The sequence below is a fragment of the Bradyrhizobium sp. STM 3557 genome, from assembly GCF_045571465.1.
Taxonomy (GTDB): domain Bacteria; phylum Pseudomonadota; class Alphaproteobacteria; order Rhizobiales; family Xanthobacteraceae; genus Bradyrhizobium.
The window spans coordinates 5,609,146-5,666,017 of record NZ_CP120697.1 but is presented as its reverse complement, the minus strand read 5'-3'; the positions used below and the strand labels follow the sequence as shown (position 1 = coordinate 5,666,017).

The 56,872-nt window shown below is 63.8% G+C and carries 50 protein-coding genes, 2 tRNA genes and 2 pseudogenes (2 of these 54 running past the window's edge); 30 read left to right on the top strand and 24 right to left on the bottom strand.

What is annotated here, in order from left to right:
- The 5 genes in view from P6U24_RS26155 to P6U24_RS26135 are tightly spaced (at most 37 nt apart) and all read left to right on the top strand, a layout consistent with a single transcriptional unit that may run on beyond the window.
- A protein-coding gene (locus P6U24_RS26155; RefSeq protein WP_407155341.1) for a TetR/AcrR family transcriptional regulator crosses the window boundary here: on the top strand, positions 1–168 show its 3' portion. The gene continues 477 nt to the left of window position 1, outside the view; only the last 168 of its 645 coding nucleotides appear in the window; the start codon falls outside the window, past its left edge; the stop codon is at positions 166–168.
- Positions 165–941 carry an HlyD family secretion protein gene (locus tag P6U24_RS26150; RefSeq protein ID WP_407155340.1) on the top strand — a complete coding sequence of 259 codons (777 nt, stop codon included), beginning with the start codon at positions 165–167 and terminating at the stop codon, positions 939–941. Before P6U24_RS26155 ends, P6U24_RS26150 begins: the two co-directional genes overlap by 4 nt.
- Entirely contained in the window at positions 941–1,873 is a 933-nt protein-coding gene (locus P6U24_RS26145; RefSeq protein WP_407160583.1) for an ABC transporter ATP-binding protein, read from the top strand. Before P6U24_RS26150 ends, P6U24_RS26145 begins: the two co-directional genes overlap by 1 nt.
- Complete coding sequence (locus P6U24_RS26140; protein ID WP_407155339.1) at positions 1,870–3,036, top strand: ABC transporter permease; 1,167 nt, start codon at positions 1,870–1,872, stop codon at positions 3,034–3,036. The genes P6U24_RS26145 and P6U24_RS26140 overlap by 4 nt, the downstream gene beginning before the upstream one ends.
- Positions 3,037–3,073: 37 nt before the next feature.
- The gene (locus tag P6U24_RS26135) at positions 3,074–4,375 is read left to right on the top strand and encodes an adenylate/guanylate cyclase domain-containing protein (RefSeq protein WP_407155338.1); all 1,302 of its coding nucleotides are present in this window, start codon (positions 3,074–3,076) and stop codon (positions 4,373–4,375) included.
- Between the two features lie 14 nt (positions 4,376–4,389).
- Here the strand turns inward: P6U24_RS26135 and P6U24_RS26130 are convergent, their stop codons facing one another.
- Entirely contained in the window at positions 4,390–4,851 is a 462-nt protein-coding gene (locus tag P6U24_RS26130; RefSeq protein ID WP_407155337.1) for a DUF488 family protein, read from the bottom strand.
- 4 nt (positions 4,852–4,855) lie between these two features.
- Positions 4,856–5,680, bottom strand: coding sequence for a DUF72 domain-containing protein (locus P6U24_RS26125; RefSeq protein ID WP_407155336.1), 825 nt, complete (start codon positions 5,678–5,680; stop codon positions 4,856–4,858).
- A 165-nt stretch (positions 5,681–5,845) separates the two neighbouring features.
- Here P6U24_RS26125 and P6U24_RS26120 point away from each other — a divergent pair, with 165 nt between their 5' ends.
- The 10 genes from P6U24_RS26120 to P6U24_RS26075 all read left to right on the top strand — a co-directional run bounded on the left by P6U24_RS26120 (position 5,846) and on the right by P6U24_RS26075 (position 15,204).
- The gene (locus P6U24_RS26120; protein WP_407155335.1) at positions 5,846–6,040 is read left to right on the top strand and encodes a hypothetical protein; all 195 of its coding nucleotides are present in this window, start codon (positions 5,846–5,848) and stop codon (positions 6,038–6,040) included.
- Between the two features lie 255 nt (positions 6,041–6,295).
- Positions 6,296–7,429 carry a glycosyltransferase gene (locus P6U24_RS26115; RefSeq protein WP_407155334.1) on the top strand — a complete coding sequence of 378 codons (1,134 nt, stop codon included), beginning with the start codon at positions 6,296–6,298 and terminating at the stop codon, positions 7,427–7,429.
- Positions 7,426–8,943, top strand: coding sequence for a glycosyltransferase family 39 protein (locus tag P6U24_RS26110; protein WP_407155333.1), 1,518 nt, complete (start codon positions 7,426–7,428; stop codon positions 8,941–8,943). Before P6U24_RS26115 ends, P6U24_RS26110 begins: the two co-directional genes overlap by 4 nt.
- Before the next feature lie 304 nt (positions 8,944–9,247).
- Positions 9,248–10,408 carry a DUF2778 domain-containing protein gene (locus P6U24_RS26105; RefSeq protein WP_407155332.1) on the top strand — a complete coding sequence of 387 codons (1,161 nt, stop codon included), beginning with the start codon at positions 9,248–9,250 and terminating at the stop codon, positions 10,406–10,408.
- Positions 10,409–11,048: 640 nt separating this feature from the next.
- The gene (locus tag P6U24_RS26100; protein ID WP_407155331.1) at positions 11,049–11,228 is read left to right on the top strand and encodes a hypothetical protein; all 180 of its coding nucleotides are present in this window, start codon (positions 11,049–11,051) and stop codon (positions 11,226–11,228) included.
- A gap of 308 nt (positions 11,229–11,536) precedes the next feature.
- Positions 11,537–12,760: an OpgC domain-containing protein gene (locus P6U24_RS26095; RefSeq protein WP_407155330.1), complete on the top strand. Its 1,224-nt coding sequence runs from the start codon at positions 11,537–11,539 to the stop codon at positions 12,758–12,760.
- 32 nt (positions 12,761–12,792) lie between these two features.
- Positions 12,793–13,281, top strand: a complete 489-nt coding sequence (locus P6U24_RS26090; RefSeq protein ID WP_407155329.1) for a DUF2059 domain-containing protein — start codon at positions 12,793–12,795, stop codon at positions 13,279–13,281.
- A 258-nt stretch (positions 13,282–13,539) separates the two neighbouring features.
- Positions 13,540–13,603: transfer RNA gene (locus P6U24_RS26085), tRNA-His, on the top strand.
- Between the two features lie 5 nt (positions 13,604–13,608).
- Positions 13,609–13,675: transfer RNA gene (locus tag P6U24_RS26080), tRNA-Pro, on the top strand.
- Between the two features lie 377 nt (positions 13,676–14,052).
- On the top strand, positions 14,053–15,204 hold the full coding sequence (locus P6U24_RS26075; protein WP_407155328.1) for a slipin family protein: 1,152 nt from the start codon (positions 14,053–14,055) through the stop codon (positions 15,202–15,204).
- A 156-nt stretch (positions 15,205–15,360) separates the two neighbouring features.
- Here the strand turns inward: P6U24_RS26075 and P6U24_RS26070 are convergent, their stop codons facing one another.
- Positions 15,361–18,468 carry a M10 family metallopeptidase C-terminal domain-containing protein gene (locus P6U24_RS26070; RefSeq protein WP_407155327.1) on the bottom strand — a complete coding sequence of 1,036 codons (3,108 nt, stop codon included), beginning with the start codon at positions 18,466–18,468 and terminating at the stop codon, positions 15,361–15,363.
- Between the two features lie 328 nt (positions 18,469–18,796).
- On the opposite strand from P6U24_RS26070, the gene P6U24_RS26065 reads away from it, so the two are divergent.
- The 3 genes from P6U24_RS26065 (at position 18,797) to P6U24_RS26055 (ending at position 21,302) form a co-directional block, all read left to right on the top strand.
- Positions 18,797–19,138 carry a hypothetical protein gene (locus tag P6U24_RS26065; RefSeq protein ID WP_407155326.1) on the top strand — a complete coding sequence of 114 codons (342 nt, stop codon included), beginning with the start codon at positions 18,797–18,799 and terminating at the stop codon, positions 19,136–19,138.
- A gap of 506 nt (positions 19,139–19,644) precedes the next feature.
- The gene (locus P6U24_RS26060; protein ID WP_407155325.1) at positions 19,645–19,770 is read left to right on the top strand and encodes a hypothetical protein; all 126 of its coding nucleotides are present in this window, start codon (positions 19,645–19,647) and stop codon (positions 19,768–19,770) included.
- A 191-nt stretch (positions 19,771–19,961) separates the two neighbouring features.
- Positions 19,962–21,302: an RtcB family protein gene (locus tag P6U24_RS26055; RefSeq protein ID WP_407155324.1), complete on the top strand. Its 1,341-nt coding sequence runs from the start codon at positions 19,962–19,964 to the stop codon at positions 21,300–21,302.
- 193 nt (positions 21,303–21,495) lie between these two features.
- Here the strand turns inward: P6U24_RS26055 and P6U24_RS26050 are convergent, their stop codons facing one another.
- Positions 21,496–23,079, bottom strand: a complete 1,584-nt coding sequence (locus tag P6U24_RS26050) for a winged helix-turn-helix domain-containing tetratricopeptide repeat protein (protein WP_407155323.1) — start codon at positions 23,077–23,079, stop codon at positions 21,496–21,498.
- Positions 23,080–23,190: 111 nt separating this feature from the next.
- Between P6U24_RS26050 and P6U24_RS26045 the strand changes: the two genes are divergently transcribed.
- Together P6U24_RS26045 and P6U24_RS26040 are read left to right on the top strand one after the other, a co-directional pair.
- Positions 23,191–24,582: an FAD-binding oxidoreductase gene (locus P6U24_RS26045; protein ID WP_407155322.1), complete on the top strand. Its 1,392-nt coding sequence runs from the start codon at positions 23,191–23,193 to the stop codon at positions 24,580–24,582.
- Positions 24,583–24,606: 24 nt separating this feature from the next.
- Positions 24,607–25,848 (top strand): CynX/NimT family MFS transporter, encoded by a 1,242-nt coding sequence (locus tag P6U24_RS26040; RefSeq protein ID WP_407155321.1) that lies wholly within the window; start codon positions 24,607–24,609, stop codon positions 25,846–25,848.
- 96 nt (positions 25,849–25,944) lie between these two features.
- Here the strand turns inward: P6U24_RS26040 and P6U24_RS26035 are convergent.
- The 3 genes and pseudogenes from P6U24_RS26035 to groES all read right to left on the bottom strand — a co-directional run.
- Positions 25,945–26,118: pseudogene (locus P6U24_RS26035) on the bottom strand (VOC family protein); the annotation flags it as partial.
- 373 nt (positions 26,119–26,491) lie between these two features.
- Positions 26,492–28,132, bottom strand: a complete 1,641-nt coding sequence (groL, locus tag P6U24_RS26030) for a chaperonin GroEL (protein WP_407155320.1) — start codon at positions 28,130–28,132, stop codon at positions 26,492–26,494.
- Between the two features lie 89 nt (positions 28,133–28,221).
- The gene (gene groES / locus P6U24_RS26025) at positions 28,222–28,536 is read right to left on the bottom strand and encodes a co-chaperone GroES (RefSeq protein WP_407155319.1); all 315 of its coding nucleotides are present in this window, start codon (positions 28,534–28,536) and stop codon (positions 28,222–28,224) included.
- A gap of 379 nt (positions 28,537–28,915) precedes the next feature.
- Between groES and P6U24_RS26020 the strand changes: the two genes are divergently transcribed.
- The 3 genes from P6U24_RS26020 to P6U24_RS26010 all read left to right on the top strand — a co-directional run bounded on the left by P6U24_RS26020 (position 28,916) and on the right by P6U24_RS26010 (position 31,315).
- Positions 28,916–29,200 carry an usg protein gene (locus P6U24_RS26020; protein WP_407155318.1) on the top strand — a complete coding sequence of 95 codons (285 nt, stop codon included), beginning with the start codon at positions 28,916–28,918 and terminating at the stop codon, positions 29,198–29,200.
- Between the two features lie 147 nt (positions 29,201–29,347).
- Entirely contained in the window at positions 29,348–29,908 is a 561-nt protein-coding gene (locus tag P6U24_RS26015; protein WP_407155317.1) for a cupin domain-containing protein, read from the top strand.
- A gap of 282 nt (positions 29,909–30,190) precedes the next feature.
- Positions 30,191–31,315: a rhomboid family intramembrane serine protease gene (locus tag P6U24_RS26010; protein WP_407155316.1), complete on the top strand. Its 1,125-nt coding sequence runs from the start codon at positions 30,191–30,193 to the stop codon at positions 31,313–31,315.
- A 144-nt stretch (positions 31,316–31,459) separates the two neighbouring features.
- Here P6U24_RS26010 and P6U24_RS26005 read toward each other — a convergent pair whose 3' ends face one another.
- Positions 31,460–32,710, bottom strand: coding sequence for a NupC/NupG family nucleoside CNT transporter (locus P6U24_RS26005; protein ID WP_407155315.1), 1,251 nt, complete (start codon positions 32,708–32,710; stop codon positions 31,460–31,462).
- Between the two features lie 121 nt (positions 32,711–32,831).
- On the opposite strand from P6U24_RS26005, the gene P6U24_RS26000 reads away from it, so the two are divergent.
- Both P6U24_RS26000 and P6U24_RS25995 read left to right on the top strand, forming a co-directional pair.
- Positions 32,832–34,055 (top strand): MFS transporter, encoded by a 1,224-nt coding sequence (locus P6U24_RS26000; protein ID WP_407155314.1) that lies wholly within the window; start codon positions 32,832–32,834, stop codon positions 34,053–34,055.
- Positions 34,056–34,228: 173 nt separating this feature from the next.
- Positions 34,229–34,637: pseudogene (locus tag P6U24_RS25995) on the top strand (transposase).
- A 106-nt stretch (positions 34,638–34,743) separates the two neighbouring features.
- On the opposite strand, the gene P6U24_RS25990 reads toward P6U24_RS25995, so the two are convergent.
- The 6 genes from P6U24_RS25990 to P6U24_RS25965 all read right to left on the bottom strand — a co-directional run bounded on the left by P6U24_RS25990 (position 34,744) and on the right by P6U24_RS25965 (position 40,657).
- A complete protein-coding gene (locus tag P6U24_RS25990) occupies positions 34,744–35,499 on the bottom strand; it encodes an SDR family oxidoreductase (RefSeq protein WP_407155313.1) in 756 nt (251 codons plus the stop codon).
- Positions 35,500–35,532: 33 nt separating this feature from the next.
- Positions 35,533–36,291, bottom strand: a complete 759-nt coding sequence (locus P6U24_RS25985; RefSeq protein WP_407155312.1) for a peptidase — start codon at positions 36,289–36,291, stop codon at positions 35,533–35,535.
- Positions 36,292–36,456: 165 nt separating this feature from the next.
- Positions 36,457–36,867, bottom strand: coding sequence for a carboxymuconolactone decarboxylase family protein (locus tag P6U24_RS25980; RefSeq protein ID WP_407160582.1), 411 nt, complete (start codon positions 36,865–36,867; stop codon positions 36,457–36,459).
- Between the two features lie 172 nt (positions 36,868–37,039).
- Positions 37,040–37,888, bottom strand: coding sequence for a transglutaminase domain-containing protein (locus P6U24_RS25975; RefSeq protein WP_407155311.1), 849 nt, complete (start codon positions 37,886–37,888; stop codon positions 37,040–37,042).
- A 139-nt stretch (positions 37,889–38,027) separates the two neighbouring features.
- A complete protein-coding gene (locus P6U24_RS25970; protein ID WP_407155310.1) occupies positions 38,028–38,972 on the bottom strand; it encodes an alpha-E domain-containing protein in 945 nt (314 codons plus the stop codon).
- A 266-nt stretch (positions 38,973–39,238) separates the two neighbouring features.
- Positions 39,239–40,657, bottom strand: coding sequence for a circularly permuted type 2 ATP-grasp protein (locus tag P6U24_RS25965; protein WP_407155309.1), 1,419 nt, complete (start codon positions 40,655–40,657; stop codon positions 39,239–39,241).
- A 228-nt stretch (positions 40,658–40,885) separates the two neighbouring features.
- On the opposite strand from P6U24_RS25965, the gene P6U24_RS25960 reads away from it, so the two are divergent.
- The 3 genes from P6U24_RS25960 (at position 40,886) to P6U24_RS25950 (ending at position 42,887) form a co-directional block, all read left to right on the top strand.
- Positions 40,886–41,623: a competence/damage-inducible protein A gene (locus tag P6U24_RS25960; protein ID WP_407155308.1), complete on the top strand. Its 738-nt coding sequence runs from the start codon at positions 40,886–40,888 to the stop codon at positions 41,621–41,623.
- Positions 41,624–41,644: 21 nt separating this feature from the next.
- Positions 41,645–42,172 (top strand): xanthine phosphoribosyltransferase, encoded by a 528-nt coding sequence (gene gpt, locus P6U24_RS25955; RefSeq protein WP_407155307.1) that lies wholly within the window; start codon positions 41,645–41,647, stop codon positions 42,170–42,172.
- Positions 42,173–42,269: 97 nt separating this feature from the next.
- On the top strand, positions 42,270–42,887 hold the full coding sequence (locus tag P6U24_RS25950; protein ID WP_407155306.1) for a hypothetical protein: 618 nt from the start codon (positions 42,270–42,272) through the stop codon (positions 42,885–42,887).
- Between the two features lie 95 nt (positions 42,888–42,982).
- Here the strand turns inward: P6U24_RS25950 and P6U24_RS25945 are convergent, their stop codons facing one another.
- Positions 42,983–44,005 carry a methionine synthase gene (locus P6U24_RS25945; RefSeq protein ID WP_407155305.1) on the bottom strand — a complete coding sequence of 341 codons (1,023 nt, stop codon included), beginning with the start codon at positions 44,003–44,005 and terminating at the stop codon, positions 42,983–42,985.
- Positions 44,006–44,247: 242 nt separating this feature from the next.
- Between P6U24_RS25945 and P6U24_RS25940 the strand changes: the two genes are divergently transcribed.
- Together P6U24_RS25940 and P6U24_RS25935 are read left to right on the top strand one after the other, a co-directional pair.
- Complete coding sequence (locus P6U24_RS25940) at positions 44,248–44,865, top strand: 2-hydroxychromene-2-carboxylate isomerase (RefSeq protein ID WP_407155304.1); 618 nt, start codon at positions 44,248–44,250, stop codon at positions 44,863–44,865.
- On the top strand, positions 44,865–45,842 hold the full coding sequence (locus tag P6U24_RS25935; RefSeq protein WP_407155303.1) for an NADPH:quinone oxidoreductase family protein: 978 nt from the start codon (positions 44,865–44,867) through the stop codon (positions 45,840–45,842). Before P6U24_RS25940 ends, P6U24_RS25935 begins: the two co-directional genes overlap by 1 nt.
- Before the next feature lie 128 nt (positions 45,843–45,970).
- Here P6U24_RS25935 and P6U24_RS25930 read toward each other — a convergent pair whose 3' ends face one another.
- The 9 genes from P6U24_RS25930 to P6U24_RS25890 form a co-directional block, all read right to left on the bottom strand.
- Complete coding sequence (locus P6U24_RS25930) at positions 45,971–46,861, bottom strand: crotonase/enoyl-CoA hydratase family protein (RefSeq protein ID WP_407155302.1); 891 nt, start codon at positions 46,859–46,861, stop codon at positions 45,971–45,973.
- Positions 46,862–47,002: 141 nt separating this feature from the next.
- Entirely contained in the window at positions 47,003–48,421 is a 1,419-nt protein-coding gene (locus tag P6U24_RS25925; protein WP_407155301.1) for an amidase, read from the bottom strand.
- A complete protein-coding gene (locus P6U24_RS25920; protein WP_407155300.1) occupies positions 48,414–49,589 on the bottom strand; it encodes a M20 aminoacylase family protein in 1,176 nt (391 codons plus the stop codon). The genes P6U24_RS25925 and P6U24_RS25920 overlap by 8 nt, the downstream gene beginning before the upstream one ends.
- Before the next feature lie 33 nt (positions 49,590–49,622).
- Positions 49,623–51,119: a M81 family metallopeptidase gene (locus P6U24_RS25915; RefSeq protein ID WP_407155299.1), complete on the bottom strand. Its 1,497-nt coding sequence runs from the start codon at positions 51,117–51,119 to the stop codon at positions 49,623–49,625.
- 220 nt (positions 51,120–51,339) lie between these two features.
- The gene (locus P6U24_RS25910; RefSeq protein ID WP_407155298.1) at positions 51,340–52,986 is read right to left on the bottom strand and encodes an ABC transporter ATP-binding protein; all 1,647 of its coding nucleotides are present in this window, start codon (positions 52,984–52,986) and stop codon (positions 51,340–51,342) included.
- Between the two features lie 118 nt (positions 52,987–53,104).
- The gene (locus P6U24_RS25905; RefSeq protein WP_407155297.1) at positions 53,105–53,995 is read right to left on the bottom strand and encodes an ABC transporter permease; all 891 of its coding nucleotides are present in this window, start codon (positions 53,993–53,995) and stop codon (positions 53,105–53,107) included.
- A 13-nt stretch (positions 53,996–54,008) separates the two neighbouring features.
- Positions 54,009–54,950: an ABC transporter permease gene (locus P6U24_RS25900; RefSeq protein ID WP_407155296.1), complete on the bottom strand. Its 942-nt coding sequence runs from the start codon at positions 54,948–54,950 to the stop codon at positions 54,009–54,011.
- 159 nt (positions 54,951–55,109) lie between these two features.
- A complete protein-coding gene (locus P6U24_RS25895) occupies positions 55,110–55,796 on the bottom strand; it encodes a DNA-3-methyladenine glycosylase I (RefSeq protein WP_407155295.1) in 687 nt (228 codons plus the stop codon).
- 83 nt (positions 55,797–55,879) lie between these two features.
- On the bottom strand, positions 55,880–56,872 hold the 3' portion of the coding sequence (locus P6U24_RS25890) for a M20/M25/M40 family metallo-hydrolase (protein WP_407155294.1). The gene runs 138 nt beyond the window's last position; the window shows 993 of its 1,131 coding nt (coding positions 139–1,131); the start codon falls outside the window, past its right edge — the gene reads right to left on this strand; the stop codon is at positions 55,880–55,882.

The window sequence follows — 56,872 nt, the reverse complement described above, 5'->3', positions numbered from 1 at the left end:
GGCGAGATCCAGCAGTCGCAGCTCGCGCAATTTCCGCAAATCGTGGTCGCGCCGGCGATGATCGCGGTGATCTGGAAAAGCCTGTTCGAGCGCCATGCACCGCTCGATGCGGAGGCGATGCTGCGCACCCATCTCGATCTGATTTTTGGCGAACGGAGGGCGACATGAGCACGTGGCGCCATATCGCAGTGCTGGCACTCGCTGTCATGCTGTCGGGCTGCAATGACAAACACGATGCGGGTTATCAGGGTTGGGTCGAAGCCGACATGATCTTCGTCAGCCCCGACGAATCCGGGCGGGTGACGAAGCTGGACGTCCGCGAGGGGGACGAGGTCAGGGTCGGCGACCACCTGTATTCGGTTGATGACGACCTGCAGCAGGCCGATCTCAACCAGAACAAGGCAACTCTCGCCAATGCAAAGCAGACCTATGATCGCGCCGCGGCATTGAGCAAGACCGGCGCGGGCACCCAGGCGACGCTGGACTCGGCCGTCTCGGCGCTGCGCGTCGCCGAGGCGCATGTCGTGACATCGCAGACGCGGCTGGCGCGGCGCAACGGCTATGCGCCGGTGGCCGGCACCGTGCAGCAGATCTACTTCCGCGAAGGCGAGATGGTTGCGGCCGGACGGCCGGTGCTTTCGATCATGCCGCCCGGCAACATGAAGCTGCGCTTCTACGTCTCCGAGACCGAACTCCCGAAATTCACCATCGGCGACGAGGTGCGGGTCACCTGTGACAATTGCGCGGCCGATCTCACCGCACGCATCTATTTCATCGCGACCTCGGCGGAATACACACCGCCCGTGATCTACAGCCTGGATGAGCGCAACAAGCTAGTCTATTTGATCCAGGCGCGGCCCGCCAAGCCGGACGCGCTGCGCGTCGGCCAGCCGGTCAGCATCTATACCAACGTCAAGACGCCGGTGGCGGACGGAAGATGATGGGCACCGAAGCTGCTGTTGCCATCGATGTCCACGGTCTGACCAAATCGTTCGGCGGCCGCGAGGTCGTGCATGATCTGTCGATGCAGGTGAGGCGCGGTTCGATCTACGGCTTCCTGGGGCCGAACGGCTCCGGCAAGACGACCACCATCCGCATGCTCTGCGGCCTGCTCACGCCCGATAGCGGCGAGGGCACCTGCCTTGGCTTCGACATCCGGCGCGACGCCGACAAGATCAAGCGCCGCGTCGGCTACATGACGCAGCGCTTCAGCCTCTATCAGGACCTCTCGGTGCGGGAGAACCTGGAGTTCGTCGCACGCCTCTACGGCATGCCGGATGCCCGTGGCGCCGCGCGCGATATGGTGAAGCGGCTTGGGCTCTCCGGTCGCGAGCAGCAACTCGCCGGCGAACTCTCAGGCGGCTGGAAGCAGCGGCTGGCGCTCGGCGCCTGCACCTTGCCCAATCCGGAGCTGTTGCTGCTGGACGAGCCGACTGCCGGCGTCGATCCCAAGGCGCGGCGCGACTTCTGGAACGAGATCCATGCGCTCGCGGCCGACGGGCTCACCGTGCTGGTCTCGACCCATTACATGGACGAAGCCGAACGCTGTCACGAGATCGCCTATATCGCCTATGGCCATCTGCTGGTGCGCGGCTCGGTGGAGCAGGTGATCGCGCAATCGGCGCTGACGACCTACACGGTCGACGGCGAAGAGACCCATAAGCTTGCCGACGCGCTGAGCGGCAGGCCCGGCATCGACATGGTGGCGCCCTTCGGCACCAGCCTGCACGTCTCCGGTCGCGACAAGGCGGCTCTGGAAGCCAGCATCGCGCCCTGGCGTAACAAGCCGGGCCTGCACTGGCAGCACGCGTCGCCGTCGCTGGAAGACGTCTTCATCGATCTCATGAACCGCTCGAAGGACAATTTCCAATGAGCGCAGCCGAGACACATGGCAAATTTCACGAAGCGCGCGAGCCGCGTTTCGGCTTCTGGCGCCGCTCCTACGCCGTGGTGGTGAAGGAGTTCATCCAGCTTCGCCGCGACCGGGTGTCGTTCGCGATGATCGTGATGATCCCGGTGATGCAGCTTTTGCTGTTCGGCTATGCCATCAATACCACGCCGCATTATCTGCCGACCGCGGTGCTGCTGCAGGAGGACAGCGATCTCGGCCGCTCGATCCTGAAGGCGCTGGAGAATACGGCCTATTTCCGCTTCACCGAGGAGGTGCACGACGTCGACGAGTTCGATGACCTGTTGCTGTCAGGCAAGGTGCTGTTCGGCGTCGAGATTCCGCGCGGCTTCGAGCGCGCGGTCCGCCGCGGCGATCGTCCGGCGCTGTTGATTGCGGCAGATGCCACCGATCCGATTGCCGCGTCCTCAGCGCTGTCCTCGCTCGGCACCGTGGTGCAGACGGCGCTTGCCCACGACCTTTATGCCGGCGATCCCGTCTCGCTGCCGTTCGAGATCCGCGCGCATGCCCGCTACAACCCGGCCGCCTCGTCGCGGCTCAACATCGTGCCCGGCCTGGTCGGCACCATCCTGACCATGACCATGCTGATCTTCACGGCGCTATCGGTGACGCGCGAGATCGAACGCGGCACCATGGAGAGCCTGCTGTCCATGCCGATCAAGCCGGTCGAGGTGATGCTCGGCAAGATCATTCCCTATGTGATCGTCGGCTTCCTGCAGGCGGCGATTATTCTCGGCATTGGCGTGATGCTGTTCGGCGTTCCCGTGTTCGGCAATTTGGCGCTGTTGGCCGTGCTCTCGACGCTTTTCATCACGGCCAACCTTGCGATCGGCTACACTTTCTCGACGCTGGCGCAGAACCAGCTTCAGGCGATGCAGCTCTCGATCATGTTCTTCCTGCCGAGCATCCTGCTGTCCGGATTCATGTTTCCGTTCCTCGGCATGCCGCAATGGGCGCAATATGTCGGCGAGTGCCTGCCGCTCACGCATTATCTGCGGATCGTCCGAGCCATCATGTTGAAGGGCTCGACCCTGCATCATCTGCATTATGATGCCCTTGCGCTGCTCGCGCTGACGCTGTTTGCGATGACGGTCGCGGTGCTGCGCTTCCGCCGGACGCTGGATTGAGGCAGAATAGGCCGGAAACGCAACTGGCTGGGGCGTGATGCTGACCTTCAGATGGAGCAAGGACAAGGAGGAGGGGACCTCCGCTGATTTCAACCGGGCGCTGGCGCGTCAGGTGCTCAGCACGGAGCTGCTTCGGGTCAAGGCGCTGATCGGCACAGCCGCACTCTTTCTGGTGATATCCGTTCTCGTCGATATTTTCGAGCCAAGAATCATGCTGTGGATTTGGCATGCTGGCTCGCGAGCCTTCTACGGCTACGCGCTTCTGATTCTGTTCATCCTGTTCGAGCTGTGGATCTACTCCCAGCTCCTCAAGAACATCAAGCGCGGCCGGGACATCCCCGTCGTGCGGCGCTACATCGGCACCATGATCGAGACTTCTCTGCCGACGCTGGTGCTGCTCATGCAGATCGACAGCATCGGTCCGGAGAAGGCGCTAGCCTTCGGCATGCCCCTGGCATACTCGCTCTTCATCGTCCTTTCGACGTTGAGGCTCGACTTCTGGCTGTCGAGCTTCACGGGATTTGTGGCGGGTGCGCAGCTGTTGATCGTGGCTCTCCTGCATCGTCCAAATATCAGCCAAACCCCCGAGCTATATTTTCATGCGGAGCGCAGCTTCATCATTCTGCTTTGCGGCGTGCTGGCAGGCGCCGTCAGCTTGCAATTGCGCCGCCAGTTCGTTGCCAGCATCCTGGCCGCGACCGCGCGCGATCGCGTCACGAACCTGTTCGGCCAGCACGTCTCGCCACAGGTGGTGGAGCGGCTGATGGCGGAAGGCACAAGCGGCGCGAGCGACCTTCGCAAGGTCGCCGTGATGTTCGTCGATTTCCGCGGCTTCACTGCGGCCGCGCACTCGCGGACCCCGCAGCAGGTCGTCGACCGGCTCGACGGCGCCTTTGCGGTGCTGGTCGAAATCCTCGAAGCCCATGGCGGCATCGTCAACAAGTTCTTGGGCGATGGCTTTCTGGCGCTGTTCGGTGCGCCGTTCGCGACACCGGATGCCGCACAGCACGCAGTCGCGGCGGGCCGCGAGATGCTGACTGCGATGACGCGCGTCAATGCTGCGTCCGACTGGCCACTCCGGATCGGCATCGGCATTCATCTCGGCGAGGTCGTGGCCGGCAGCATCGGCTCACCGCGGCGCAAGGAATACACCGTGATTGGCGATACCGTGAACTTCGCTTCACGGCTCGAGGCGCTGAACAAGGAATTCGACTCGCAGCTGCTGATCTCTTCAGAGGTGCACGCAGCCCTGGGCGAGGCGGGGTGCGATGCGCGTTCGCTCGGCGAGGTGCCGGTGCGTGGCTATGACCATCCGGTCGAGGTGTGGCAGTTGGGGTAGACGGATTCCGCGGCTTACGTCTGCGGCGCGACCAGGTTTTCGACCTTGACGTGGTCGCGGTCCTCGATGATCTCCGCGATCCATTGCCGGTGGCAATGGGCATGATCGCGCTCGTAGCAGAGCAGGCAGATCGGCCCCGATGTCTTTACCAGCGCCGATAGTTCGTCGATCTGCTCCTTGGCCTGCGGCGTCTTCAGATGTGCGTCGTAGATCTTGCGCAGCGTCTCATATTGGCCGCTGCGTGCGGCCTCGCGGCCCTCCTTCGGGGTGCCGAGCCCGCGTAGGTGCACGTAAGCGATGCCGCGCTCGTCGAGACCGGCCGCGAGCTGGTTCTTGGAAAAGCCTGGCCGCCGCGACGACGCGACCGCGCGGACATCGACCAGCAGCTTGACGCCGGCCTGTTGCAGCTCGTCCAGCACCGCCTTGGCCGGCGTCTGCTCGTAGCCGATGGTGAACAGCGTTTTTGCCTTGGCCATCGCCTCAACTCACCCGCTTGATCAGCTCCATTGCCCCCTCGGGTGCGCGCACCTTGCCCTCGTGGATCACATAGGCGAAGACGTCGCGCGGCATCTTCTTCGCAGGCTTGTCGTCGACGCGCGGCAGGTCGTCCGGTTCACCGCCCTCGGCCCAGAGCTGAAAGCGCTTGGCCCAGGCATCGAGCTGCTTCGGCGGATAGCAGGTCTTGATCTCGTCGTTGCCCTTCTGCAGCCGGGCATAGACGAAATCGCCGGTGACGTCCGATATCGCCGGATATTTGCGGTGCTCGGCGAACACCAAGGGCGTCTCGAACTGGCGCAGCAGCGCGACGAAAGCGGGCACGCAGAAACTGTCATGCCGCACCTCGACAACATGGCGCAGCTTGCGGCCATCGAGCTCGCGCGGCAGCAGCTCCAGGAACGCGCCGAAATCCGCCTCGTCGAACTTCTTGGTCGGCGCGAACTGCCAGAGCACGGGACCCAAGCGATCACCGAGCTCGAGCACGCCGGTGTCGTAGAAGCGCTTCACGGAATCGCCGGCCTCCGCCAGCACGCGGCGGTTGGTGGCGAAGCGCGGTCCTTTCACCGAGAAGACGAAGCCGTCCGGCACCTCGCGCGCCCATTTGCGAAAGCTCTCCGGCTTCTGCGAGCCGTAATAGGTGCCGTTGATCTCGATCGAGGTCAGCTTGGAGCCGGCATATTCGAGCTCTTTCGACTGCGGCAGCTTGTCGGGATAGAACACGCCGCGCCATGGCGCGAAGGTCCAGCCGCCGATGCCGATATAGATGTGGCTCTTCTGCTTCGATGCGCGCGCTGGAGCTTTGCTCACGGGGGCGGTTCCGTCTGACGGTGAGGGGAGAGCGAGATCGATGGCGGAAAGGTAGCCCAACGCAGCCGGCTTGACCAGTTCACGACCTGTTGCCTGCCTGCTCTTCCGAGGCGCGATCGGATCATGATATTTGAGCCAAGTGGGGCGACAGGAAAGACATTGGTTATGACATCGCAGTCCATTGGCGGCGTACTGGGCGCCATCGTCGCAGCGATCGTATTGGCGGCTGCCTTCTATTACGTGCCGGTCGGGCCGTTCGCCAAGCCGGCGCCAGCAAGGGTCGATGCACCGGCTCCGGCGCAGACCGCTCCGGTCCAGCCTGCGCCGCGCGGCCCTGTGGTGCGCGAGGTGCCGAACTAGGCGGGGCCGAGAGCTTGCGGAACGCACCCGCCGTTCCCATATCGTGGACAACGGCGGTGTCGAGCCTAGCCCCCTGGGGTTCCATCGCCGGAGACGACCACGACAGAGTGGCAGCGCCGGATGTACGCGCGCCCTTTGTTTGTGGTCGTTGCCATTTTGGGGGCACTCCAAACAGCACACTGGCGGCTTTTTCGGTGGCCCCGGGGTCGGGGCGGCCTTGGCATGGGGGGATGTCGCGGATATACGCATGCCACCATGACCGAAGCCATCCGAGCCGCCGCGCCAGTATCGCTGCAACCCGCTGACATGCCGATCGTTTCGGTCGTCGTTCCGACGTTCAACGAACGCGATAATGTCACCACGCTGTATCAGCGGCTGGAGGCGGCATTCAAGGACGTGCCGTGGGAGGTCGTGTTCGTCGACGACAATTCGCCCGACGGGACCTGGCAGGTGGTGCGCGAACTGTCGCGTTCCGACAACCGCGTCCGCTGCATCCGCCGTATTGGCCGGCGTGGCCTGTCCGGCGCCTGCATCGAGGGCATTCTCGCCGCCAGCGCGCCGTATGCCGCTGTGATCGATGCTGACCTGCAGCATGACGAGACGCAGCTGCCGAAGATGCTGAAGCTGCTGCAGGACGGCGCGGCGGAGCTCGTGATCGGCAGCCGCTACATCGAGGGGGGCAGCGCGGCGAGCTTCAACAAGCAGCGCGCTGGCGCGAGCGCTTTCGCCACGCGCATCGCGCAGCATGCGCTCAAGGTCGAGGTCGCCGATCCCATGAGCGGGTTCTTCATGATCCGCCGCGACCGGTTCGAGCAGATCGCGCCAAAGCTCTCGACGCAAGGCTTCAAGATCCTGCTCGACATCATCGCCAGCGCCGAAGGCGGCCTGCGCACGGTGGAAATTCCCTTCACCTTCGGCACGCGTCAGCATGGCGAGAGCAAGCTCGACTCCATGGTCGCGCTGGATTTCCTTGGCCTGGTGCTCGCCAAGCTCACCAACGACACGCTGTCGCTGCGCTTCCTCTTGTTCGCGATGGTCGGCGGCACCGGTCTTTTCGTTCACCTGGGCACGCTGTTCCTCGGCCTCAATCTGTTCGACATGCCGTTCACGGAGGCGCAGGCGCTGGGTGCGTTCGTGGCGATGACCACGAACTTCATGCTCAACAATTTCCTCACCTATCGCGACCAGCGGCTGAAGGGCTTCGCCGTCCTGCGCGGTCTGCTCATCTTCTATCTCGTCTGCTCGGTCGGCCTGTTTGCCAATGTCGGCGTCGCCTTCTCGGTCTATGACCAGGAGCCGATCTGGTGGCTGGCGGGTGCGGCCGGCGCGCTGATGGGCGTGGTCTGGAACTACGCGATCTCCGGTCTGTTCGTCTGGCGCAAGCGATGACGTCTGCAACGGCCGCCGGCGATGCGCGGCTGGTCCGCAACGTCTGGCTGACCATCATCGCGCTGGTCGTCTTGCGGCTGATCGCGGCCGCGCTGACGCCGATCACTTTCGACGAAGCCTATTACTGGATGTGGTCGAAGCATCTGGCGGGCGGCTACTACGACCATCCGCCACTGGTCGCGGTGGTGATCCGGCTCGGCACCATGATCGCCGGCGATACCGAGCTCGGTGTCCGGCTGGTCTCGGTGCTGCTGACGCTGCCGATGAGCTATGCGGTCTATCGCGCGGCCGAGATCCTGTTTGCCAGCGCGCGTGTCGGGGCCACGGCCGCTCTGCTGCTCAATATCACGCTGATGGCGGCGGTCGGCACCATGATCGTGACGCCGGACTCGCCGCTGCTGGTCGCCTCGAGCTTCGTTCTCTTCTTCTGCGCCAAGCTCTTGGAGACGGGCAGGGCGGCCTGGTGGCTCGCGGTCGGCGTTGCGGTCGGCGCGGCTTTGACTGCGAAATACACCGCGATGTTCTTCGGTGCGGCGATCCTGATCTGGCTCGTCGTCGTGCCGAAGAATAGGCATTGGCTGATCTCGCCCTGGCCTTATCTCGGCGGGCTGGTCTCGCTTGCGATCTTCTCGCCGGTGATTCTGTGGAACGCCGATCATCAATGGGTGTCCTTCATCAAGCAGCTCGGGCGCGCCCGGATCGAGGACTTTCGCCCCGCCTACATCGCCGAGCTGATCCCCACCCAGTTCGCCTTTGCCACGCCGCTCGTCTTCATCCTTGGCGTGATGGGGCTCTACGCCTTGATCATGCGGCGCGCAGGCACGGCGGCTGCGCGCGTGCTGATCGACGTGATGGTCTGGGTCATCGTCGCCTATTTCGTCTGGCACGCGCTGCATGCGCGCGTCGAGGCCAACTGGTTCGCGCCGATCTATCCGGCCTTTGTCGTCGCGGCCGCGGCAGCCAGCCATCTCGTGCCGTGGCAGAAGCGCGAGCGGCGCACCATCAATGTCTGCCTGCGCTGGGCGCTGCCTGCCGGCATCCTGATGTTCGTGGCGCTGATCGTGCAGGCCAACACCGGCTGGCTCTCGTTCTATAAGCGTGACGCCACCGTGCGCAGCGTCGGCGTCGGCTGGCGCGAGCTCGCAAGCGGCATCGAGGCGGTGCGCGCGCGCCTCAGTGCGAATTGCGTGCTGGCGATGGATTACGGCACCACCGCCTGGCTCAGCTTCTATCTGCCGCGCGGCACCTGCGTGCAGCAGGCGATCCAGCGCATCCGCTGGGTGAACTTCCCGCCGCCCGATCCGCAAGCGCTCGCAGGCAAATTGCTGTTCGTCGACGAGGCCCAGCTTGGCCTGCGGCCCTATGTGACCAGCACTTTCGGTCGCATCGAGCAGGCTGCACAACTGACGCGAATGCGCGGTCCGCTGGTGATCGAGACCTACGTGCTCTATGCGGTATCCGAGCCGAAGGGCGCGGTGCTCGACGACTCCCCGCCGCCGGAGCTCATGCGCTGATCGGTTCAGCGCGAATTCCATCGGGCGGGATCGTCGATCGACGGGAGTACGCGAGCCCCGCGTCATTGCGGGATTCCGCGCTTTTGCAGGCAGATGCGCCGCATTTCGGTCCATTTTCTGCCGCCATTTCCGGCGAAAGGAACAGTTAAGATTAACCCGCCTCAGATCTGCCGAAACTTAATCCGCATTTAACTAAAAGTCGCCTTAATGGCGCTGTGTGTCTCTGCGAGATGCTGCATGGTCATTCGATCCAGAACGGCATCGAGACAGGGTTTGTGAGTCACCGTTCTGGGCGTCAGTCGAGATGAGTAAGAGTAGAACTGCGTTGGCTGCACGGAACCGCAGGAAATCTTCCCTGAAAACCTTTGCTCACAAACTGATCGGCGGGACGGCCATTGTGTGCCTCGTCGCGGGCAGTGGCTGGACGGTCTACAGCAAGATCATCAATGCCAGCGCCTATCCGACGCTCGGGACCGCCGGCTATGACGAGCCGGTCGCTCGCGTGGCTCCGCGGCTTGCCACGCGCAACACCGCGCAGGCCGTGAGCGAGGCCTTCGCGGCCTTGCCTGAGACCTCCGTCGCCAAGGTCGCCTCCGCGCCGGCGATCACCCCGGAGATGTTCAACGACCGGTTTGCCGCCGCCATTGCCGCCGGCGTCGCCTCCAATGCCGCCGCCGCGGCGCCGTCACTCCCGAAGCTCGCCGAAGCCGCGCCGCCACCGACGCCCCGGATTCCGGAGAAAGCGGCCGCGGCGCCGAAGCTTGCCGAAGCACCCAAGAAGGATGCCAAGCCGGTGCAACTCGCGCTCGCCACGCCGCGGACGCAGCCGGCTGCCCAGCCGGAGCAGGCCGCCGCGCCTGATCCGAACGCACCGAAGAGCGGCATGAGCTCATTTCGCGCCATGACCGAGCGCGCTAAGGCGGCGGTGCTGTCGATCACCGGCGATCGTCACTCGATCCAGGACAAGCTCTGGGGCAAGCCGGATCAGCAGAATGGCGGACTGCTGGCCTACGCATCGGCCGACGCCAATTTTGCCACCACCATCAACCAGGATCCGACCAAGGGTGGCCAGGCGCCGTATGACCGCTCGACCGCGGTCTACGACATCTCGGCCAAGACGGTGTACCTGCCTGACGGCACCAAGCTCGAGGCGCATTCCGGCCTCGGCGACAATCTTGACGATCCGCGCTCGGAGCGGATCAGGATGCGTGGCGTCACGCCGCCGCACATCTACGAGCTGAAGCCGCGCGAGGCGCTGTTCCATGGCGTGCCGGCGCTGCGCCTCAATCCGATCGGCGGCAGCGATGCGATCCACGGCCGCGACGGTCTGCTCGCGCACACCTTCATGCTTGGGCCGAACGGCGATTCCAACGGCTGCGTGTCGTTCCGCGACTACTATGCCTTCCTCGATGCCTACAAGAACAAGGGCATCCGCAAGCTCGCCGTGGTCGCCCGCATCCAGTGAGGCGGCGAGGGCAGGCGGCGCCGCGCCGCTGCTTGTAGTCCGTGCTGCATCCCCATCGTCATTGCGAGGAGCATCGCGACGAAGCAATCCAGACTTTCCCGCCCGCGGAGATTCTGGATTGCTTCCGCCATCGCCCTTCGGGCTATGGCGGACAGGTCGCTTCGCTCGCAATGACGAGGGAGAGAGCCCGCCTTCTGATCAACTATTTCAAACAGCTGGACATGACTTCGCAGTCTCGCGGCATGACATGCCCGAGTGATGCTGCAGCTTTGGCCCTCCGGAATCGAGGAGGGCGCAGGGAAGGCCGGGTGTCCGCCACACCCGCGGCCCCCGTGCGAACAAGAGTGCACGGGGCAGGAACCACAGGTTAGGCGGTCAACACGCCGGCCTTCCCTGCGCAATGGGTTTACGGCTTATACGTGATCTCCCCGGGGACCGGCTTGATTGCCCCCGTCACCCGCGCGCTCATCGCACCGCGAGCTTGACCCCAGCACCGGGAGGGTCAGGACCACACGACTTCACCGTGCGCATCATGTTGTTCGTCGGCGCGCTAAGCACGCTGCAACCTGACACGCCCATCGCATCCCGCGCTCAACGTCCGTGACGATCGCGATACGTCCCTCATGCGAGGCGGGACGGCATGAGGAAATATCAATTTCTGAAAAAAGGAAAGAGAATTTTTCCAGGCGGTTGGCCGTCTCGCGAAGAAGTCGCTGAAAGATGGGCGCAAATGAGTTTTTCCGCGCAACCATTTCGATGCGGAGAAACGGCTGCCGAGGCCGCCCGGCCGACCGCAATCGCGCAAATCATGCGCGCGTGATTTGCCCGACGGTGCAGCCGATCCATGGCGTCCGAAGTGGATGGCCGGAGGAGCCCACGAGCCGCTCTTGCCGAACCGGTCGCATCGATTGGATGCAATGATTTGCCGGAGGCGCCGTCGCATCGCTCAGTCGTCGTATTCGCATCCATGACAAGCATGGACTGTGGCCGTCGCGCCGATAAGGCGTCCCGCCCGCACCGGCGCCGGATTACGCTCGCGCCCATTTACAAGGCGGGCAATCGGGACAAGAATACGAGGCCTTGACGTGTGATGGCCGCAATGGACGATCCAAATTGCATGGAGCGACTATGGCCCACCAGCAAAACCCGGCCGGCTTGCACCGGATCGAACGCGATCTCCGCCTCGATCTGTTTCGTGGTATCGGCCTATGGATGATCTTCCTCGATCACATCCCGCATGATGTCGTGGCCTGGCTGACGCTGCGCAACTACGGATTCAGCGACGCCGCCGAGTTCTTCGTCTTCATCTCGGGCTATCTGGTCGGCTTCATCTATGCGCCGATCGTACGTGCGGGCCTGTTTCTCGCCGCCACCAAGCGGCTGATCAGGCGGGCCCTGCAGATGTACGTCGCCCACATCATGCTGTTCCTGCTCTTCACGGCGCAGATCGCCCGCACCGTTCGCCGGTTCGACAACCCGATGTATGAGAACGAGTTCAACGTCTTCAACTTCCTGCAGCATCCGGACGTGCTGATCGGGCAGGCGATGACGCTGCGCTACAAGCCGGTCAACCTCGATGTACTGCCGCTCTTCATCACCCTGATTGCGGCGTCACCTTTGATCGTGTGGTGCCTGGTCCGGCGGCCAAACCTGACGCTCGCCGGATCGGCCGTTCTCTACGTGCTGTCGCGCTGGTTCGACTGGAACATCGCATCCTATCCGCCCGGCACGACCTGGTATTTCAATCCGTTCTGCTGGCAGCTGATGTTCGTGTTCGGAGCCTGGTGCGGCAATGGCGGATTTGCCAAAATTTCGAGCTTCGTCTGGTCGCGCGCGGTGCTGTCGATCGCTGTGGCATGGCTAGCCTTTGCCTTCCTGATCGTGATGACCTGGCACATTCCGGCGTTGGCGGCGTTGGTGCCGAAATGGATGATCAAGATGATCTATCCGATCGACAAGACCGATCTCGACATGCTGCGGTTCACGCATTTCCTGGCGCTGGCAGCACTGGTCTCGCGCTTCGTGCCGCGCAACTGGGCGGAGCTCAAGTCCAACTGGGCTTATCCGCTGATGATGTGTGGCCGGCATTCATTGCCGATCTTCTGCATGGGCGTGTTCCTGTCGTTCTCGGCGCACTGGATCCTGATGCAATATACCCGCGGCCTCTGGGAGCAGCTTGCGGTTAGCGGCGCCGGCATCCTGATCATGGTGGCGGTTGCCTGGGTGCTGGATCGTGCGCAGGATGTGCCGGACCTGTTCGTCGAGGTGCTGGATAGCGAGGATACTGCACCTGCGACCGCGACCGAGCGGGCACCGGCTTCGTCGGCGCAGCCGCTTGGCGCGAGCGGTTGATCGCACCTGTTGATCGATCGGGGGAGAGGCCGATGTCCCGACGCTTCCTGATCATGGGCGCTCTGATCCTGGCACTCAGCTGCAGTGCCTCGGCGCAGACGCCGTCACCCGAGGCGATGACGGCGGCGCGAGCGCTCGTCACGACCATGAAGCTCGATGCCAGGTACAAGGCGATGCTGCCGGTGATCCTGCTTGGCATCAAACCCGCGCTGGTGCAGGACAGGCCGGAGATCGAGCGCGACTACGACGCGATGGCTGCGACGGCTGCCGATGTCTACACGCCCTACAGCAACGCCATGCTCGACAGCGTTGCCGCGCTCTATGCCAGCACCTTCCAAGTCGAGGAGTTGCGGCAGATCGAGGCGTTCTATCGCACGCCAGCTGGTCAGAAGCTGCTTGAGAAAGCACCTGGGATCGCGCAGCAGAGCGACGATCTGGTTCAGGACATCAGCCGCAAGGCGGCCGACGAATTGAAGGCGCGCTTGACCGAAATGCTGCGGCAGAAGGGCCACAAGTTTTGAGCTGGCGATATCGGATGATCTCCCATTGATAGCCAATTCGCCGTGATTGTTCGCGCGCAGTCGCCTGGCTTGGTCGCGGCAGGTAAGCGACAGCGCCGACTCTGCATGGAGAAATATGCGCATCCCCCTTGTCAGTTCCGGTTATCCCGTGTATTAGCGCCGTCCTTCGCAACGGCCATGGGTTCGGGCTCGCTGAGATCCCGACTGGTGCGTGCCGGTCTCCGGCGTCGTATTCCGCTGATGCGAGGAAACGTGATCGCAAGCTCATGGCGAGCGCCGGCGATGAGCCGGAGGTTCGGTTCGATTCCGATCGATTGCACCAACAAAGGATAGCTCAGTTTGGTTAGAGCAGATGATTTGGGATCATCGGGTCGCGGGTTCGAATCCCGCTCCAGCGCTCCGCGCGTTAGCTTAGAAAACAGCTAACTTGCCTCTGACGAGGACCGGACGCGCGCTTCAGTCGCGGTCCGGCCGTCAAGCCGAAAGGTTTTCCGTCCGAACTTAGACACTGCAGGATCGGCTCTGCGCCGCGGCGGATACCGCCTCGCGCGTGGTGTCGGGAGAGCTGCGCATCGATCGCACGGCTGTTGGCCGCGCGAAACGCGCGCGTGCGCCCGCCACACCGCGAGGCTCAAGCCTCGGCCCGCTCGTCTCTGCAGGAAGCGTCGTCCGCGTCCTCACGTCCTTTGACGCATGAAATCCGCTTTCCGGCCGCGCGCCGGAGAGCACAGTGAAGCGCGGCCTCGACAAGGCCACGCAAAGGAGTCTGTCATGACCTGGCATCTGGTGACGAAGAACGTGACGATCGAGGATGGGGAGCGCGCGCTGGTCTGGCGCGACGGTCAGCTCGTGCGCGTGCTCCCGCCGGGCCGCCACGCGCTGTTCGACCCGCTGCATCGGCTGAAGACGCAGGTGTATGACGTCGTGCGCACCGAGTACTCGCCCGAGCGCTACGCCGTGCTGAAGGCTGCGCGGCCTGATCCGGCGGCGGAGCTGTTCACCGCGGTCGAGACAAGCGCGAACGAGGTCGCGATCGTCAGCCTCGACGGCCGGCCTGTTCATTTGCTGACGCCCTGGCAGACCCGCGTCTACTGGAAGGTCGCAACGAGTGTCGATGTCGAGCGCATCGACATCGCCGCGGACCCTCGGGTGAGCCCGCGGCATCTGGCGATGATCGAGCGTAACCGCCCGACCATCGTGACCGAGGCTGTGGTCGAGAACCACGAGGCGGGCCTGCTCTATGTCGAGGGCCGGCTGACGGAGCGGCTTGCGCCGGGCCGGCACGCCTTCTGGGTGGTCGGCCGCAAGATCGAGGTGAAGCGGCTCGATCTGCGGCCTTCGGCGATCGAGATCACCGCGCAGGAGATGCTGACCAAGGATCGCATCGCGCTGCGGGTGACGCTCACGGCGTTCCGCCGGATCGTCGACGCCGAGAAGGCGGTGGCGACCACGCCGGACGTGGATGCGTGGCTGTACCGGCTGGTGCAGTTCGCGATCCGCGAAGCGGTGGCGGGCCGCACGCTCGACGAGGTGCTGGCGGCCAAGGCCTCGCTGGATGCGGAGCTGCGCGACTATGTGCGTGCACGCGTCGCGGATTCTGGTGTCGAGGTGACGGAGCTCGGCGTCAAGGATGTGATCCTGCCCGGCGAGATCCGCGAGCTCGTCAACAAGGTGGTGGAGGCGGAGCGGGTGGCGAAGGCGAACCTGATCCGCCGGCAGGAGGAGACCGCGGCGACGCGCTCGCTCCTGAACACCGCGCGGCTGATGGAGGAGAACCCGCTGCTGCTGCGGCTCAAGGAGCTGGAGTCGCTGGAGCGGCTGGTCGAGAAGGTCGGCCGCATCGACCTGCATGCGGGCGAGGGCGCGGGCCTCGACGCGCTGCTCACCCGCCTGGTGCGGATGAAGGCGCCGGACGCGGCGTAGCTAGGCCGTGCAATTGACAGGAGAGGCCGCCCACGGGCGGCCTTTCGCCTATAGGTACCGTGCAGCTATCACCGAATGGTGTTGCAAACGTCCGCCCTTCGTGAGGAGGAGGAAGGCGGCATAGCGCAGCTTCTGATCCGGTTGGCTGGCTTGCCTTCAGTGATAAAGAATAAAGCCGGAGACCAGCTCTGGGTGAAGTGCGGGCTGATGTTCACTGTGATCGAGGATTACCTGGGGGGCACTCCAAACCGAGCCGTGTGCTGCCGGGTCGAAGTGAGATTCGGCTGTGAGGACAGGGGCCGATGGCTTCGGCATGTCGAAGCTGCCTGAGTTCGATGGCGGGATGGCGCTGACGGCGAACACGAAGCCATCTGCACTCATCGCCGCAGCCGGCTGGACGGTGTTCGAATGATTGGGAATGCCGATCGTTCCGTCGCCATTCAGATCCTGCTGAAAGAGAGTCTCGAGTGATTGAAGACTGCTGCTGCTTGCCGTCGCGCCATAGATGAGATTGCCGACGTAATTTCCGTTACCGTCGACGCTCCAGACATTGTAAAGTCCCGTTGACGTGTCCTTCCAGGCCACATCATAGCCGCTGCCGGTTGCCTCCGCGCCAAGAAGCGCCCAGTTGCTACCGAACTGACCGGAGGTCACAACGGCGCCGCCGAATTTCAGCTGTGGACCCGTGCCGCCGCTCGACGAATCGAGAGAGTACGTGTTTGCGACCTGCGTCAGCGTGGTCGAGCCAGACGATTCCAAAACGCTCGTGCGAATGCCGATGATGCCATCACCGTTGAGATCTTGCTGCAGCGTGCTCTCAGTGGATTCAAGCGCGACGCTATTGCCAGCCGCACCATAGACAAGATTGCTGACGTAATTTCCGTGACCATCGACGCTCCAGATGTTGTAAAGCCCCGTCGATGTGTCCTTCCAGACCACATCGTAGCCGGCGCCGACCGCCTCCGCGCCAAGAATTGTCCAGTTGCTGCCGAACTGACCGGAGGTCACAACGGTCCCGGCGAATTCCAACTGTGGGCCGGTGCCGCCGCTCGACGGATCGAGAGAGTACGTGTTCGCGACCTGCGTCAGCTTGGTCACGCCGGACGCTTCCAAAGTGGCCGTGTAAACGCCGACAACACCATCGCCGTTGAGATCCTGTTGAAGCGTGCTCTCGGTGGATTCGAGCGCGACGTTGTTGCCAGCCGCTCCGTAGACAAGATTGCCGACGTAATTTCCGTGACCGTCGACGCTCCAGATGTTGTAAAGCCCAGTTGATGTGTCCTTCCAGGCCACGTCGTAGCCGCTGCCGGCCGCCTCGGCGCCGAGAATTGTCCAGTTGTTGCCGAACTGGCCAGACGTGAGAGCGGCCCCACCAAACATCAATTCTATAGCGCCGGCTCCTCCAGAGGATGTCAGGAAATAATTACTCCCAACCTGGAGCAGACTGGTAGACCCCGCCGAATCGATCGTCGTCCCTACCAAGCCGATTGTGCCGTCGCCATTGAAGTCCTGCTGGAAGGCTGTCTCGAGCGATTCAAGGCTGCCGCTATTAGCAGTTGCGCCATAAATGAGGTTGCCGACGTAATTTCCGTTGCTATCGACGTTCCAGGCGTTGTACGTTCCTGTGGACGTGCTCGTCCAGACAACTTCGTAGCCGTTGGTCACCTGCTCGGCACCGAGTGGCGTATAGCCCCCGAATTGACCGACGGCGACCGGGGCTCCGCCGAATTCAAGTGCGGGTCCGCTGCCGCCGCCGACCGGATTGAGAAAATAGTTGTTTCCCGCCCTGGCCAGCGCGGTCGTTCCGGCCGCCTCGATCACGGTTTGGGAGATGCCGATTACTCCATCACCATTCAGGTCCTGATGGAAACTGGTTTCCAAGCTCTCAAACGCGGCGCTATTGCCCAAACCCGGCGCGTAGAGGTTACCGGTGTAATTGCCATTCGCATCCGTACTCCAGGCCGAATACTGGCCAGTCACGGTGTTTTTCCAGGCGACTTCATAGCCGTTGGTGATGGCCTCCACGCCAATCGGAACGTAGCCGCCGAACCCTCCCATGAGCGCGTCGGTGCCGCCGTATTTCAACAGCGGCCCGGTCCCGCCTGCGACCGGATTGAGGTAGTAGAGATTGCCGGACTGCACGAGCGCTGTTGTACCGACCGCCTCGATGACCCGGCTGATGGCGAACGTGGCGCTCGCGACCGTACTATCGGCGAACTGGAAGTATTCCACGCCGGTCACCGTATCGGTTCCGTCCGGTGCACCGGAGCGGAGATCGCTTATGGCGAAGGTCTGCGTATTTGCATTATACGCTATGCCGTAGTTTGCTCCATTGCCCGAGTATCCCGCGGTGTCGGTGCCGGCACCGCCGCTGATGGTATCATTGCCGCCGCTACCGACCAGCATATCGTTGCCGCCGCCACCGGAGAGCACGTTCGCGATGGCGTTGCCGATGAGGGTGTCATTGCCGGACCCGCCGATGGCATTGTCGATGTAGGAGCGGGCGTCGTTGTTGTAGAGATAGGCGTTGTAGACGTTGCCCGCTGCGTAGTGACCATTTCCGAGGTAGGCCAGTTGCGTGGAGGAGAGCAGCGAGGAGGCGCCGGGATTGAGGTTGATGCTCAGGTTCGTCGTGTAATTGGAAAGATCGTAGGTGTCGACGCCGCCGCCATCCCATACGGTCTCGAAGATGCGGTTGGCGGAACCGCCGGCGCCGCCGCCATCCGCCGGCTGGCCAACGCCGTTGATGAATTCCTGCCCCGTAGTGGGACTCCAGGTGTAGACCGTGTTCTCGGCGTGGGTCGTGTAGTTCGCGCCGTATAGCGTTTGCAGCGCGAGAATGTCGTTAGCCATATAGGTCTGCGGATATCCCGAGGCCTCGTTAGTGTAGCCGCTCGTCGTGCTGGCGCCAACATAGCTGCGATAGCTCATCACGGTGTATTCGAGGTCGTCATGCGCGCTTGGCACAGCGACGTTGGCAACGCCCCCGGTCTCCTGGCTGTGCTTGAGGCCGAACGCGTGGCCGAGCTCGTGCAGCGCGGTCGTGAAATAGTAATTGCCGAGCTGCGCCTGTGTGTAGTCGTACTGCGTTCCGAACCAAATGTCGCCTCCGGCGCCGGCCCCCGGATAATAGGCGTAGGATGTCGGATTGGCCGCAGGCGACTGCGCGATCATGATGTCGGCGCCGTTGGTCCCTGCATACTGGATGCTGGCGCTGGTGTAGCTCTGGATTAATCCGATCGCGTAATTGATCGCCGTCTGCATCTGGCTGGGCGCCGAGGCGAAACCAGATGTTGTCGGCTCATTTTCGCTACTATACGGAAAGGGATAGTCGCCGGAGAATCGGGGAAACTGTAAGTGATGGTACCGGACCATTTGTAGCCTGACAGCAGGCCGTCGATGTCCGCGTTGTTCGTCTGGCTTACGGTAACGGCAGTGGCCAACGGATAGCTCCCCAGCGGCGCGCCACACCCGATTCGGAGCGCGGGCAGGCTGTTCAGCAGAGTGTTAAGCTGAGCGTTGATTTTTCACAACCATGCCCGGATTTCCTCGCCATTATCGATGGCGGTCACAACCCCTAGCGGTACGGTGAATGATTCGTTTCGGCTGCCGCGATATTTCGGAGGAGCTCATGAGGCATCGCTTGCTTTCGACGCGTGTGCTCGGTGCCATGATGATGCTCGCGGGATGGAATTGCATGCCATTCGGAGAACATGCGTCCATGACCGAGACAGCCAGTGCGGGTGAGGGAGGTAATATGGTGCGCTCGCCTTCAATGCCTCCCGCCCGCGACCCTTCGGCCGCGGTCGCGGAGGAATTCGAACTCGCCCGCCGCAAGGGCACTGCCGAGGCGTTTGAGCTTTTCATCGCGCGCCACGGGGACGATCCACTGGCCGACAGGGCGCGCGCCGAGCTGAAACGGCTCTCGCGCTGATCTCGTCGCGCTCCGGGCGGGGGGACATCGCTACTCGCAGGCTGCAAGCTCAAAATTGCTGCATGACGGCGCACACCTTGTTGCAGACTTCGCGTGCCGGAGACCCGCGCCGTATTCGGGCCCAGACAAGGAGCGCGCGCTGCCGCTGAGACCCGCAACGTCGCACGTCTGCGGGCGTGTCGGCAGCCTCGGCAAGCTATGCGCTGCATGAAAACATCAGGCTGACGCTTAACAGGCCTGTGAATTTCCCTCTGCCCGATAGAGAGAATCTGCGAAGCGCTGTGGTCACCGGAGACACGAGCATCTCGGGCATCACACGCGCTCTCCCTTGCATGAGTTGGCCGCGTGGCCAACTGCCAGTCGATAATTCCGTGACTGATGACGTGCTTCGTCGGTGTCGCGCCGGACCGATCTGCCATCAGCTGCGCAGCTCGCGCTTTACAAAATCCAGATTTGTAGTAAGACCTCGCGCCACGATTGTGCGGATCACCGCAAGCGAGAGACCCATGCCGTATTTGTATTCACGCCCGATCAAGGACATCGCGCTGCCGCTGTGCGGACGGCGTGGCCTGTCGCGCGTGCAGGTCTCCGAAAACGACGCGCTGGCTGGAAATACCAGTCTAGCAGACTAACAAGGCAGCGGGTTTCCCTCTGCCTTCGGCAGAGAGACATCCGCGAAACGCCGTGGTCCCCTTGGGGACATCAGCATCTCCAATCTCTCTGCCTGCACAAAGGCTTGCGCGACCGTCATTGGCGCCGGCCTAAAGCTCTGGAGCCCATGGTGGGCTTTCGGAGTTGGTACTGCACGAGAAAGGAGCAGAAGATGCGAGCCGATCCCTACCGAGAGCGAGCGCGGGAGCTTGCGATCGAGGCCGGGCTCGATCCCGACGCCAAGATCGACCGGCCCGGACAGCGGCCGATGCCGCTGTGGTGCACGTTTCGCGACGCCGCGCGCAAGGAGCAGCTGGCGCGCGAGGCGGAGGCGCTCGCCGACATCGTGGCGAGCCGGCCGCAGCCGGCTGAATACCAGAACAGCCCGCTGAAGGTGTTCGGTAGCCACGAGGACGCTACGATCGCGCAGATGCGGAACTGCATGGCGATCGGCAACGCCGTTGCCGGCGTGATCTGTGCCGACGGCCATCTCGGCTATGCGCAGCCGGTCGGCGGCGTGATCGCCTATGAGAAGCAGATCAGCATCTCCGGCGTCGGCTTCGATATCGGCTGCGGCAACATGGCGGTGCGTCTCGATACGCAGTTCGCAGCGATCGAGGACAAAGTCGGGACCATCATCAAGGATGTCGCCAAGGTGATCTCGTTCGGCGTCGGCCGCAAGAACGCCGAGCGCGTCGAGCATGAGCTGTTCGACGACGCGGATGCGTGGCGCGAGTCCGACATGGGCGAGTACCGGCAGAAGGCGGTGAGCCAGCTCGGCACGGTGGGCTCGGGCAACCACTATGTCGACCTGATGCGCGACGAGAAAGGCTTCGTCTGGATCGGCGTGCATTTCGGCAGCCGTGGTCTTGGCCACACCAGCGCGACGCGCTACCTCAAGGCGGCCGGCGGCAAGGACGGCATGAACGTGCCGCCCGCGGTGGTCGACGAGGACTCGGAGCTCGGCCGGCGCTACATCGCCGCGATGCAGCTCGCCGGGCGCTACGCCTATGCCGGACGCGAGTGGGTGATCGAGCGCGTGCGCCAGATCATCGGCGGCGCGGTCACCGACAGCGTGCACAACCACCACAACTACGCCTGGCGCGAGACGCATGGCGGCAAGAATTTGTGGGTGGTGCGCAAGGGCGCGACGCCGGCGTTTCCCGGCCAGCGCGGCTTTGTCGGCGGCTCGATGGGTGACGATGCCGTCATTATCGAGGGCGTGGAGTCGGAGGAGGCGAAGGCCGCACTGTACTCCACGGTGCACGGCGCCGGACGGATGTTCGGGCGCAGGGAGGCGAAGCGGCGTTTCACGCGCGCCGAGATGGATGCGTGGCTGCAGAGCCGAGGCGTCACCCTCGTGGGTGCCGATCTCGACGAAAGTCCGATGGCCTATCGCCGTCTGCCCGAAGTGCTGGCCGAGCATGCCGGCTCGGTGAAGGTGCTGCACACGTTGCGGCCGTTCGCCGTCGCGATGGCCGGCGAGGGCGAGTTCGATCCGTTCAAGGATTGAGCGGCGCACTGCTGCCGAAGACAGGAAAGGCCGCCCACGGGCGGCCTTTTGCTTGTTTGACATCAAATCTGCATCCGGCTCGTGGGCGCGGCAACCGCTGCCAGCCTGCTCGGCCTTTCACCTGTCGATGCACGGCAGATCTTCATCCATGGGGCAGCGTAAGCTCGTCGGACTCATGCAACGTCGAGCCCCGTCATGCGAAGTCGGAGAGCGCGCCATTCAGACCGGCCTTGCGTAACCCGTCGAGAAAATGTTCGCGGTCGATGGGATTCCTATACCTGGCGGCGCGCACGAGAGCGAGTTCGAGCGTGCTGACCGGCAGCGCTTCACCAAGCTCACTCAATTCCAGACATCTCTCTCGAACGAATGTGCGCAACGCGAAGTTCGCTTCGCCTAGCCGATCGGTTTGTGCGTAGCACGCCGCAAGGAGCGCGTGGGACCAGCGGTCACTTGATCGCGCTTCCCTGAGCACATTGATCGCCTGTTCGTATTCGTGCGCCGAATAAAGCGCCAACGCGTGATACCAATGGTAAATGTTGGGTGGAAGCGGGTTAAGCTGTTTGGCTGATTTGATCCATGTGAGCGCTTGCTGCCAATTTCCCCAATAGACCAGGATGTTGGCAAAAGCGGCGGCGACGTCAGCATCGTTGGGGTTGAGCGCCAGAGCACGCTTGAAGTGAGCTTCGGCCTCTTGGTCACGGTCTTGCAGGAAAAGAAGCTGGGCGAAGACGCCGTGCGACCAAGCGTCATTCTCATCAAGATCGAGGGCGATCTCGATCTCGCGACGAGCCTCATCCAGTGGGGGCGCGGCGGGCGATTCCAGAAACGCGGCGCAGACGACCGTCCAAGCCACATTGGCGTGAGCGCGAGCATAAGCTGGATCGAGCCCCACAGCCTTCTTGAAATAGGCTCGCGCCTCCTCCATGCTCCTGACGGTCAATTGACGCCATTTCTCGTTCCCCAGTAGGACGAGATCGTAAGCCGTGATATTCGAGGTCTGTTTGCCTCTTGCGATCTCGCGGCCTGCGTCCTCAAGTCGGCCGGGCAGCGCTGAAACGATCTTGCCGACGATTTCGTCCTGGATGGCGAATATGTCTTCGAGCTCGCGGTCGTAGCGCTCCGTCCAGAGGTTGAAGCTGCTCGCGGCATCCAGAAGTTGGACCGTCACCCGCACCCGTTTCCCAATCCTGCGTGCGCTCCCTTCCACCACATATCGTACGCCGAGGTGGCGGCCGATCTCTCTGATGTCGGACGACCTGGTCCGGTAAGCGAAGCTGGAATGGCGGGCCACGACGAAGAGCGACCGGAAGCGCGATAATTCCGTAATGATGTCTTCCGTGATCCCGTCGGAAAAGTAGTCCTGCGCGGGATCGCCGCTCAAGTTCAAGAATGGCAGCACGGCAATCGATGGCTTGTCCGAGGTCGCGGACGGGAGCCACGCTTGCCGGCTGGCACCGGACAAGGTGGCGGCTGGCGGGCCGATATAGCGGTAGCCGCGGCGCGGCAGCGTCTCGATCCAGGTACTGCCCCCTTCCACGGCTGCAAATGCCCGGCGCAGAGCCGCAATCTGCACGGTCAGATTGCTTTCCTCGATCGCCAGTCCCGGCCAGGCCGCCTCCATCAGAGCGTCCTTGGCAACCGGCTTACCCGTCTTTTCCAGAAGCAGCCGAAGTAGCGCGACGGCTCGCCCTCCGAGAGCTACCGGCTCGACTCCCCGAAACAGCATGTCGGCGTCTGTCTCGAGACGAAATGGACCGAACTCGTAGATCGTCGCCATTGGCTAGAGACACCATTATCAGTGAAATTCGCAACTTTTTCCGATCGGATTCAGGAAACGATTTGGCGCTCCGTGAGAAGATGGCATGGGCCTCGGCGAGGAGCAAATCGGATGGAGCAACGGCGGCTAGATGACGACCTGATGGGCAAATCACACTCCCAACCTCCCCCCACCCCACAGCTACGGCTCAAGGGCCACGTCGTCCTTGAGGGAAACGCCGGTTACGACGAGGCGCGCAAGGTCTGGAATGGCGCCATCGACAAGCGGCCGGCCATGATCGCCTATTGTGCCGGTGCCGAGGACGTCGTTCGGGCCGTCGTCTTCGCAAGATCTCATCACATCTGCATCGCAGTCCGCAGCGGCGGCCACAATATCGCCGGCCTGTCGGTTTGCGACGGCGGCATGGTCATTGACCTGTCGCTCATGAAACAGGTCGAGGTCGATCCGGTCCGTCGGATCGCGCGCGCGGAGGCCGGCCTCAATCTGGGCGAATTCGACAGGGTGACGCAAGAGCATGGCCTGGCGACCACCATGGGCGTCAACAGTGATACCGGTATTGCCGGGCTCACGCTTGGCGGCGGCTTTGGCAAGCTCGGACGCAAATACGGGCTGACTTGCGATAACCTGATTTCCGCCGAGGTTGTGACAGCCGAGGGAAACATATTGAAGGCCAGTGCGACCGAACACCCCGACCTGTTCTGGGGCCTGCGGGGTGGCGGCGGCAATTTTGGCATCGTGACCGCGTTCGAATACGCGCTTCATCCCATCGGCACCTCACTGCAAGTCGCGTCAGCGCTGCATCGATATGATCACGCGCGCGAGGCCATGCGCTTCTATGATGAATTCGCTCGCCGCGCCGCCGATGAAGCGAACGTCGATGCAGCTCTGGTAACGCTGCCGTCGGGCGAACGATTCTTCAGCATCTCCGCCTGCTATGTCGGCCCGCATCATGACGGTGAGCGCGCCCTTTCACCGATCATCAGATTCGGCTCGCCCGTCGAGACGCGCCTTGCAGCTGTTCCTTATCTCGACATACAGTCGGGCGGTGATGCGCTGTTCCCACGCGGCCGCCGCTTCTACTGGAAGGCGCAGTTCCTGCGCGAGATCAGCACTGGCGCGATCGACGCGCTGCTCGACGCCTATGCGAGAGCGCCAAACACCTCGTCGCTACTGGTTTTCCAGCACGTCGGCGGCGCAATCGCCCGGGTTCCGGCACAGGACTCGCCGTACGCAAACCGCAATGCAGCGTTCGACTGCTTTCCCGTCGCGATCTGGGACGATCCGGCCGACGACGACGCGAACATGCGTTGGGCGCGCGAGCTGTGGAGCGCCGTCAGGCCCTATTCGACCGGCGGCGTCTACGCGAACAATCTCGGCGATGAGGGCGAGGATCGTGTCCGCGATGCCTATGGCGAGAACTATGCGCGGTTGGCTGAGCTCAAAACCAAATACGATCCGACCAATCTCTTCCGCATGAACCAGAATATCAAGCCGACGGTATAGGTTCACGGCATCGGGAAAATCCAAATGCGAAGCCGCTGGACCATCCTTGCTGCCCTGTTCGTCGCTCGCGCCGCCATCGCCTTTCAGTTTCAGAGCGTCGCGGCCGTCGCGCCACAGCTCAGCCAGAGTCTCGGTGCGAGCCTGGCCGATATCGGTATTCTGATCGGACTCTATTTTGCGCCGGGCGCCGTGCTTGCCTTGCCTGGCGGCGCGATCGGTCGACGCTATGGCGACAAGGTGACGGTCCTTGCCGGTCTCCTGATGATGCTGGCAGGCGAACTTCTGATGACCACGTCAACATCGTGGAGCGTGCAGATCGTGGGCCGACTGACCGCCGGCATTGGCGGTGTTCTCCTGAACGTTCTGATGACCAAGATGGTCGCGGACTGGTTTGCCGGCCGGGAAGTCGCCACCGCGATGGCCATTTTCATCAACTCATGGCCGGCCGGCATTGCGGTCGCTCTCATGCTGTTGCCGGAAGTCGGAGCCACGCTTGGCCTCCATGCCGTCAATCTCGCCGTCGCAGGAGTGATCTTGATCGGCCTTGGTCTCATCGCTTTGGTTTATCGCGCGCCAGATGCGACCATCGCGGTTGAAGGCGAGCGCTACAGCCTGACCGCCGACACGATCTGTGCCGTGATTGCCGCCGGCTTGATCTGGTGTCTCTACAACATCGGCTTTGCGATGGTTTTCAGTTTCGGTCCGTCGATGCTTGTTGAGCACGGATGGCCCAGTGCCGCGGCCGGATCAACCATCAGCATCGTGCTCTGGCTCGCCGCCCTTTCGGTTCCGTTCGGCGGCTTCCTCGCAGATCGGACCAAGCGCGGCGAGGCCATCCTCGTGACAGGCTGCATCGCCTTCGCCCTCCTGACATTTCTCCTGTCGCGTAGCGGCACGGTGCTTCCCATCGTCATTGCTCTTGGAATCCTTTGCGGTCTTCCCGCCGGGGCGATCATGAGCCTGCCTGCGCGAGTGCTCGATCAGAAGATGCGGCCGGTCGGAATGGGACTATTCTACACGATCTTCTACGCCGGCATGTTGGCCGGACCGGCGATCGGCGGAAAGCTCTCAAAGTCGTTCCGCTCCGCGAGCGCCGCGCTCGACTTCGGCGCCGTCGCCCTTCTGGCTTGCCCGATCGTTCTGTGGCTCTTTCGCCATATCGTTGTCAGCCGGCATCGGACGGCCGTTTTACCGATACCCGATGAAAAGCGAGACATGGAATGCCTTCTCAGAGAGAATGACCGGCTGCAGGCTCGCCATGACTGACGCTAACGCGCCCGATACCATAAGGAGCTTGGAACGAGTTCTGGCGGCTGGCTTGATTCAGCTCAAGAACCGGCCGCGTTAGACCCTTGGATCGCGTCAGGCCCATTCACGAAGCGGATCAATCTGAAGCTTGCCCACCGGTGTCCTGCTCATGAGCTCGACGACCAAGCCGGTACGGGTCTGGACGAAAGCGAGCTGACGATCGAAAACCGCACCATGGCAAACAGGCACGACCACCGATTCCCCTTGCTGCTCCATTTCCGCGACATCGCGGTGCGACATCTTTCTGTGATGACAGCGGCCTAATGCCCGATGGTCCGATTCGAATCCGACCGGAGACAGGGAAGGCGCTGCTGTTTCATCATCCGATCATGCATCGCGGTGATCCCGTCACGAAAGGACGCAAATACGTTTTGCGGACGCACGTGATGTATCGGCGCGAGAGGTGAAGGCGAGTTCAGGAAGTGGTTCGAGCGGAGCGATGTCATCGTTGTGAGGCGCGAGAGCGAGCAATTCCGCCTCATATCGACACCCTCTGGACTGCTTCGCTTGCGCTCGCAGTGACGTTCGTCTGCGAGCGAGCCAAAACAAAAAGGGCGCGGTTTGCACCGCGCCCTTCGTAGCTTCGAGAGGAGCTGGACTGTTAGAAGTCCATGCCGCCCATGCCGCCGCCCGGAGGCATCGCGGGGCCGGCTGCGTTCTTCTTCGGCAGCTCGGCGATCATGGCTTCCGTGGTGATCAGCAGCGCGGCCACCGAGGCAGCGTTCTGGATCGCGGTGCGCACGACCTTGGTCGGGTCGATGATGCCCTTGGAAACCAGGTTCACATATTCGCCGGTCTGCGAGTCGAAGCCATAGGCGTACTGATCCTTCTCCAGGATCTTGCCGACGATGACCGAGCCGTCCTCGCCCGCGTTGATGGCGATCTGGCGAGCCGGAGCGGAGAGCGCCTTGCGGACGATCTCGACGCCGGTCTTCTGGTCCTCGTTCTTGGCGCGCACGTTCTTGAGCGTCTCGGAGGCGCGCAGCAGGGCGACGCCGCCGCCCGGCAGGATGCCTTCCTCGACGGCAGCGCGGGTCGCATGCATTGCGTCATCAACGCGATCCTTGCGCTCCTTCACCTCGACCTCGGTCGCGCCGCCGACGCGGATCACCGCGACGCCGCCCGCGAGCTTGGCCAGACGCTCCTGCAGCTTCTCACGATCGTAGTCCGAGGTGGTCTCCTCGATCTGCGCCTTGATCTGGGCCACGCGCGCCTCGATGTCGGCCTTCTTGCCGGCGCCGTTGACGATCGTGGTGTTCTCCTTGTCGATCATGACCTTCTTGGCGCGGCCGAGCATCGAGAGGTTGACGTTCTCGAGCTTGATGCCAAGGTCTTCCGAGATCGCCTGGCCGCCGGTCAGGATCGCGATGTCCTGCAGCATGGCCTTGCGGCGATCGCCGAAGCCCGGCGCCTTGACGGCCGCGACCTTGAGGCCGCCGCGCAGGCGGTTGACGACCAGGGTGGCGAGCGCCTCGCCCTCGACGTCCTCGGCGACGATCACGAGCGGCTTGCCGGTCTGCACGACGGCCTCGAGCAGCGGCAGCATCTCGTTCAGCGAGGAGAGCTTCTTCTCGTTGATCAGGATGTAGGCGTCGTCCATCTCGACGCGCATCTTGTCAGCGTTGGTGACGAAGTAGGGCGAGATGTAGCCGCGGTCGAACTGCATGCCCTCGACGACGTCGAGCTCGGTCTCGAGCGACTTGGCTTCCTCGACGGTGATGACGCCCTCGTTGCCGACCTTCTTCATGGCGTCGGCCAGGAACTTGCCGATCTCGGCATCGCCGTTCGCGGAGATGGTGCCGACCTGGGCGATCTCCTCGTTCGAGGTGACCTTCTTGGAGTTCTTGACGAGGTCCGCGACCACAGCCTCGACGGCGAGGTCGATACCGCGCTTCAGGTCCATCGGGTTCATGCCGGCGGCAACCGACTTGGCGCCCTCGCGCACGATCGCGGCCGCGAGCACGGTCGCGGTGGTGGTGCCGTCGCCGGCCGCGTCAGCGGACTTGGAGGCGACTTCGCGCACCATCTGCGCGCCCATGTTCTCGAACTTGTCGTCGAGCTCGATCTCCTTGGCGACGGTGACGCCGTCCTTGGTGATGCGGGGGGCGCCGAACGACTTGTCGAGCACCACGTTGCGGCCCTTCGGGCCGAGGGTGACCTTCACGGCATTGGCGAGAATGTCGACGCCGCGCAGCATGCGATCGCGGGCGTCAACGCCGAACTTCACGTCTTTGGCTGACATAAATGGATTTCCCTGAGTTGAATTGATGTCTCACCCCGTCCGTGGCGCCCGCAGGCGCTCCCTCAGGGGTGAAGCGGATGCGGCAGCGCTTAGGCGGCCTTCTTCTTGGCGCCGGTGTCGGTGAGAACGCCCATGATGTCGCTCTCCTTCATGATCAACAGCTCCTTGCCGTCGATCTTGACCTCGGTGCCGGACCACTTGCCGAACAGCACGCGGTCACCGACCTGGAGGTCGAGCGGGACCAGCTTGCCGGTCTCGTCGCGGCCGCCCGGGCCGACGGCGATGACTTCGCCCTGCGAGGGCTTTTCCTTGGCCGTATCGGGAATGATGATGCCGCCAGCGGTCTTCTCTTCGGCGTCGATGCGCTTGACCACGACGCGGTCGTGAAGCGGACGGAAGTTCATACAGTCCTCCTAAGCTATTGAAACTGTTTTCGAAGTTCTGGAGATTAGCAGTCGCTGCTAGCGAGTGCCAGCAGGCGCGATCGACATAGGCGAGAGTTTTACCGGGAGCAAGGGCTTGTAGCAGAAAAATTAGCAGTCAATCGAGGCTTCTGCCAAAAGGTCCTGAAATCGTTAACGGGATCGGAACAGACCGTGAAACCCCGTATTAGCACCTGTGCTAAGTCGCTGCTAGTGCAGGAATTTTCAACAGAGCGTTAAACTTTTAGGCTTGTGATGGGTTGGTCGCATGCGTCACATTTCTCATCAGTGAGCGCATCTCGCCGGGGGCTTGGTCCCGGTCGCCCTCCGGAGAATGCGCTTCCTGCAAATGGAGGTTGGCATGACTTCGCGGGTTGGTGTTTCCGAGGACTTTCGGAAACAGGTTCTGGGTTACGGGCTGACGACGGCGCAGATCCTCTACCGGATGCCGGATCATCCCTCGCTGCTTCAGACCTATGTCTGGCAGAACTACGACCTGTTCCCGAAATTTCCGGCGCTGCAGGATTTCCTCAGCTTCTGGCAGAAGAAGCTCGAAGGTCCGCTGTTTTCGGTCACAGTCGCCCATTCCAAGCTGATCAAGCCCGCGGAGCTGCGCGCCGTCGACGGCGTCTTTCGGCTGCAATAGGCGGCAGGCTGCAACATCGGTGTCATTCCGGGCTCGCGCTCCGCGCGCCCCGGAATGACGATCTCCTGTTTGGCGATCGCGGAGACCGCCCAATGGCAAGCTGACTGTGCTACCCTTCGCCTCCGGGGAAAGCCGAGGGAGAGCACGATGGCCAGCAAGAGCCGTTCGAACACGCCTGCATCACGCGCCGCTGCGAAATCGGCAGCACGCAAGACATCGTTGCGCAAGGCCGCGGCGAAGGCCATCGCTGAGGCGCCTGCGAAACCAAATGCACGCAAGGCGCTCGTCAGCACTGGCCGCGCGGCACCTGCATCCAAGCGCCCGAAGCAGCGGGTCGCCATCAGCCACCTCAACGAAGAAGACTTCAAGACCGACGGTTTGCGCGCCTATGCGGCCTACCGCGATCTCGGCATTGCCGATGCCACGCACGGCCTGGCGCGGGCGCATGTGATTCGGTTGCTGCCGCCGTGCAATCCGAAAGAAGTCTCAAAGCTCCATACGCACGATGTCGAATTCCAAATGGTCTATGTGCTCAAGGGATGGGTGAAGACCTACATGGACGGCGTCGGTGAGAGCATGATGAAGCAGGGCAGCGCCTGGACGCAGCCGCCGAAGATCCGGCACATGATCCTGGACTATTCCGACGATGTCGAACTGCTCGAGGTGATCCTGCCGGCGGATTTCAAGACGCTCGAGCTGACGGCGTGAAACGCTCTCGCCCCGTGCTCTGCTGCCCAATGGATTCCGGGCTCGAAAACCGATCGCGAGAAAGCGCCCGATCCGCGAAACCGGGCAGTTACCAACCGGATGGTTTAAGCCGCCGCTGCAGGGCGGGACACTAACCTCTCGAAAGTATTCCGCGCTAGGTCAAGGCTGTCAAAATGCGGGAATGCTTTGATGGCGACCAACACTTTTGGCCGACGCGGCGTCGTGGCGCCGCCCCCAAGAGCATCGTTTCAGTCCGTCGCCGCGCCGGTCGCTCCAGCGGCCGTGCGCGACGGCGCCCGGCCCTTGTCCGGTGAGTGGACGCTTTTTTGCGGCAACAAGCTCCTGGCCGATATACCCTTCGTCACCATTGGCCTGATTTTCAATCTCATCCTGATCTTCGTGCTGCAACGCCGTCTCGCGATCGACATTGCGCCGGACGGCTCACTCGATGTCCGCTCGGTGATCGCCTATGGCGCGTCCGGCTACGATCTCGTTGTTGGAAGGGGAGAGTGGTGGCGGATCGGCCTTGCGCCGCTTCTGCATGGCAGCGAGTCGCACCTCATGAGCAACTGCGTTGCGCTGCTCATCGTCGGCGTCCGGCTGGAGTCTCTGATCGGCCGTGGCTGGTTCTCGCTGATCTTTGTTGCCAGTGCGCTGGCCGGGGAGGCCGGCTCGCTCCTGGGCAATGCCCCCGGCACGGTGAGCGTCGGTGCGTCCGGCGCCATTACCGGGCTCGTGGCAGCGCTGTTTGTCACGAGCTTCGATCCCGAAGCGGATGCCGATCAAACAATCTCAAGACTGAAGACGTCGCTCTTCTTCGGTGTTCCCGCACTGCTGCCACTTGCCTTTGGAGCCTCCGGCGAGGTCAACTACTTCGCCCATGCAGGTGGTGCGTTGGCCGGCGGCGCACTTGCCATCACGCCGTGGCTCGCCTTCTGCTCGTATGACAGCCTGCCGCGGAGCGCCAGCATGACGTTGCTCGCAGGATGCGCTGGATCTCTGATCTGCGCCGGCTTCGCCGCTGCTCATTATTCGTCCTACATGGCTGAGGCCGCGCAGTATATCCCCGCTTCGGAGCTGCCGGCGACCGGTGACGAGCGTGTCAGCCGGTCTTTCGATCTCGTCACCCGCTATCCGAAAGACCCGCGGGGTCATCTATTCCGTGCGATCTTCTTCATGCAACAAAAGAGCTTCGGAGCCGCCGAGGCGGAGGTGCGAACCGCAATGTCGCTCGCCGCATCGGATGTGGCGGGCGGGCCGGTGCGCTCCGGGGCGCAGGGCTTGATGGCGGTGTTGCTGTACGCGCAGGGACGGAACAGCGAAGCGAAGGCCATGGCGGCTGAGCCATGCCGTGCCAAGCTGCCTGAGGTGCGTCGTACCTTGGAGAAGACGAAATTGTGCGGTTGACTGGGACGATGGTGCTGAAGGCGTAGGCGCTCCCTCCTGCGTCATTGCGAGGAGCTCTCGCGACGAAGCAATCCAGACTGTTCCCGCAGATGCATCTCTGGATTGCTTCGCTTCGCTCGCAATGACCGAGCTACGGGTGCGCTGCTAAGTCAGCACCCCCACGATCGCGCCCATCAGGCAGGTCGTCAGCGTGCCCGAGACGATCGACTTCAGTCCGAGCGCGTTGATCTCCTCGCGCCGGCTCGGCGCCATGGTGCCGAGGCCGGCGATCATGATGCCGAGACTGCCGAAATTGGCGAAGCCGCACATCGCATAAAGCATGATCAGCCTGGCGCGCGGATCGAGCGCGCTCGCATCGAGCTTGGAAAAATCGACATAGGCGATCAGTTCGTTCAGCACGGTCTTGGTGCCCATCAGGCTGCCGGCCGTGACGGCCTCCGACCACGGCAGGCCCATCAGCCAGCATACCGGCGCCATGATCAACCCCAGGATCCGCTGCAGCGAGATCGGCGCGCCGCCGATCGCAGGCAACAAGGAGAGGATCGCGTTGGCGAGATGGACCAGCGCGACCAGTACCAGCAGCATCGCGACGATGTTGAGCAGCAGCTCCAGCCCGGCAGACGTACCCTTGACGATCGCGTCCATCGTCGACGACGCCTGCATGTCGGGATCATCAAGCGATCCTCCGGTCAGTTCCTTCGAGGTCTCCGGCACCATGACCAGGCTGACCAGGATCGCCGCGGGCGCACCGAGCACGGAGGCGATGACGAAATGCGCGGCCGCGTCGGGAATGATCGGCGCAAGCAGGGTGGCGTAGAGCACCAGCACGGTGCCGGCGATTCCCGCCATGCCGCCGGTCATCACTAGGAACAATTCGCTGCGCGTCATCTGCGGCAAATAGGGCCGCACGAACAGCGGCGCCTCGACCATGCCGAGGAAGATGTTAGCGGCGGTCGATAGTCCCACCGCGCCGCCGACGCCGAGCGTGCGCTCCAAGAGCCAGGCCATGCCGCGTACGACCGGCGGCAGCACGCGCCAGTAGAACAGCAGCGTGGTCAGCACGCTCATGACAAGCACGATCGGCAGCGCCTGAAACGCCAGGATGAAATCGGCGCCGGGTGTCTTGAGGTCGAAGGGCAGGGTGCCGCCGCCGAGATAGCCGAACACGAAGGAGGAGCCGGCGCGGGAGGCCGCCGCGATCGCGCCGACCGCGTCGTTGATCGCCCCGAAACCACGGGCGACGACGGGTATCTTGATCAGGATGATGGCGGTGAGCATGGTGACTGCGAGGCCGAGCGCGGCCTGCTTGATCGAAACGGCGCGGCGATTTTCACCAAGCGCCCAGGCGATCGCGAGCAGGGCGACGATCCCGAAAGCGGATTGCAATTGTAGCATAAATCCCCCGAACTTTCGGGATTATGGGCGCGGTACGGCGCAAAGCGCAATGCCATGCGATGCGCACGCGTCAGGGCTGCCGTTGACAACGATGTGAGCTTGCGTCACGCAAGGCCTCATCATGGCTTCGACATTGCCGATCGGCGCGACCACGCTCTTGCGCCAAAGTCCTTTCCTGTTCTTCCTGCTCTCGCGCAGCCTGTCGCGGTTTTCGAGCCAGATCGCGGCGGTCGCGATCGGCTGGCAGATCTACGACATGACCGGCCGTGCTTTCGATCTCGGCATGGTCGGGCTGATCCAGTTCCTGCCGACCGCGCTCTTGGTGTTCGTCGCCGGCAGCGCCGCCGACCGGTATCGGCGCCGGCGCGTGGTGCAATTCTGCCAGCTCTTGGAAGCGCTCACCGCGCTCTATCTATGCTGGGGCTCCTATGCCGGCTTCTTGACCGAGGCCCAGCTGTTCGCGGCGACCTTCGTGCTCGGCATTGCCGGCGCGTTCGAGAGCCCGGCCACTGCGGCGCTGTTGCCGCTGATCGCACCGACCGGCACCCTGCAGCGCGCGAGCGCTCTCTCCAGCGGCGCGGCGCAGCTTGCGACCATCGCGGGGCCCGCGCTCGGCGGCTTCGCCTATGCGGTCGCGCCGGGATTGCCTTACGGCATCATGGTCGTGTTCTGGCTGGCCGGCATGGTCTTCACCGGCGCGATCGACGTGATGGACGAGCCGTCGGCCGAGGAGCATGCGAGCAGCAAGGACCTGTTCGCCGGCGTCCGCTTCATCCGCGACAATCCCGCTATCCTTGGTACCAGCTCGCTCGATCTGTTCGCGGTGCTGTTCGGCGGCGTCACGGCGCTGCTACCGATCTATGCCCGCGACATCCTGGAGGCCGGGCCGTTCGGGCTTGGCATCCTGCGCGCGGCGCCCGCCGTTGGTGCTCTGCTGATGACGGCTGTACTGGCGCGGCATACGATCAGCCGCCATGTCGGCTTGCGGATGTTCCAGGCCGTCATGATCTTCGGCGCGGCGACCGTCGTGTTCGCGTTCTCCCATTGGATGTGGCTGTCGGTTGCGGCGCTCGCGATCCTCGGCGCCGCCGACACCGTCAGCGTCGTCATCCGCTTCTCGCTGGTGCAGATCGCAACCCCGAACGAGATGCGCGGCCGGGTCGGCGCGGTGAACTTCCTGTTCATCAACGCGTCCAATCAGCTCGGCCAATTCGAGAGCGGCGTCACCGCCGCACTGCTCGGCACCGTGCCCGCCGCCGTGCTCGGCGGCGCGGCCACCGTCGCGATCGCGCTGCTCTGGATGAAGCTGTTTCCAAGCTTACGGAGGGTGGAGAGGCTGGAGTAGGGGCGGCTGAGGCTTTGTAGCCCGGGTGAGCGAAGCGATACCCGGGAAAGCGGATGGAGATGATCCCGGATATCGCTTCGCTCATCCGGGCTACAAGACAGGCCCCTTGGCTAGTTAATGAAATTGAAAGTCAATCGGTAGTTGTCGCGTAACTCTAAAGGGTTCTGGCCGCAATGGTTCGTTATCGACGTAACCAGTTGCCGGGTGGGACCTTCTTTTTCACGGTCACGCTCGAAGATCGAAGGTCGCGTCTCCTCGTCGAACATATCGATTTTTTGCGTGCCGCGTTTCGTAGGGCGCGCTCCGAGCGGCCATTTGCAGTCGATGCCATCGTTATTCTCCCAGAGCACTTGCACGTTGTGATGACGCTGCCGTCTGGAGCACACGATTCGCGATGACGAGGATTTCGCGCGGCATGTCGATTACGTCCACTTCAATCCGGTGAAGCATGGTTTGATGACGCGGGTTTGTGATTGGCCGTATTCGTCATTCCATCGCTATGTCGGAGAGAACCTGCTCCCCAGGGATTGGGGAGGCGGCGTCAGCGAGATGAGCGCCGATTTCGGTGAGCCGAATTCCTAAGCGCAACTGTGTAGCCCGGGTGAGCGAAGCGATACCCGGGAAAGGTGTTTGAGATGACCCCGGATATCGCTGCGCTCATCCGGGCTACGCGGTCACCGGGGAATATCTACCCCCGTCCCACGAACGGCATCTTGCTCGCCATCACGGTGATGAACAGCACGTTGGCATCGAGCGGCAGCGAGGCCATGTAGGCCACGGCATCGCCGACCGCCTTCACGTCCATGCGCGGCTCCGGCATCATGCGGCCGTCCGGCTGCAGCACGCCACCGACCATGCGCTCCGTCATCGGCGTCTCGGCGTTGCCGATGTCGATCTGGCCGACCGCGATGTCGTAGGCGCGGCCGTCGAGATTGGACGCCCGGGTGAGGCCGGTGATGGCGTGCTTGGTCGAGGTGTAGGGCGAAGAGAACGGCCGCGGCGCATGCGCCGAGATCGAGCCGTTGTTGATGATGCGGCCGCCGCGCGGCGTCTGGTCCTTCATGATGCGGAAGGCGTGCTGTGTGCACAGGAACGGTGCGGTGAGGTTGGTCGCGACCACCTGGCTCCATTGCTCGAGCGACAGATCCTCGAGCGGCATTGCAGGCGTGCCCATGCCGGCGTTGTTGAACAATAGATCGAGCCGGCCATAGGTCTCAGTAATCTTGGCGAACAGCGCCGCGATCGAGTCGGGCTGGGTCATGTCGGCGGGCGCGACGAGGCTCTTGCCGGCACCGCCGAGCTTGGCGGTCTCCTCAAGCATCTCCTTGCGCCGCCCGGTGAGCACCACGGTGAAGCCCGCATTCATCAGCGCCAGCGACGCCGCGCGGCCCACACCCGTTCCTGCGCCGGTCACCAACGCGATCTTCTGTCCTGCCTCGGCCATTGTTCCTCGCCTCATATTTTCAGTGTTTCTGGTTCAGTGCTTCGATTCGTTCTGGGCCTTGTAGGGCGGCCGCGGAATGTTGTTGTGCGCGGCCCGCAGCGCCGCCGACCAGCGCGAGCGCAAATCATGGAAATAGGGCTCGCCGGCCTCGATGCGATGATTGAGATCGGCCTCGCAGACGTCGGAGCGCACAACCAGCACGTCGATCGGCAGGCCGACGCCGAGGTTGGAGCGCATCGTCGAATCCATCGAGATCAGCCCGGTCTTGAGCGCATCATAGAGCTCGACGTCATAGTGCATCGCGCGGTCGAGCACAGGCTTGCCGTATTTGTGCTCGCCGATCTGCAAATAGGGCGTGTCGGTGGTGCATTCGATGAAATTGCCGGCGGTGTAGACCATGAACAGGCGCATCCGTGCGCCCTTGATCTGGCCGCCGAACAGGAAGGAGACGTCGAACGAGATGTCCTCGGCCTTCAGCGCCGGTCCTTCCATGGCATGCACCGCGCGGATGGCCTTGCCGATGCGCTGCGCGGCCTGGAACATGGTCGGCGCGTTCATCAGCGTTTCGACCTCGCCCGTGGCGGGATCTTCCATGCCTTCGGTCAGGGTCGACAGCACCGACTGGCTGATCGCGAGATTGCCGGCGCTGGCGATCGCCAGAATGCGCTCCCCCGGGTTGGAGAAGATGTGCAGCTTGCGGAAGGTCGAGACGTTGTCGAGGCCGGCATTGGTCCTCGTATCCGCGATCATGACGAGGCCGTCACGCACCAGAATTCCGCAGCAATAGGTCATCGCCGATCCTCATCACGTCGAAGGGCGAATTACTAGCGAATTTCCGGGGGGCGTCCAACCCCGTATTCCCGCTGCGGCGACGATCCGTAGCCCGCATGAGCGCAGCGAAATGCGGGGCGGTGGTCCCGGGTGTCGCTTCGCTCACCCGGGCTACGTTCACTGCGTTCAGCCTTGTCCGGGCTCGACGAGGAATGCGTCGTCGACGGCCACGCCCAGTGCCGTGACGAGCCGGTTTGTCTCCGCAGCCATGCCGACGATGGCGATCATCTCGGCATATTCCGCGGCGGTCATGCCCTTCGCGCGTGCGGCGGCCGTGTGCGAATGAATGCAGTAGGTGCAGCCGTGGGCGATCGAAACGGCGACATAGAGCATTTCCTTGAACTTTGGATCGAGCGCACCGGGCGCCATCACCTCCTTGATGCTTTCCCAGGTCCGGCGAAGGGTCTTCGGGTCGTGCGCAAGTGCGCGCCAGAAGTTGTTGACGAAATCGGACTGTCGCGTCTTGCGAATGTCGTCGAAGACGGCGCGAGCCTCCGGCGAGAGTTCACTGTCGGAGAGCAGTTTTACGGTCGCCATGATTTTCATCTCGCTGGTTTGCTGTCGCTTGCGGGCGGCACGGTACCACGGCCCCGCGGCGCAGTGTTGTAGCCCGGGTGAGCGCAGCATCCGGGCATCTCCGGCGGTTTTCCCGCGTGTCGCTTCGCTCACCCGGGCTACAAGGCCGGCATCGTGCCGTCGTTCTTTGAACTCACGACTGCCACTGCGATTGGGATTGCGATTGGCCGCCGCGGCCGACCTGCTCGACGCGGACCCTGACCTCGAGCGTCTCCAGGCCGCCGCCATAGCGGGTGCCGCGCACCGGTGCTGCGCCGAGATAATCGAGCCCGATCGCCACGCGCGCATGCGCATCGGTGGTGCAGATGCAGTTGGCTGCATCGAAGCCAACCCAGCCGAGATCGGGCACGAACGCTTCCGCCCAGGCGTGGGCCGCCTGCTGGTGCACCGCACCATCGGAGCGCAGGAAATGGCCAGACACGAAGCGAGCGGGCACTCCGCCGGCGCGCGCGCAGGCGATGAAGATGTGGGCGTAATCCTGGCACACGCCGCGCTTGAGCGCGAAGGCCTCAGCCGCCGAGGTGCCCGAATTGGTCGGGTCTTCGTCGAACGTCATGTGCTCGTTGACCTGCGTCATCAGCGTGTGCAGGAAGCCGAGCACGTCGTCGTCGGATTCGGCACTCAACTCGCGAACGAAGCTCGCCATGGCCGCATTTGGCGCGGTGAGCGGTGTGCCGCGCAGGAACAGGCTCGGCGGAAAACGCTCATCCGTGCCTTTCAGGACGCCGCCGGTGTCGTGAGTCTCGATCAGGCCCTCGGCCGTGATCGCGAGCGTCTCGATCGCGCCATGCGTGATGACATGGGTGACATTGCCGAACGCATCCTCATGCATGTCCAGCCGCGAATCGGTGGAGACGTCGATCTGCCATTCCGCGACATATTGGCCGTCATGGCTGCCCGGCGTCATCCGCAGGATCTGGATCACGCCGGTGGCCGCCGGCGCGTAGCGGTAGGTGGTCGAGTGGGAGATACGCAGGCGCATGGTGGTCCAGCCGGAGCTTTGGTTCAGGCAGGCTGCTGAGGCATAAAGATCGTCATGCCCGGCTGCGGTCAAGCTTGCGCAGACTGCGTAAACTTGTCTGCGCGCCGGGCATCCACAGATGCCGTCAGCCTGCTTTTCGTCAGATCAGATACTGCCTGGTGATGATTTCACCAAGGCGGGAATTGTCGGCGATGAACTCCTGGATGAACTCGTGCACGCCGCGCTGGAAGATGTCATCCATATTTGAGTGTTCCAGCCGGTTCCGGATGCCGCGGGCGTGGCGCTGCGATGGCCCCTGCCGCCCATAGGCGACGCCGATCTGGTCGAGATTGCGGACGAGATTGCCGTAGCAGCTCGCCAGCGATCGCGGCAGCGTGTCGTTGAGGATCAGCAGATCCGCAATCAGCCATGGCTTCAGCGTCTCGCGGTACACCCAGTGATAGGCGGTCAGCGCCGAGACCGAGCGCAGGATCGAGCTCCACTGGTAGAAATCGAGCGGGCCGCCGACATGCTCCTCTTCCGGCAGCAGCACGTGATACTTGACGTCGAGAATGCGCGCGGTGTTGTCGGCGCGCTCCAGGTGCAGGCCGAGCCGCGAGAACCAGTAGGCGTCGTTGCGCAGCATGGTGCGGTAGGCCGAGCCGTCGAAGCGCAGCGAGGTCTCCTGCACGAAGCGCAGGAAGCGCGCCAGCTCCTCGCGGGTCTTGGCGCCCTTGCTCCAGACCTCCTGCAGCTCGATCCAGGCCCCGTTGATGGTGTCCCACATCTCCGACGTCAGCGCTGTTCGGACCGACCGTGCGTTCAGCCGCGCCGCCTCGATGCAATTGGTGATCGAGGAGGGATTGTTCGGGTTGAAGGAGAGATATTCGACGACATTGTGCTCGTTGGCTTCCTGATAGACCTCGAAGAAGCTGACATTAACGCCGGCCGTCATCAGCGCCGATTCCCACTCATTGGTCTTGCCGATATAGGCGGCGGGGAGGGCGGTCACGCGCAAGGTGGCGTCGATGGTGCGGGCGAGATATTCGGCCCGCTCGACATAGCGGGCCAGCCAATAGAGGTTTTCGGCGGTGCGCGAAAGCATGGGCGGTTTTCTATGGGATGCTTGGCGGTGGCATGTGGTGCTGGCTGGGCAAGAGCGTATCTCTGCGTACCTTCGCGGCGCCCTCGGTGCACCCTCTCCCCTTGTGGGAGAGGGTGGATCGCCGCCGCGGATGCGACGGCGAGCCGGGTGAGGGGTCTCTATCCGCGGAGACAGACCCCTCACCCGGCGCCGAGCTGACGCTCGTCGCCACCCTCTCCCACAAGGGGAGAGGGTGCACCATCCTTGTGGCAAGGGTGAAACAGCTTCTACTCATCCAGCACCCATGTGTCCTTGGTGCCGCCGCCCTGGCTGGAATTGACCACCAGCGAGCCTTCCTTGAGCGCGACGCGTGTGAGGCCGCCCGGCACGATGGTGGTGCGCTCGCGCCCTGTCAGTACGAACGGGCGCAGATCGACATGGCGAGGCGCGAGGCCGGAGGCGGTGCAGGTCGGGCAGGTGGAGAGCGCCAGGGTCGGCTGGGCAATAAAGCCCTCCGGCTCGCGCTTGAGCTTGTCGCGGAAGGCTTCGATGGTCGCCTTGGTCGCGGCGGGTCCGATCAGCATGCCGTAGCCGCCCGAGCCATGCACCTCCTTGACGACGAGCTCGCCGAGATGGTCGAGCACGTAGGACAAATCCTGCGGCTCGCGGCAGCGCCAGGTCGGCACGTTCTTCAGGATCGGCTCCTCGGCCAGATAGAATTTCACGATATCCGGCATGTAGGAGTAGATCGCCTTGTCGTCGGCGATGCCGGTGCCGACGGCGTTCGCCAGGGTGATGTTGCCGGCCGCATAGGCCGACATCAGCCCGGGGACGCCGAGCGCGGAATCGGGGCGGAAGGTGAGGGGATCGAGGAAATCGTCGTCGACGCGGCGATAGATCACATCGACCCGCTTCAGCCCCTCGGTGGTGCGCATGAACACCTCGTCGTTCTTGACGACGAGGTCGCGGCCCTCGACCAGCTCGATCCCGAGCTTGTCGGCCAAAAAGGAATGCTCGTAATAGGCGGAGTTGTAGATGCCGGGGGTCATTAGCGCGACCGTCGGCTCGGCCGAGGCGCTGAGCGGCGCCACCGAACGCAAGGCCGACAGCAGCTCGTCCGGATAACGCTCGACCGGCGCGACGCGGTGGCGGGCGAACAGGTCCGGAAACAGCCGCATCATGATCTCGCGGTTTTCCAGCATGTAGGAGACGCCCGAGGGCGTGCGCGCATTGTCCTCCAGCACGATGAAGTCGTTGGCGTCGACCCGGACGATGTCGATCCCGGCGATGTGGACATAGACATCGTGCGGCACATCCTGGCCGTTCATCTCCGGGCGGAACACCGGGTTCTGAAAGATCAGATCGTCGGGGATGATCTCGGCGCGCAGGATGTCGCGGCCGTGATAGATGTCGCGCAGGAACATGTTGAGCGCGCGCACCCGTTGCTTCAGGCCGCGCTCCAGCAGCGTCCATTCCTTGCCCGAGAGGATGCGCGGGATCACGTCGAAGGGGATCAGCCGCTCCTGGGCTTCGGCCTCGCCGTAAACAGCGAAGGTGATGCCGATTCGGCGGAACAATAATTCCGCCTCATGGCGACGATATTCCAGCGCGTCCGGTGGCGTCTCCTGCAGCCAGCGGGAGAGCTCCTGATAGGCCTGGCGGACGTCGCCGCCCGGCTCGTTCATTTCATCGAACGCAACTGCCATGCGATCCCATGCTCTCGAGCCACGTCTTACAGTGCATGACTCCCCGGGAGAGTAGCAAGGGCCGGGCCAGCGCGATATGCAGGGACCCGCGGCATTCGGCACCGCCTGCCGGCGCCTTGCCCGAAAAACCGGCTATAAGATGCTCAAATCGGCGCCACGGCGGTCGTGGGCGGGTGACATCGGCGCAGCCACGGGCCAAAAAGGACAGGAAGGCTTAGAGGAGAGCTCATGAACGAGATCGTCACCGCGGGGATGCTGGTCATCGGCGACGAGATCCTGTCCGGTCGGACCAAGGACAAGAACATCGGCTTCGTCGCCGAATACCTGACCAATATTGGCATCGACCTGAAGGAGGTCCGGGTGGTTGCCGATGACGAGCCCGATATCATCGCGGCGCTGGACGCGCTCCGGCATCGCTATACCTATGTGTTCACCACGGGCGGCATCGGGCCGACCCATGACGACATCACGGCGGACGCGATCGCCAAGGCATTCGGGGTCGGCATCGACCATCATCCCGAGGTGGTGGCGCGCTTCCGCGAGCGCTGGAGCGAGCAGGAGCTGAACGAGGCGCGCCTGCGGATGGCGCGGATTCCCGACGGGGCCGAGCTGATCCAGAGCGCGACCATCCTGGCGCCCGGCTTCAAGCTCGGCAACGTCATCGTGATGGCCGGCGTGCCGTCGATCATGCAGGCGATGATGGACATCGTCGCGCCGAAGCTGAAATCCGGCGTGCGGATGTTGTCGGAGACAGTGCGCGCCAATGCCCGCGAGGGCGATATCGGCGGCCCCTTGCGCGAGATCGCCAAGGCTCACCCGGACACCATCATCGGCAGCTATCCCTTCATCGACGAGGAGCAGAAGCCGAACAGCCATCTCGTGGTGCGCTCGCGCGATCCGGAGAAGCTGACGGCCGCGATGAACGCGGTGAAGGAGATGCTCGCGGGGCTGAACGTCACGCGATAGGCAGCAGGGATACAGGTTGAGATGACGGACAAGGATGCAGAGCAGAAGGCACAGGAGCGAGCGGGCAAGCCGTTCCCGGTGTCGTGGGATCAGTTTCATCGGGATTGCCGGGCGCTGACCTGGCGGCTCAACGAGCTCGGCCCGTTTCATGCCGTGGTCGCGATCACCCGCGGCGGGCTGGTGCCGGCAGCGATCGTGGCGCGCGAGCTCGGCGTGCGCGTGATCGACACCGTCTGCATCGCGAGCTACGACCACGATAAGCAGGGCGATCTGAACGTGCTGAAGGGCATTTCCGAGAGCACCGCCAAGCTCGGCGGCGGCACCGGCAAGGGCCTCCTGATCGTCGACGACCTCGTCGACACCGGCAAGACCGGGCGGATGGTGCGCCAGATGCTGCCGGACGCGCATTTCGCCACCGTCTACGCCAAGCCGAAGGGCCGGCCGCTGGTCGACACTTTCATCACCGAGGTGTCGCAGGACACCTGGATCTATTTCCCGTGGGACACTGCGCTGTCGTTCCAGCCGCCGATCCGCGACGGGGCGGCGTGAAGGAGGCGAGTAGGGATAGGGAGTAGCGAATAGGTCATTCCATTCGCTATTCGCTACTCGCCATTCGCCTGCTCCGCAGCCGAAGGCGGAGGAGCAAATGCCCCTGCAGAACCGCGTCATGCCGACGGGCGAGATCATCGCCACGCCGCATCGTGGCATGTTCACCGGCAATCGCGGCATCATCCATGATCCCGCGACCAAGACCCTGCTCCGCAAGCGCTGGTCGACGCCGGCGTGGCTCACTTGCGTCTGCGAATTCCGCGGCCGCCGCCGCGAGGTGATGGCAATGCGAAGCTGGACCGAGCTGTTCTTCCTGGATGAGGCGACTGCGCTCGCCGCCGGACACCGGCCTTGCTTCTATTGCCGCCGTGACGATGCCAACCGCTTTCGCGCGGCGTGGGAGAAGGGCAATGGCACGAGCGGTCTGCGCGCCTCGGAGATCGACGCGGTGCTGCATCGCGAGCGTCTCGACCATGGCAGGAAGCGGCTGCACCCGCTGCCTGCATCGGTTGATACGCTGCCGGAGGGCACGATGGTGCAGGCCGGCAATACGAGCTTCCTGATGATACAGGGCAGCGCGCTGCCATGGTCCCCGGCAGGCTATGGCGAGGCGCGCCAGGTGCCCGACGGCGTCATGCTGCTGACGCCGCCGTCGACGCTGCGCGCATTGCAGGCGGGCTATGAGGTGGTGCTGCATCCCAGTGCAAACACGTAGCCCGCGTGAGCGTAAGCGATACGCGGGAATCGCAGCGAAGGTGGTCATGGTCCCGCGTGTCGCTGACGCTCACGCGGGCTACGATTTCGGTGAGATCACGCAAACCTCTGCCGCGCCAGCTTGGCGCCGGCGCCGAGCGCCATCAGCTTGGCTTCGGCGACCTCGCGCCGCATCGGCGCCATGCCGCAATTGGTGGTGGCGACGATGTTCTCCTTCGGGACGTACTCCATGACGTCCTCGATCACCTTGCAGACGTCTTCCGCGCTCTCGACCGTGTCGCTGGCGACGTCGATCACGCCGGCCTGCACCACCTTGGTCTTGAGCAGCCCGAGCAGCTCCAGCGGCACCTTGGAATTGCGGCATTCGACCGCGACCTGCTGGATCGTGCTGGCGTCGATGGCAGGGAAAGTCTCCTCATACTGCCGCCACTCCCTGCCCAGCGTTTCCTTCCAATCGGTGTTGGCCTTGATGCCATAGCCGTAGCAGATATGGACGGCGGTCGGGCAGGTCAGGCCTTCGGCGGCGCGCTCCAGCGCTCTTATGCCCCAGTCGCGCACCTCATCCATGTAGACGTTGAAGGCGGGCTCGTCGAACTGGATGATATCGACGCCATCGGCGTGCAGGGCCTTGGCCTCCTGGTTCAACAGTTCGGCAAAGGCGAACGCCATCTTGACGCGGTCGCCGTAGTAGTTGTCGGAAATGGTGTCGATGATGGTCATCGGACCGGGCAGCGTGAACTTCAGCTTCAGCCCGGTATGGGTGCGGGCGACGCGCGCCTCCTCAGCATGCACCCGGCCCTTTAGCGCGAGCGGCGCCACCACCTGCGGCACCATCGCCTTGTAGCGATCCTTGCGGATGCCCATCTCGACCTTGTGCGCGAAATCGATGCCCTCGACGCGCTCGAGGAAGCCGTGCACGAAATGCTGGCGCGACTGCTCGCCCTCGGTGGCGATGTCGATGCCGCTGTCCTCCTGCAGCTTCAGCGCCAGGATGGTGGCATCGCGCTTGGCGCGCGCGAGCTCATCGCCCTTCGATTTCCAGGGCGCCCACAGCGTGTTCGGCTCGGCCAGCCATTCGGGCTTCGGCAGGGAGCCTGCAATGGTCGATGGAAACAGCATGAAAGCCTCCCGGTCGGTTCTTGAGCAGTTGCAGTTGAGCGCTTCTGTGCCATGTCTTATGGTCCAGGTACAGAGCCACGAGGTCGTCCTCCGAGGAGAGGACAGGGCTCGATCCGCCGTCATTGCGAGCAAAGCGAAGAAATCCAGTCTATTTCCTGAGCGCCATTTCTGGATTGCTTCGTCGCTGACGCTCCTCGCAATGATGGAGCTACACCGAACGAAGAACATCAACGGGAAACGCCATGATCGAATTCTTCTTCGACTGCTCCAGCCCCTGGACCTATCTCGCCTTTCACAACATCCAGCCGCTGGCCGCGGAATTCGGCGAGGAGATCGTCTGGCGTCCGATCCTGGTCGGCGGCATCTTCAACACGGTCAATCCATCCGTCTACGCCCAGCGCGAAGCGCCGGTGCCGCTGAAGGCGGCCTATATGCTGAAGGATCTCGGCGACTGGGCACGCTCGGCTGGACTGAAGATCAAGATGCCGCCAAGCGTATTCCCGGTGAACAGCGTCAAGGCGATGCGCGGCTGCATTTTCCTCGGTAAAGAATATCCGAAAGCCATGCTGCCGTTCGCGCGCACGGTGTTCGAGATCTATTGGGGCGAGGACCAGGACATTTCGCAGGACGCTGTGCTTGCCGAGCTCTGCAAACGTGTCGGCGTCGACGCGCAGGCGTTCTTTGCCGGCATCGGCCAGCAGGCAATCAAGGATCAGCTCAAGGCCAACACCGACGAGGTGATGAAGCGCGGCGGCTTCGGCTCGCCGACCATCTTCCTCGACGCCACTGATATGTATTTCGGGAACGATCGCCTGCCGCTGCTGCGCGAAGCATTGGCGCGCAAGAAGAAGGCCGCCTGATGCCGCGCGCGGTCGTCTGTCGCGAACTCGGACCGCCCGAGCGCCTGCGGCTGGAGCGCTTCGAGTCGCGCGCGCTGGCGGCGGGCGAGGTGCGTGTTGCAGTTCGTGCCGCCGGCATCAACTTCCCCGATATTCTCATGGTGGCCGGCGAGTATCAGCTCAAGCCGGAGCTGCCGTTCACGCCTGGGATGGAAGCTGCGGGCGATGTGGCCGAGGTCGGCCGTGACGTGAGCGATATCGCGGTCGGCGACAAGGTGATCGCCAGGATGCGCCATGGCGCCTTCACCGACGAGGCGGTGGTGACGCCGTCGCAACTGACGCAGTTGCCCAGCACGTTCGGCTATATCGAGGGTGCGACGTTCCTCGCCGCGCACGGCACCGCCTATCACGCGCTGGTCGATCGCGGTCAGTTGAAAGCGGGCGAGACCTTGCTGGTGCATGGCGCCGGCGGTGGTGTGGGCCTGGCGGCGGTCGAGATCGGCAAGCTGCTGGGAGCCACCGTGGTCGCGGCGGCGTCGTCGGAGGAGAAGCTTGCGATCGCGCAGGCGCGCGGCGCCGACCACCTCGTTCTGTATCCGCGCGAACCGTTTCGCGACGCGGTCAAGCGCATCACCGATGGCCGCGGCGTCGACGTGGTGTTCGACCCTGTTGGCGGCGAGGTGTTCGAGAACAGCGTGCGCTGCATCGCGTTCGGTGCGCGTCTCCTGGTGATCGGCTTCACCGGCGGCGTTGGGCTGGCGCGCACCAATCTGATCCTGATGAAGGGCGCAAGCGTGCTCGGTGTGCGCGCCGGCGAGGCGGTGCGAAAAGACCCGGCGCTGGGCAAAGCGCGCATGGCGGCGCTGGCGGCCTGGGCGGAGCAAGGCAAAGTCCGGCCGCACGTCTCGCACCGCCTGCCGCTGGAGCATGTCGCTCAAGCAATGCGGCTCCTGATCGAGCGCAAGGCCGTCGGGCGTGTGGCGCTGGTGATGAGTTAGCGCCGTCATTGCAAGGAGCGTAGCGACGAAGCATCCAGACTTCCGCTACTGTCCTGGATTGCTTCGCGGAGCCTGTCATCGGGCCGCGCATCCGCGCGGACCCGCTGGCTCGCAATGACGGCGGCGAACTACTTATAGTCCCGCTCGTCCCACCACGGGAAATAGTCTGGCATGTCGGATGAGACCGTGTTCCTGAACTGCGCCGGGCGCTTCTCCAGGAAGGCCGTGACGCCTTCCTTGACGTCATCGGAGCGGCCGCGGGCGTAGATGCCGCGGCTGTCGATCTTGTGCGCCTCCATCGGATCGTCGGCGCCCAGCATGCGCCACATCATCTGCCGGATCAGTGCGATCGAGACTGGCGCGGTCTTCTCGGCGATCTCGCGCGCCAGCGCCTGCGCAGTGGTCAGCAGTTCGTCCGCCGGCACGACGCGGCTGACGAGGCGGCCGGCCAGCGCCTCCTGCGCCGGGAACACGCGGCCTGTGTAGCACCATTCCAGCGCCTGCGAGATGCCGACCAGGCGCGGTAGGAACCAGCTGGACGCCGCTTCCGGCACGATGCCGCGCTGGGAAAACACGAAGCCGAAGCGCGCCGCCTCCGAGGCGATGCGAATGTCCATCGCCAGCTGCATGGTGACGCCGATGCCGACCGCAGGGCCGTTCACCGCCGCGATCACGGGCTTCAGCGATTTGAAGATGCGCAAGGTGACCTGGCCGCCGCCGTCGCGCACCTGCGGATCGGAATAGTCGACGCGGCCGTCGGCGTGGCGCCTGACCGGGCCACGACGGGCGTCGCGATCGAATGTGTCGGCGCCGGAGGAGAGATCGGCACCGGCGCAGAACGCCCGGCCCGCGCCGGTGACGATGATGGCGCGGACGCCGTCATCCCTGTCCGCACGATCGAAGGCGTCGATCAATTCGCGCTGCATGGTTGCGGTGAAGGCGTTGAGCTTGTCCGCCCGGTTCAGCGTGATGGTGAGGATCTGGTCCGCGACGTCGTAGAGAATGGTCTCGTAGGCCATGGGTGTGTTTCCTCGATTTTTCCGATTGTTGTCTTGTCATGGCCGGGCTTGACCCGGCCATCCATCGTCTTGAGATGGATTCATATGAGAAGATGGATGCGCGGGTCGAGCCCGCGCATGACGACGGAGCAACAGGCGTCGTCAGTTTGCCGGCACGCTCGGCCACGGCCGCTGCTCGCCGCGCAGCCCTTCGAACGCCTTGGCGAGGCCGAGCACGCCGAGATCGTCGAAGCGGCGGCCGACGATCTGCACGCCGATCGGAAAGCCGTCGGCGTCATAGCCGCCATTGATCGAGATGGCCGGATTGTCGGCCATGTTCCACGGCACCGTGTAGGTGATGTGCTCGAGCGGCCGGTCCGGATCGTTGGTGGGCCCGGCGAACTCGGCCGGGAATTTCACGCCCGGCGAGGTCGGCGAGATCACATAGTCCAGATCGTGGAACAGCTTCGCTGCAGCGGCGCGCAGCGCCATGGTGACGTTGAAGCCCCTGATGACGTCGACGCCGGATAAGCTGGCGCCGCGTTCGGCCCATTTGAGGATGTAGGGCAGGGTCCTAGCGCGAACCTCGGGCGACAGCTTCGACAGATCGTCCCACAGCCGTGCGCGCCAAAAGTTGTCGAGCCCGTCGAGCATCTCGCGGGTCAGGAAGCCCTTGATCTCGGTGACCACGGCGCCAGCGGATTCGAAGGCTTTCGCGGCCCGCTGCACGACCTCGCGCACCGGCGCTTCCAATGGCTGGCCGACGTCGAGATCGAGCATCAGGCCGATGCGCAGCTTGCGCGGCGACTTTTCGACCACCTTCCAGTTCAGGTCGCTCGGCGGCAGGCTGGTGCCGTCGCGCCGATCGGGCTTCGACAGCACGCCCATCATCAGCGCGGCGTCATCGACGATGCGTGTCATCGGTCCCGCGACGCGGCCGACATAGGGCGGATCGATGGGAACGCGGCCGAAGCTTGGCTTGAGGCCCACCAGGCCGCACCACGCGGCCGGCAACCGCACCGAGCCGCCAATATCGGTGCCGAGATGCAGCGGTCCATACCCAGCGGCCGCAGCCGCGCCGGCGCCCGCGCTGGAGCCGCCGGGATTCATCCTGAGGTCCCAGGGATTGCGGCTGAGCGGATGGAAGCTCGACAGGCCCGACGACAGCATGCCGTAGTCCGGCATCGTGGTCTTGGCGAAGATGATCGCGCCAGCCTCGCGCAGTCGCGCCGCGGGCGGCGCGTCGGCCGCCGCCGGCGTCAGCGTGACGCTGGCCGAGCCCAGCGGCACCGGCTGGCCCTTGGTGGCGATATTGTCCTTCACCGTCGCCGGCACGCCGTCGAGGCAGCCGGCCGGCTCGTCCTGGCTCCAGCGATCGGTGGACGCCTTGGCGGCCGCGCGCGCCGCATCAGGGTCGAGCAGATAGAGCGCCTTGATGTGCGGCTCCCAGGCCTCGACATGCGCCAGCACCTCCTCCATGACTTCCGAGGGCGAGAACTGACGCGCGCGATAGCCGGCGATCAGATCGACCGCCGAGAGATCATGCAGCGAAGTAATCTCCTGCGAGACCGCTTTATGCATGGGAGCCTACGGGGAGCCGGGTTTCGATGATACGGGCGAACATGCTGGCACCGATCGGCAGGATCTTGTCGTCGAGCACAAAGCCGGGATTGTGCACCGGCACCGAGCCGTCATGGCCGACCCAGAAATAGGCGCCCGGGATGGTCTGCAGCATATCTGCGAAATCCTCGCTGCCCATCTTCGGCGTCGTGCGCGTGATCACCTTGGATGGCTCGACCACCGTGCGCGCGACCTCCTCGACGACCTTGCTCTGCTCCTCCTGGTTCACCAGCACGCTGAACGTGTCGCGGATATCGGCCTCGATCTCGCAGTTGAAGGCGGCGGCCATACCGGCGCAGATCGTGCGCATGCGTTCGCGGATCAATGCGCGCGTGCCGTCGTGGAAGGCGCGGACAGTCCCGCACAGCCAGGCATCGCCGGGGATCACGTTATAGGCGGAGCCGGCGTGGATCTGGGTGATGGAGACGACCGCAGCCTGCAGCGGATCGACATTGCGGCTGACGATGGTCTGGATCGATTGCGCGAGCGTCGTGGCGATCACCACGGCGTCCTTGGAGCGTTCCGGCATCGCGCCATGTGCGCCATAGCCGGAGATGCGGATGTCGAAGAAATCGGCGCCGGCCATCGCCGGACCCGGCAGGATGGCGATCTCGCCATGCGCGAGGTCAGGCGCATTGTGCAGGCCGTAGACCTCGTCGCAAGGGAATTTCTTGAACAGGCCATCCTTGATCATCGCGCGTGCGCCACCGAGGCCTTCCTCGGCCGGCTGGAAGATGAAGTGCACGGTGCCGTCGAAATCGCGGGTCTCGGCGAGGTAGCGCGCGGTGCCGAGCAGCATGGTGGTATGGCCGTCATGGCCGCAGCCGTGGAAACGTCCCGGAATGGTCGAGCGCCACGACAGGTTGGTATTCTCCTCCATCGGCAGCGCGTCCATATCGGCGCGCAGGCCAATCTTCCTGGTGCTGTTGCCACCCTTGCCCTTGAGCACGCCGACGACGCCGGTGCCGCCGAGACCACGATGCACCTCGATGCCCCATTGCGTGAGCTTCTCCGCGACGATGCCTGACGTGCGCACCTCCTCGAATCCGATCTCGGGATGGGCGTGCAGGTCGCGGCGGATGGCGGTGAGCTCGTCGGCGAAACCTTGAATGCGATCGATCGTGGGCATGGATCTCGTTTCCGTTGAGAGGTAATGCAAAGCTTACGGCGCGAAGACCGGGCCGTTCGGCTTCAGCCGGATGCCCGGGCGCAAGCTTGTCCAGGGCAGGGTGGCTGGGTCCGCCGGCATCGCGCCGGGCGCGGCGCAAATCAGGAGCTTTTCAGCGATCGGTTCGAAATCGGCACGGAAGTGCACCGAGCTCTTGTTGACCAGGATCGCCTGCTCGGTCGGCTCGATGCCGACGAAACGGTACATCGCCTGGTCGGCGAGCTGCGCCTTGTGCGAGACAACGACGACGCGGACATCCCCGATGCGCAGAGCGGCAGACGGGCCCATCTCCATCTTGCGGCCGCCATAGAACGGGCCGGGTGCGACGAAGCGGCCGTCCGACAATTCCTCGAGCAGGAAGCTTTCCGTAAACGGCGCGTCGCCGGATATGCCCGACTTGCCGCCGAGCGACAAGGTCACGGTTGCGCCCTTGCCGGCGGCATGCGCGGCCAGCGCAGAGTCGGGATCGTAGATCATGCCGATTGCGGCGCGTTGCGCCCGGTTGCGCACCAGCGCGCGCAGCATGCCGGTGGTATCGGAATCGCCGCCAGCGCCGGGATTGTCCTGAGTATCTGCAATCACGATCGGCTTCGATGCATGCTTCGCCAGCTCCATGGCGTGGCGCACGCCGTCGTCAGGCGAATAGATCGTGCCTGCGAAATCGGTCTCATGGCTGGCGACGAGTGCCGCGATCGCATCCGCCGCCGCGTCGGCATCGGCTTGCGTCTTGCCATAGGCGAACACGCTCGGGCCGCAATGGACGAAGTCGGCGGCCGGAAAGCCCGGCGCGAAGGACAGCGTCGGGACTGCATCATTCTGATAGGTCGCAAGCGTCTCGTAGATGCCCTTGGCCGGCTGGTCGTTCGTGCATTGCCAGCTGATCGGAATCAGGAACGGCAGTTGCCGGAACGCCTTCACAAAGCGCTGACCCGCCAACAGCAACGCCATATGCTGGGCCGACGCGCGGCCGGTGTCGGCCATGTCGGTGTGCGGATATTTGCGATAGGCGATCAGCGCGTCCGCGTTATCCATCATCTGCGGCGTGACATTGGCGTGCAGATCGAGGCTCGCCACCAGCGGCACATCAGGGCCGATCACCTTGCGCACGCGCGCCAGGATCTCGCCTTCGCCGTCGTCGTAATGCTCGGTCACCATGGCGCCGTGCAGGTCGAGATAGACGCCGTCGAGCTTGCCAGCCGCCTCGATGCGCTGGACCATGATGCCGACGATCCGCTCGAACGCGTCCTCGGTGACGTGAGCCGACGGGCTCGCATAGCAGGCGATGGTCGGCACTATTTCCCAGCCGTTCGCTTCAGCAACATCGATGAAACCGGCCTGTCCGGCATTGATGTTGCGCATCGTCGTCAGCACGTTGGCGGCGTCGGCGATCGTGGGTCTGCCGCTGCCATGCATGAAGGCGTCGTAGTCGGCCTTGGTCGGCGCGAAGGTGTTGGTCTCGTGCAGGAAGCCGCCGGTTGCGATGCGGGTCATTCAGTCAGGTCTCGTGCCGTGGTAGGTCGGCGGACGTTAGACCGGGCCTCGCGCGCTGTGCAAGCAATCGAGCGATGCCGAATTGCATGGGCTTCCCGTCATTGCGAGGAGCGCAAGCGACGAAGCAATCCAGAGTCCGTGTGCGGCTCTGGATTGCGTCGCGGAGCCTGTCATCGGACCGCGCTTTGCGCGGACCCGTTGGCTCGCAATGACGGAGAAACTACGCCACCGCTTCCGCCACGGGGCGGAAGTTGGCGAAGTCCCAGTTGCGGCCGGGCGCCGCATCGAGCAGCGCGCGGGTGTAGTCCTCCTTCGGACTCGTCAGCACGTCGCCGGCGGGACCTTGCTCGACGATGCGGCCCTTCTGCATCACCACGACGTCGTCACAGATTTGTGCCGCGACGCGCAAATCATGGGTGATGAAGAGGATCGCAATCCCGAGCCGGCGCTGGATTTCGTCCAAGAGATCCAGCACCTGTGCCTGCACGGAGACGTCGAGCGCGGACACTGCTTCGTCGGCGACCAGCACATCCGGATCGAGCGCGAGCGCGCGTGCGATCGCGATGCGCTGGCGCTGGCCGCCGGAGAATTGATGCGGAAAGCGCGAGATCGAATCTGCAGGCAATCCGACCAGTTCCAACAGCTCGCGGGCGCGCGCCAGCGCCTGGGTTCGCGGCATGCCGTAGTTGATCGGACCTTCCGCGATGCTCTCGCCGACCGACAGGCGCGGATTGAGCGAACGGTAGGGGTCCTGGAACACGATCTGGATGCGCTTCCTGTGCGGTTGCAGCAAGCGGCGCGACAGGATCGAGATCTCGTGGCCGGCGAGGCGCACGCCGCCCGAGGTCGGATCGATCAGGCGCACGATGCAACGCGCCACAGTCGATTTGCCTGAGCCGCTCTCGCCGACGATGCCGAGCGTGCGGCCCTTGCGCAGGGTGAGCGTGACGTCCTGCGCGGCGACGACCTCGCGCGCTTTGCCGAGCAAGGAGCGCTCGCGATAGACCTTGCCGAGCTCGTTGGCTTCGAGCACCACCGGTTCCGTGGTCTCAGGCCGCGGCGGGCGAGGGATCAGGCTCGGCACGGCAGAGAGCAAATTGCGCGTATAGTCCATCGTCGGCTGGCGCAGGATGGTATCCAGCGCGCCGGTCTCGACCAGGCGGCCTTGGCGCATCACCGCAACGCGATCGGCGATTTCGGCGACGACGCCCATGTCGTGGGTGATGAACAGTACCGCGGTGCCGTGGTCGCGCTGCAGCTCGCGGATCAGCGACAGGATCTGCTTCTGCGTGGTGACATCGAGCGCGGTGGTCGGCTCGTCCGCAATCAGGAGCTTGGGCTCCAGCACCAGCGCCATTGCGATCATGATGCGCTGGCGCTGGCCGCCGGACAGGCGATGCGGATAGGAGCGGAAGATGCGCTCGACATCGGGCAGGTGCACCTGCCCCATCATGTCGAGGATGCGCTTGCGGCGGGCGCGGCCGTCGAACGAGGTATGTGCGCGCAGCACCTCGTCGATCTGGCGGCCGACCGGCACGACCGGGTTGAGCGCGGTCATCGGCTCCTGGAAGATCATCGCCATGGTGGTGGCGCGCAGTTGCCGCAGCCGGCGGTCGCTCGCGGTCAAAAGCTCCTCGCCGACCAGCTTGATGCTGCCACTGATCGGCTGGAGCGCATTCTTCGGTAGCAGGCCCATGGTGGTCAGCGAGGTGACCGACTTGCCGGAGCCGCTTTCGCCGACGACGCAGAGCGTCTCGCCCTTGCCGACCTTGATCGAGACGCCGTCGATAATGCGCGGCCCGGCTGCCGCCTTGGTCTTGCCGAGGGCAACGACGAGGTTGTCGATGTCGAGGATGGTGTCGGTCATGTCAGTAACTCTCTGCCGTTATTGCGAGGAGCGAAGCGACGAAGCAATCCAGGCTGGTTTTGTGGAACGATGCTGGATTGCTTCGCTTCGCTCGCAATGACGGTTGGCAGAAGCGACATCACTTCCCGCCCTCCCGCTGCTTCATGCGCGGATCGAGCGCATCGCGTGCGGCGTCGCCGATCAGGTTGATCGACAGGATCGCGATCGACAGCAGCAGGCCCGGCCAGAAGATCAGCGACGGCTTGACCTGGAAGAAGGAGCGGCCCTCGGCCATGATGTTGCCCCAGGTCGGCGTTTCCGGGCTGATGCCGGCGCCAAGGAAGGACAGGATCGCCTCCGTGAGGATGGCGGAGGCGCAGACATAGGTGCCCTGGACGATCAGCGGCGCGATCGTGTTCGGCATGAGATGCCGCCACATGATCTTGGGCAGCGAGGAGCCGACCGAGATCGCGGCCTCGACATAGGGCTCCTCGCGCGCGGAGAGCACGACCGAGCGGACCAGGCGCGCCACCCGCGGGATCTCGGGAATGGTGATCGCCACCATCACGGTGGTGACGCTCGCGCCCGAGAGCGAGACCACGGCGATCGCGAGCAGGATGGCGGGAATCGCCATCAGGCCATCCATCACGCGCATCATCACGGCGTCGACCCATTTGAAGAAGCCGGACACGAGCCCGATCAAAAGCCCGATCGCGATCGAGAAGATGGCGGCGCCGATGCCGACCAGAAGCGAGATGCGGCCGCCATAGACGACGCGTGACAGCACGTCGCGGCCATAGGCGTCCGTGCCGAGCAGGAATTGCGCGCTCGACGGCTTGAGCCGCTGCGCCGGCGCCAGCAGCAGCGGATCATGCGGTGCGAGCAGCGGCGCCGCCACCGAAATGATCACGATCAGCGCGAGGCACACGGTCGCGACCGCGATGATCGGGGTCGAGGTGAGAAAGCCGAACCGCACCCGCAGTCGCGAGGTGACCGGGATGGACGGCTCGGGATGGGTGACGATCGCCATCGATGACAGGCCTCTAGTAGCGGATACGCGGATCGAGGAGGGAGTAGGCGAGATCGATCGCCAGGTTGACCGCGAGGTAGATAAAGGAGGTGAGCAGGATCATGCCCTGGATCACCGGATAGTCGCGCGCCAGCACTGCATCCACGGTGAGGCGGCCGATGCCGGGCAGGTTGAACACGCTTTCGGTGACGACGACACCGGAGATCAGCAGCGCGAAGCCGGTGCCGATCACGGTGATGACCGGCACGGCGGCATTGCGCAGCGCATGACGTAGCAGCACCGCGACCTCGCCGACGCCCTTGGCGCGCGCGGTGCGGACAAAATCCTCGCCGAGCACGTCCAGCATGGCCGCACGTGTCATCCGGGCGATCAGTGCGATGTAGATGAAGGAGAGTGTGCAGGTCGGCAGGATGATGCGCTCGAAGAATGGACCGAAGCCTGCGGAGAGGCTCTTGAAGCCCTGCACCGGGACCCAGCGCAGATTGATCGCGAATGCCTCGATCAGCACATAGCCGATCACGAACACTGGCACCGAGAAGCCGAGCACCGACAGGCCCATCACGAAGCGGTCGATCCAGGTGCCGTGCTTCCAGGCTGCGAGCACGCCAAGCGGCACGGCAACGATGATGGCCAGGATGATGGTGGCGATCGCGACCGACAACGTCGGCTCGATGCGCTGGCCAATCATCTCCAGCACCGGCTTGTGCGAGATCAGCGAGACGCCAAGATCACCGTGCAGGAGCTGATTGGTCCAGCTGACGAACTGCACGTAGATCGGCTGGTTGAGACCGAGCGAGCTGCGAATGCGTTCGAGCTGCTCGGCCGTGGCGTTGTCGCCGGCGAGAATCGCGGCGGGATCGCCAGGCGTCAGGCGCAGCAACAGGAAGACGAACAGCGCGACCACGCCCATCACGGGAATAGTGGCTAGCAGACGGCGGAGCAGATATCCGATCATCAGGAGGTGACTGCCTTCAGCGTGGGCTCGAGGAGGTTACACGAGGCTGTGAATGCTTCTGCATGTCACTGATACTCATTGGATACAAGGTCTCCTGGAATGACGCCGGGACAGGTGCAAAGCGCATGCCATGACACGGAGGATTTGGGCACCATCGGATCAAGCCGAATAGCTCTCGCCGATTGAGAGCGCGCAGATACGGGACAAATGCGTGTAGGGAAGGCCGGTTTCCTTGGCCCAGGCGTTGAACTGCGTCTGAACCTTGGCCAAATCGCCCTTGGACTTCACCTCTTCGGCGATATCGAGTCCCGCCTCGCGCAGGCAGGCCACGACATCCTTGGAGGTCACGAAACCATCGAAGCCGAGGAAGCGCAGCAGCATCTGTCCAGTGTTGCCGCCAAGGCGATTGCCGCGCTTGGCTAGCAGATCGAGCAGGCCGATCTCGTCGGATGATGGCCAGCTCGCCAGGAACTTGCCGAAACTGCCATGCTGCTTTGCGACATCCTGGATGAAGGCGGCATTCGCACGCACCGACATGATCTTCGGCCCATTGCGGACGATGCGCGGGTCGCGGACCAGGCCGTCCCAATAGTCGTCTGGCTGGAATAGGAGTTGCGCGGGCTGGAACTCGAGAAACGCCGCCTCGAAGTCAGGCCATTTGCTTTCAATCACGCTCCAGGCAAAGCCCGCGCAGAACACGCGCCTGGTCATTTCCGCCAGTACGCGATCATCTGCGAGCTTTGCCAACGATGTCGGATTGGGAACGGCTGGCAGCAGCGCTTCGAGCGCCTCTCGCCCACCTTTACGTTTCTCCGCCCTGGTCCGGATGGTCTTGAACGAGCCCATGCGCGCCGCGTTACTTTGCTTATCCAAAGAGGACAGCAGAGTTTGCGGCGCGCGGCAAGCCGCGTTGACCGGCTTTGCGCCGGTTATGCCAGCGTGGCGAGCAGGCCGGCCATCAGGCGGCCGCGTTCGACCAGGCTGTCGACCTCGATGTGCTCGTTGAGCGTGTGCGCATCGGCGCCGCGCACGCCCAGGCCATCGAGCGTCGGGATGCCCATCGCGCCGGTGAAGTTGCCGTCGGAACCGCCCCCGGCGGATTGATGCGGCAGCTTCATGCCGAGCTGCTCGGCAAGCGCGCGTGCCTTTTCGTAGAGCGCCATGGTGCCGGCATCCGGCTCCCACACCGGGCGCGTCACGCCGCGCGTGACCTTGAAAGTGACGTCATTGCTGGTACCGGACAACGCCAGCATGCGCTCGACACCGTGGTCGAGATCGGCCTGGCGCTTGGCCATGCTGAGCGCCTCGCCGGTGCAGGTGGTGGCGACGCAGTTGACCCATTGGCCGCCATGCACGATGCCGACCGAGAAGGTACAATCCTCCGTCGTCATCGCATCGATGGCGAGGATCTGCCTCGCCATTTCCCGGATCGCGGAACGCCCCGAGGAGAGCGTGGCGCCGGCGTGGCTCGGCCGGCCGGTCGCCTCGAGATTGAAGCGCGCGATCGCATAGCGGCCTGTGACGACGCCGTTGTCGATGCGGCCGGGCTCGGGCACCAGCACGTATTTGTTGCGCGCGGCCTCGGCCTCGATGATGTCGCGAGTCGAGGGGGTGCCGACTTCCTCATCCGGCGTGAACAGCACCGTGATCGGCAGCGGCGTCGCGACCGAAGCCTTCGTCAATTGCCGGATGGCTTCAAGGGTCAGGTAATTGCCGGCTTTCATGTCGAAGATGCCAGGCCCGAAGCATTTGTTACCTTCGCGCCGCCATGGCAGCTTCGCGAGTGTTCCAACCGGGTGAACTGTATCGAGATGGCCTGCGATCAGGATGCCCGGCTCACCCTGCTTCGGGTGAGGGAAGCGGGCGCGCACGCAGCCGGCAAAACCCTGGCGCCCGGCGATGCGCTCGATCGTCGCACCCAT

Coding starts and splice junctions, on each gene's coding strand:
- P6U24_RS25925 (WP_407155301.1), bottom strand. CDS start 48,421: ATGCATAAAGCGGTCTCGCAGGAGATTACTTCGCTGCATGATCTCTCG.
- P6U24_RS26105 (WP_407155332.1), top strand. CDS start 9,248: ATGAGTAAGAGTAGAACTGCGTTGGCTGCACGGAACCGCAGGAAATCT.
- P6U24_RS26130 (WP_407155337.1), bottom strand. CDS start 4,851: ATGGCCAAGGCAAAAACGCTGTTCACCATCGGCTACGAGCAGACGCCG.
- P6U24_RS26140 (WP_407155339.1), top strand. CDS start 1,870: ATGAGCGCAGCCGAGACACATGGCAAATTTCACGAAGCGCGCGAGCCG.
- P6U24_RS25975 (WP_407155311.1), bottom strand. CDS start 37,888: ATGCGCCTGCGTATCTCCCACTCGACCACCTACCGCTACGCGCCGGCG.
- P6U24_RS25965 (WP_407155309.1), bottom strand. CDS start 40,657: ATGGCAGTTGCGTTCGATGAAATGAACGAGCCGGGCGGCGACGTCCGC.
- P6U24_RS26060 (WP_407155325.1), top strand. CDS start 19,645: ATGCCGTATTTGTATTCACGCCCGATCAAGGACATCGCGCTGCCGCTG.
- P6U24_RS25900 (WP_407155296.1), bottom strand. CDS start 54,950: ATGATCGGATATCTGCTCCGCCGTCTGCTAGCCACTATTCCCGTGATG.
- P6U24_RS25920 (WP_407155300.1), bottom strand. CDS start 49,589: ATGCCCACGATCGATCGCATTCAAGGTTTCGCCGACGAGCTCACCGCC.
- groES (WP_407155319.1), bottom strand. CDS start 28,536: ATGAACTTCCGTCCGCTTCACGACCGCGTCGTGGTCAAGCGCATCGAC.
- P6U24_RS26015 (WP_407155317.1), top strand. CDS start 29,348: ATGGCCAGCAAGAGCCGTTCGAACACGCCTGCATCACGCGCCGCTGCG.
- P6U24_RS25960 (WP_407155308.1), top strand. CDS start 40,886: ATGAACGAGATCGTCACCGCGGGGATGCTGGTCATCGGCGACGAGATC.
- P6U24_RS25980 (WP_407160582.1), bottom strand. CDS start 36,867: ATGGCGACCGTAAAACTGCTCTCCGACAGTGAACTCTCGCCGGAGGCT.
- P6U24_RS26070 (WP_407155327.1), bottom strand. CDS start 18,468: ATGCAGACGGCGATCAATTACGCGATCGGATTAATCCAGAGCTACACC.
- P6U24_RS25970 (WP_407155310.1), bottom strand. CDS start 38,972: ATGCTTTCGCGCACCGCCGAAAACCTCTATTGGCTGGCCCGCTATGTC.
- P6U24_RS25915 (WP_407155299.1), bottom strand. CDS start 51,119: ATGACCCGCATCGCAACCGGCGGCTTCCTGCACGAGACCAACACCTTC.
- P6U24_RS25935 (WP_407155303.1), top strand. CDS start 44,865: ATGCCGCGCGCGGTCGTCTGTCGCGAACTCGGACCGCCCGAGCGCCTG.
- P6U24_RS25990 (WP_407155313.1), bottom strand. CDS start 35,499: ATGGCCGAGGCAGGACAGAAGATCGCGTTGGTGACCGGCGCAGGAACG.
- P6U24_RS26120 (WP_407155335.1), top strand. CDS start 5,846: ATGACATCGCAGTCCATTGGCGGCGTACTGGGCGCCATCGTCGCAGCG.
- P6U24_RS26150 (WP_407155340.1), top strand. CDS start 165: ATGAGCACGTGGCGCCATATCGCAGTGCTGGCACTCGCTGTCATGCTG.
- P6U24_RS26045 (WP_407155322.1), top strand. CDS start 23,191: ATGGAGCAACGGCGGCTAGATGACGACCTGATGGGCAAATCACACTCC.
- P6U24_RS26075 (WP_407155328.1), top strand. CDS start 14,053: ATGACCTGGCATCTGGTGACGAAGAACGTGACGATCGAGGATGGGGAG.
- P6U24_RS26020 (WP_407155318.1), top strand. CDS start 28,916: ATGACTTCGCGGGTTGGTGTTTCCGAGGACTTTCGGAAACAGGTTCTG.
- P6U24_RS25985 (WP_407155312.1), bottom strand. CDS start 36,291: ATGACCTATTGCTGCGGAATTCTGGTGCGTGACGGCCTCGTCATGATC.
- groL (WP_407155320.1), bottom strand. CDS start 28,132: ATGTCAGCCAAAGACGTGAAGTTCGGCGTTGACGCCCGCGATCGCATG.
- P6U24_RS25940 (WP_407155304.1), top strand. CDS start 44,248: ATGATCGAATTCTTCTTCGACTGCTCCAGCCCCTGGACCTATCTCGCC.
- P6U24_RS26095 (WP_407155330.1), top strand. CDS start 11,537: ATGGCCCACCAGCAAAACCCGGCCGGCTTGCACCGGATCGAACGCGAT.
- P6U24_RS26135 (WP_407155338.1), top strand. CDS start 3,074: ATGCTGACCTTCAGATGGAGCAAGGACAAGGAGGAGGGGACCTCCGCT.
- P6U24_RS25945 (WP_407155305.1), bottom strand. CDS start 44,005: ATGCTGTTTCCATCGACCATTGCAGGCTCCCTGCCGAAGCCCGAATGG.
- P6U24_RS25910 (WP_407155298.1), bottom strand. CDS start 52,986: ATGACCGACACCATCCTCGACATCGACAACCTCGTCGTTGCCCTCGGC.
- P6U24_RS26050 (WP_407155323.1), bottom strand. CDS start 23,079: ATGGCGACGATCTACGAGTTCGGTCCATTTCGTCTCGAGACAGACGCC.
- P6U24_RS26065 (WP_407155326.1), top strand. CDS start 18,797: ATGATTCGTTTCGGCTGCCGCGATATTTCGGAGGAGCTCATGAGGCAT.
- P6U24_RS26040 (WP_407155321.1), top strand. CDS start 24,607: ATGCGAAGCCGCTGGACCATCCTTGCTGCCCTGTTCGTCGCTCGCGCC.
- P6U24_RS26110 (WP_407155333.1), top strand. CDS start 7,426: ATGACGTCTGCAACGGCCGCCGGCGATGCGCGGCTGGTCCGCAACGTC.
- P6U24_RS26055 (WP_407155324.1), top strand. CDS start 19,962: ATGCGAGCCGATCCCTACCGAGAGCGAGCGCGGGAGCTTGCGATCGAG.
- P6U24_RS26090 (WP_407155329.1), top strand. CDS start 12,793: ATGTCCCGACGCTTCCTGATCATGGGCGCTCTGATCCTGGCACTCAGC.
- P6U24_RS25905 (WP_407155297.1), bottom strand. CDS start 53,995: ATGGCGATCGTCACCCATCCCGAGCCGTCCATCCCGGTCACCTCGCGA.
- P6U24_RS25895 (WP_407155295.1), bottom strand. CDS start 55,796: ATGGGCTCGTTCAAGACCATCCGGACCAGGGCGGAGAAACGTAAAGGT.
- P6U24_RS26100 (WP_407155331.1), top strand. CDS start 11,049: ATGAGGAAATATCAATTTCTGAAAAAAGGAAAGAGAATTTTTCCAGGC.
- gpt (WP_407155307.1), top strand. CDS start 41,645: ATGACGGACAAGGATGCAGAGCAGAAGGCACAGGAGCGAGCGGGCAAG.
- P6U24_RS25930 (WP_407155302.1), bottom strand. CDS start 46,861: ATGGCCTACGAGACCATTCTCTACGACGTCGCGGACCAGATCCTCACC.
- P6U24_RS26145 (WP_407160583.1), top strand. CDS start 941: ATGGGCACCGAAGCTGCTGTTGCCATCGATGTCCACGGTCTGACCAAA.
- P6U24_RS26000 (WP_407155314.1), top strand. CDS start 32,832: ATGGCTTCGACATTGCCGATCGGCGCGACCACGCTCTTGCGCCAAAGT.
- P6U24_RS25950 (WP_407155306.1), top strand. CDS start 42,270: ATGCCCCTGCAGAACCGCGTCATGCCGACGGGCGAGATCATCGCCACG.
- P6U24_RS26005 (WP_407155315.1), bottom strand. CDS start 32,710: ATGCTACAATTGCAATCCGCTTTCGGGATCGTCGCCCTGCTCGCGATC.
- P6U24_RS26115 (WP_407155334.1), top strand. CDS start 6,296: ATGACCGAAGCCATCCGAGCCGCCGCGCCAGTATCGCTGCAACCCGCT.